Below are 55,279 nucleotides of genomic sequence, written 5' to 3' on the forward strand. Positions count from 1 at the left end.
GCCGTGCTGACGCGCGATCAGGCCGATGACCGGAAAACCGAACTTGGGCTGCGTGCCGAGCTGCGACAGGCGGGGAGCGATCTCCCCGGAGAGCAGTGCGGTCGCCCGCTGCCGGTCCTCGTCGTTCATGCTGACGCCGGCGTCGTCGATGACGATGCACAGGTTGTTCTGGACGCGCTGGAACGTCACCTCGATCGGCGCGTCGTGCTGCGAGAAGCTGGCGGCGTTGTCGAGCAGCTCCGCCACGGCGAGCGCGACGGGCGCGACCGCGGACGCCTTGAGGGCGAGACCGGTCTGCTGCATGATCGCGACCCGGTGGAAGTTGCGGATCTGGCCCTGTGCGCTGCGCACCACGTCGTAGACGCTGGCGGGCCGGTTGCGCCGGCCGAGCGGAGCACCGCACATGACGGCGATGCCCTGGGCCTTTCGCGCCATCTGGGCGTTGGCGTGGTTGACGTCCAACAGGTCGCTGAGGACGGCGTGTCCACCGTACTTGCGCTGGATGCCGTCCAGCAGCGTCGTCTGCTCGGCGGCGAGGCTCTGCAGGAGGCTGGCGGCGCCCTTGAGGACGGACTTGGTGTTCTCCTCCGCCGCTTCCTTGGCTTCGCGGAGCGTGGCGTCCTGCTCGTTACGGAACCTCTGCAGCTCGGCGTGTGACGAGTGCAGGTGGCTGTCTGCCGTGAGCAGCTGATGCCTCAGTTCGGCCTCGATGTGCTCCTTCTTCGCCTCCAGCGCTCTGTTGCGGGCGACGAGTGCCACGACCGCGGCAACGGATATCGCCGCCACCGCAACCAGGCACCACACAAGTGCGTCTCGATTCATGGAAACCTTTCCCGGCGCATGGCGTGCGGACGGCTGCAGATACACCTCGCGAGGCCCCGCAACACTGCTGATCGGCACGGCTCACCTGCTGAAACACGGAGAGCGTGACGCCGATCACAATCAGCATCTGTGTGAAAACAGATCAAGATCACAGATGCCGGGATGCTATCACCGGATCTTCGCCCCCTCGGACGCCTGCTGCGGCGCCGCATCCGCCCAACCCGGCTGTCGCAGAAGCAGGTTGACATGGGTCTTTCGGCCCCGCATCCGCCATCGGCCACCCCTCTCTTCGTTGATCTGTCAAGCAGTTCTTCACGAGAGGAGCAGTAATTCCTCACATCGATCCGGGAGGCCGTCAACCGAACCCTGGACGGGCCTCACCGGCAGGCGGCGGCGTGGCCGCGGGTGGACGTGGGTCGGGCTCCTCCCGCACCCCGTCGGAAGGTGGCGGCGAGGGTGGTGGGGCGGCCATGCGGCGGCTGTCGCCGTAGACGGCCGAGTCGGCCACGCTGCGGGGGTCGGGGGAGCGGGTGCGGGTGTACCCGGAGGGGTCGCGGGGCGGCGTCGGCCGGGCCGCTTCGCGGCGGACGGCGGGGCGACGGTCCGGGCGCTCCGACCTCGCGGATCTGACTCGCGGGCGGACGCCGGGTCGACTGGGTGGGTGCCTGGGTGGGCCGGTGTGGGTGCCTGGGTGGGTGCCTGGGTCGGCCGGTGTGGGTGCCTGGGTGGGCTGATCCTTGCGGACAGCAGTTGTCCGCAAGGAGGGTTAGCTTGCTGTCATGGCCTCCAGGACAGCACCTCCCGTACTCGGCACCCGCGCTCTGAACCGTGCCACGCTCGCCCGCCAGTTGCTGCTGAGCCGCACCGAGATGCCGGCGGGGGACGCCGTCGCGCATCTCGTCGGGCTGCAGGCGCAGAACGTGAAGCCCCCGTACTTCCAGCTCCATGCCCGCCTCGCCGGCTTCCGGCCCGCCGAGCTGGCGGGGCTCATGGAGTCCCGCCAGGTGGTCCGCATGGTCACCATGCGTTCCACCATCCACACCCACACGGCGGACGACGCCCTGACCCTGCGTCCCCTGGTCCAGCCCGCCCGGGACAGGGAGGTCAACTACTTCCGGAAGGGACTCGTGGGGGTGGATCTGGACCGGCTCGCCGGGCTGGCCCGCGCGTTCGTCGAGGACGAGCCGCGCACCATGGGCGAGATCCGGGAGGAGCTGCTCAAGGAGTGGCCCCACGCCGACCCGCAGGCCCTGTCGGTCGCCGCCCGTTGCAGGCTGCCGCTGGTCCAGGTCACGCCGCGGGGGGTGTGGGGGCGGGCGGGGCAGGTCCGGCTGACGACGGTCGAGAAGTGGCTCGGGCGGTCCGCTTCCAGGGCGGACGCGTCGTCCGGCCCGTCCGAGGCGTCCGGGGCGGCCGCTCTGGACGCGGTCGTGCTGCGTTATCTCGCCGCCTTCGGGCCCGCCTCCGTCAAGGACATGCAGACCTGGGCCGGGCTGACCCGGCTGCGCGGGGCCTTCGAGCGGTTGCGGGCCGAACTGGCCGTGTTCCGGGACGAGAACGGCGTGGAGCTGTTCGATCTGCCCGACGCGCCCCGGCCCGAGGAGGACACGCCGGCTCCGCCCCGCTTCCTGCCCGAGTTCGACAACCTGCTGCTCTCGCACGCCGACCGCGGACGGGTGATCACCCCCGAGGGCAGGGGGCGTTCCTGGACCGGCAACCAGGCGCACTGCGTGCTCCTCGTCGACGGGTTCCTCGCGGGGCTCTGGAAGCTCGACGACGGGCTGCTCACCGTCGAGCTGTTCGACGAGAAGCAGTCCGGGGCGCGTCGGGCGGAGATCGTCGCCGAGGGGGAGTCCATGATCGGGGAGATGGTCGACGGAGGCGGTTCCGGCGTCCGGTTCGCGTCAATCCGGGGCTGACGGCAGCCTGGTGGCGTGTCCCCCCGACGGGGCACGATGCCTGCCATGACGGCTGTCGTCCGTCGTGTCGTCCGTTGTCACGCGGCAGCCGAGTGGTCGTGCGGTTGTCCCGATACGCAGGAGAGAGAGCAATGCGGATTCCGATGACCGTCGCGGACTTCCTCGACCGGGCCGAACTGGGGTTCTCCTCCAGCCCCGGCGTGGTCGACGAGCCCGACCAGCCCGCCCCGCCCGTGCCCGTGTCGACGTACGGGCGGCTGGGCGAACGGGTCCGGGCCTGGCAGGCCGGGTTCGACCGGCTCGGGGTCGGGGAGGGCGAGCGGGTGGCCGTGGTCAGCCACAACTCCTCGCGGCTGCTGGAGCTGCTGTTCGCGGTGCCGATGAGCGGCCGGATCTGCGTGCCGGTCAACTTCCGTCTCAAGCCGGAGGAGATCGAGTACGTCGTCCGGCAGAGCGGGGCGTCGGTCCTGCTGGTCGATCCGGAACTGGACGCGGCGCTCGCCGGGGTCAAGGCGCGCCACCGGTTCGTGCTCGGCGCGCAGACCGAGAGCGAGCTCATGCGCTTCGGCGTCGAGCCGCGCCCGTGGTCGAGGCCGGACGAGGACGCCACCGCGACGATCAACTACACCTCGGGCACCACCGCCCGGCCCAAGGGCGTGCAGCTCACCCACCGCAACATCTGGGTCAACGGTCTGACCTTCGGGCTGCACACCCGTGTGTGGGAGCGCGACGTGTACATGCACACGCTGCCGATGTTCCACTGCAACGGCTGGGGCATGCCGTACGTCATGGCAGGCCTCGGCGTGAAGCAGGTCGTGCTGCGCAAGGTGGACGGCGCCGAGATCCTCCGCCGGGTGGACGAGCACGGCGTCACGCTCATGTGCGGCGCGCCCGCGGTGTGGAACGCGGTCCTCGACGCGGCGGCCGGCTGGGAGGGCGAGATCCCGGGCCGTGACCGCGTACGGATCGTCTGCGCGGGCGCCCCGCCGCCGAGCAAGATGATCCAGCGGGTGGACGAGGTGCTGGGCTGGGAGTTCACCCAGATCTACGGCCTGACCGAGACCTCCCCGCTCCTCACCTTCAACCGTGCCCGGCCCGCCGACGCGGGCCTGCCCGCGGAGGAGCGGGCGCACAAGCTGTCCCGTGCCGGGCTGCCCGCGCTGGGGGTCAAGCTGAAGGTCTCCGAGGGCGGCGAGGTCCTGGCCCGGTCGAACGTCGTGCTCGACGGTTACTGGGACAAGCCCGAGGAGACCTCGGCGGCGCTGGAGGGCGGCTGGTTCCACACCGGCGACGGCGGCACGCTCGACGAGGAGGACGGGCACCTGACGATCTCCGACCGCAAGAAGGACGTGATCATCACCGGCGGCGAGAACGTCTCGTCGATCGAGGTGGAGGACACGATCTTCAGCCACCCGGCGGTCGCCGAGGTCGCCGTCATCGGCGTGCCGCACGAGAAGTGGGGCGAGACGATCAAGGCGCTGGTGGTCCTCGCCGAGGGCGGCACGGCGGACGAGGCCGAGATCATCGCGCACTGCAAGCAGCGGATGGCCGGCTACAAGGCACCGACGTCGGTGGAGTTCCGCGCCGCCATCCCGCGCACGGCCACCGGCAAGATCCAGAAGTTCAAGCTCCGCGAGCCGTACTGGGCGGACCTCGACCGCGGCGTCAACTGACCCCGGGTCGCCGGCCCGCCCCGCCGCGGGTGGAGCTCACCGCGGCCGGTCCGGCCGGCCTGCGGTGATGCGCCACGGGCCGGGCGGGTCAGCCCGGCAGGTTCGCCTCGATCGCGGCGATGACCTCGTCGGCCTCGGGCTCGGTGCGCGGGCGGAAGCGCGCCACGACCTCACCGGCGGGGGAGATCAGGAACTTCTCGAAGTTCCACTGGATGTCCCCCGCCTCGCCGTCCGCGTCCGCGAACTTCACCAGCTCCTGGTAGAGGGGGTGCCGGTTCTCACCGTTGACCTCGGACTTCTCCAGCATCGGGAAGGTGACGCCGAAGCCCGCCGCGCAGAAGGTCTGGATGTCCTCGGCGGTGCCGGGCTCCTGCTCGCCGAACTGGTTGCAGGGCACGCCGATGACGGTGAAGCCCTTCGCCTCGTACGTGAACTGCAGGCGGGCCAGTCCCGAGTACTGAGGGGTCAGCCCGCACTGCGAGGCGGTGTTCACCAGCAGGATCGCCTTGCCCTTGTGGGCTCCCAGGGTGGTGGGCTCGTCGCCCAGGGTGGTCAGCGGGATGTCGTACAGGCTCATGGACTCTCCTCGGCAGGAAGGAACGGCTCGAAGGGATCGATGTGATCAAGGCGAAAGGCTAAGGCGAAAGGCTAAGCTCCCGCGCCGACCAGTTCGTCCGCCGGGTCGTTCACCGGCTGCGGCATGCCCGTGAGGTCCATGACGAAGAGCGGTATCCCCAGGTCGTCCGCGCGGGCCCGGGCCGCCTCCGTGTACCCGGCGAGCGCGAAGTAGACGCTGGTCGCGGACGCGGTGAGCCCGTTCAGCCATACGCACTCCACCGCCCGCAGCCCGGCCGGCGCGGTGGTCGGGTCGACCTGGGCGACCAGGCCCGGCGCCCGCAGGTCCACGGCCGCCGAGGGGATCGGGCGGCCGTCGGGCTGGCGTACGTCCTGGAAGCCCAGCCAGCGCAGGTACAGCGCGGCCGTGGCCACCGCGTCCCGGGCCGTACGGATGGTCACCGGTCGGAAGGCCGGGCGCGGGACCGGCACCGGCGCGGGCTGGGCCGCGGGCCCCTCCGCCGCCGGCCGCCGCCCGGCGGCCGTTCCGCCCTCCTCCGGGTGCGCGGGCACGCCCGAGGGCGACGCCTCCGCCCCGTCCTCCGTCCTCCCCGTACGGGCGTCCGGCCCCCGGGCCGGTTCCCCGTCCTCCACAGGGTGCACCGGCAGCAGCACCACCGTGCCGCACGAGCCGCACCCCACCTCCGGGTGCGGCCATTCGCTCTCCCGGCCGCAGGCCGCGCAGCGCACCGTCACCCAGCTGTCCGACCAGGTGCGATGGGTCAGCGGCAGCGGCGGCGCCGACAGGTCCAGCGGCGGATGGACCGGGCTCCCGCAGGCGCACGGGTAGACCGGGGCGGTGTAGCCGTTCTCGCGCAGGCACGCCGGGCAGCGCACCGGTACCGCTTCCGCCATGAGACCTGGACCCCTTCCGTCGCTGTGCGTAGGTCCATGCTCCACCACCGGCGACCACCGGGGCAGGAGAGGGGGCATTTCCGGTCGACGGCCCGGTCATTTGTGTAACTCACCGAGCGAGACGCGGCTTTTGGTGGTTTCCGTGCAGGCCTACCGCCTTGACGTGCGGGGACCCGCCGCTTAGCTTGTTCCGTATAGCAGAACAAAACTTCCGGATTACGGAAAAAGCCTGACCGCCACACCCGCAGGAGAACCTGATGCCTCGTATGACAGCCGCCGCCGCTGCAGTTGAGATCCTCAAGCTTGAGGGTGTCGAACAAGCGTTCGGCGTGCCCGGTGCTGCGATCAACCCGTTCTACCGCGAGCTGAAGAACGTGGGCGGGATCGCCCACACGCTGGCCCGCCACGTCGAGGGTGCCTCGCACATGGCGGAGGGTTACACCCGCGCCCAGGCCGGGAACATCGGCGTCTGCATCGGTACCTCGGGCCCGGCCGGCACCGACATGATCACCGGCCTGTACTCCGCCATCGCGGACTCGATCCCGATCCTCTGCATCACCGGTCAGGCTCCGGTCTCGAAGCTCCACAAGGAGGACTTCCAGGCCGTCGACATCGCGACGATCGCCAAGCCCGTCACCAAGGCCGCCACCACGGTCCTCGAGGCCGCTCAGGTCCCGGGTGTCTTCCAGCAGGCGTTCCACCTGATGCGCTCCGGCCGTCCGGGCCCGGTCCTCATCGACCTGCCGATCGACGTCCAGCTGACCGAGATCGAGTTCGACCCCGAGACCTACACGCCGCTGCCGGTCTACAAGCCGCAGGCCAGCCGCGCCCAGGCCGAGAAGGCGCTGAGCTTCCTCCTCGAGGCCGAGCGTCCGCTGATCGTCGCCGGTGGCGGCATCATCAACGCCGACGCCTCCGACCTGCTGGTCGAGTTCGCCGAGCTGACGGGCATCCCGGTCATCTCCACGCTCATGGGCTGGGGCACCATCCCGGACGACCACGAGCTGGCCGCCGGCATGGTCGGGGTGCAGACCGCCCACCGCTACGGCAACGCGACCTTCCTCGAGTCGGACACCGTCATCGGTATCGGCAACCGCTGGGCGAACCGTCACACCGGTTACAACCTGGACGCCTACACCAAGGGCCGGAAGTTCGTCCACGTCGACATCGAGCCCACCCAGCTGGGCAAGATCTTCGCCCCCGACTTCGGCATCGCCTCCGACGCCAAGGTCGCCCTGGAGCTCTTCATCGAGGTCGCCAAGGAGTGGAAGGCCGAGGGCAAGCTCCCCGACTTCTCCGCCTGGGCCGCCTCCGCGCAGGAGCGCAAGGCCACCCTGCAGCGCCGCACGCACTTCGAGAACATCCCCATGAAGCCGCAGCGCGTCTACGAGGAGATGAACAAGGCGTTCGGCCCGGAGACCCGCTACGTCACCACCATCGGTCTCTCCCAGATCGCGGCCGCGCAGTTCCTGCACGTCTACAAGCCGCGCCACTGGGTCAACTGCGGCCAGGCCGGCCCGCTCGGCTGGACCATCCCGGCCGCCATCGGCGCCGCCACCGCGCAGCCGGACGTCCCGGTCGTCGCCCTCTCCGGTGACTACGACTTCCAGTTCATGATCGAGGAGCTGGCGGTCGCCGCCCAGCACAAGGTCCCCTACGTCCACGTCCTCGTGAACAACGCCTACCTGGGTCTGATCCGCCAGGCGCAGGGCGGCCTCGGCATCAACTTCGAGGTCAACCTCGAGTTCGAGAACATCAACACCCCGGAGATCGGCGTCTACGGCGTCGACCACGTCAAGGTCGCCGAGGGCCTGGGTGTCAAGGCCATCCGCGTCACCGACCCGGACAAGCTGGGCGAGGCGTTCGAGGAGGCCAAGAAGCTGGCGCAGGAGTTCCAGGTCCCGGTCGTCGTCGAGGCGATCCTGGAGCGCGTCACCAACATCGCCATGAGCAAGACGGTCGACATGAGCGACGTCACCGAGTTCGAAGAGCTCGCGACCGAGCCGGGCCACGCCCCGACCGCGATCAAGTCCCTCCAGGTCTGATCACCCCGCTGTACGGAGCGACCCCCGCCCCTCCGCAAGGAGGGCGGGGGTCGCTCCGCGTTCCGGCCCCCCGGCGCAGCCGGCCCCCACCCGCCCCGTACGGCTCGCCCGTCCGGGGCTCCGTCACATGCGTCGGCCCTCACCGCCCGTGGCGGGACGGCCCGGCGGAGGAGCCTGGCCGGGGCCCTGCCCGGCCCCTGCCACGGCCGTGGCAGGGCTGCTGGAGAGTGAGGTGGCCGGGTGGAACGGGGGACCGGGGCGCGGGGACCGGGGGAGGGACGGGGCGGCGACGGGTTCGCCGGGCCCTGGCCGGGCAGGGCGAGTTGATCCGGTCGACCGGGCGCGGCGGCGGGGCCCGCTGGAGCCGGCCCCCATCCACGGCGCGATCACCGTCCACACCTGGCCGGTGCGCGGCCGACCGGGTTGGCAGGAGGGCGCCTGCGACCCCGGGCGCACGGAACTGTCCGTGGCGGTCTGCGCGCCGCTCCGGACGTGCTCGCGCTATTCGTCCTCGTGACCCCGAAGGAGGCGCGGGTGCCAGCCGGTTCTTCCTCGGCATGCCGGTCGCCGTCGACCGCGACGCCGGAGACCGAGCCGGGGAGGACTGCTTCCGGTGAGGCGCCCGCAGGCCCGTGTCAGGCCGGGAGACGTTTCAGGCGAGCCGGGCGGCAGGGAGTTCCGCCGGGGTCGACGGCAGCGGCACCCGGGGTCAGGGGCATGCGCTGTGGCAGGGATCCTGCTGGGAACGGCAAAGCGCCGAGTCACGGGACCGTCCGTGACTCGGCGCTCTGGCTGGTACCGCCCGACGGTGCGAGGCTGGCGCGACAGGACGTTCGCACCACCGGGCGGAGTAGGAGGCTCCTTCGCCTCGTGCGGGGGACTCTGTGCGTAGCCCCCGTACGAGGAGAAGGAGTTGGCTGGGACCGTGGCGAACGGCGACGAGAACTCCGGCTTCGTCTCCCTCAGGTCAAGAGACGGGCCTCGGAACCCATTACCACCGCACTGGCTCGCACGCTCGCCACGGTCCTCGTCCTGCCCTCACCGCGTACCACCCCTCATCCGGGTAAGCGGGTCGGGCTCGGTACCCGGGGCCTGACCTCCCGTCAGGCCCCCGGTACAGCTTTGCGGCTCTCAGGCGTCGCGCAGGGCGCGGACGGCCTCCTCGACGCGACGGCCGTAGTCGGCGTCGGCGGCGTGGAAGTGAGCCAGGTTCTTCTCGATGACGTCCTCGAGGGTGACCTGAGACAGGCCGCCGGCGATGTTCGCCACCAGACGCTGCTTCTCGGCCTCCGACATCAGGCGGTAGAGCTCACCGGCCTGGAAGAAGTCGTCGTCCTTGGTGTGGGCCGGGGCGGCGTGGGTGCCCGTGTAGCCGGAGACGGCCGCCGGGGCGCCGAGTGCGAGACCGGTCTCGGCCGGACCCTGGTACGAGTTGGGCTCGTAGTTCTTGTCGTGGCGCGAGCCGTTGCGCAGCGCCATGACGCCGTCGCGGCCGTAGTTCTCCGCCTTCGTCGCCTTCGGGGCGTTGACCGGCAGCTGGGTGTGGTTCACACCGAGGCGGTAGCGCTGGGCGTCGGCGTACGCGAACAGACGGCCCTGGAGCATCTTGTCCGGCGAAGCGGTGATGCCCGGAACGAAGTTGTTCGGGGAGAAGGCGGACTGCTCGACCTCGGCGAAGACGTTGTCCGGGTTGCGGTCGAGGACCAGACGGCCCACGCGCTGCAGCGGGTAGTCCGCGTGCGGCCACACCTTGGTGAGGTCGAACGGGTTGAAGCGGTAGTCCGCGGCCTCGGCGGCGGGCATGATCTGCACGTACAGGGTCCACGAGGGGTTCACACCGCGCTCGATGGCCTGCAGCAGGTCGGTCTGGTGCGAGTTGGCGTCGGAACCGACGATCTCGGCGGCCTGCTCGGACGACAGGCAGCGGATGCCCTGGTTCGTCTTGAAGTGGTACTTGACGAAGAAGGCCTCGCCCGACTCGTTGGTCCACTGGTACGTGTGGGAGCCGTAGCCGTTCATGTGACGGTACGACGCCGGGATACCGCGGTCACCCATCAGCCAGGTGATCTGGTGCGTCGCCTCGGGGGCGTGCGCCCAGAAGTCCCAGACGTTGTCCGGCTCCTGCTTGCCCGTGAAGGGGTCGCGCTTCTGGGAGTGGATGAAGTCGGGGAACTTGATCGGGTCCTTGATGAAGAACACCGGGGTGTTGTTGCCGACGAGGTCGTAGTTGCCCTCTTCGGTGTAGAACTTCAGCGCGAAGCCGCGCGGGTCACGGACGGCGTCCGCGCCACCGAGCGAGTCCGCCACGGTGGAGAACCGCAGGAAGGTCTGGGTCTTCTTGCCGACCGTGTTCAGGAACGCGGCGCTGGTGTACGCGGTGACGTCGTCGGTCACCTCGAAGTAGCCGTACGCGCCGGAACCGCGGGCGTGCACCACGCGCTCCGGGATGCGCTCCCGGTTGAAGCGGGCAAGCTTCTCGATCAGCTGCTGGTCCTGGATCAGCAGGGGGCCACCGACGCCGGCGGTGGCGGAGTTCTGATTGTCGGCGACCGGGGCGCCGGACTCGGTCGTCAGCGTGCGCTTCGACATGGTGACCTTCCGTACGGGTAACTGCTGACGGAAAGTGTCTTCCGCCATGCGGAGCCTAATTTCGGCGTGAACCAACCGTCAACAGTTTGTTGAACAAAGTTGAGGAGAGGTGATCCGGACGGCGTCGGCACTTGGGCGCGACAGGACAGGTGTCAGCACCGACGCCATCCGGAAACTCAGGTCCCCCTGGGGGGAGGGGTGCTCTGGAAGATCAGAGCTGGGCGCCGGAGAGGCGCTCGACCGCACGGAGCAGGGCCGAGTGGTCCAGGCCGCCGTCACCCTGAGCGCGCAGCGAGGCGACCAGCTGGGCGACTACCGCGCCGACCGGCAGGGCCGCACCGACGTTGCGGGCGGCGTCGGTGACGATGCCCATGTCCTTGTGGTGCAGGTCGATCCGGAAACCGGGCTTGAAGTCGCGGTTCAGGAAGTTGTCCTTCTTGCGGGTCAGGACCGTGGAGCCGGCCAGACCGCCGTTGAGGACGTCCAGGGCGGCCTGGAGGTTCACGCCGGACTTCTCGAGGAAGACGACGGCCTCGGCGCACGCCTGGATGTTCACCGCGACGATGAGCTGGTTGGCGGCCTTCACCGTCTGGCCGGAGCCGTGCGGACCGCACAGGACGATGACCTTGCCGAGGGCCTCGAGGATCGGCAGGGCCGCGTCGAAGTCGGCCTGCTCGCCACCCACCATGATCGACAGGACGGCCTCGATGGCGCCGGCCTCGCCGCCGGACACCGGGGCGTCCAGGACGCGGATGCCCTTCTCGGCGGCGTTCTTCGCCAGGTCGACGGAGGTCTGCGGGGTGATCGACGACATGTCGATGATCAGCGCGCCGGACTTGGCGTTCTCCAGGATGCCGTTCTCACCGTAGGAGATGGCCTCGACCTGCGGGGACGCGGGCACCATCGTGATGATGACGTCGGCGTCGGCCACGGCCTCGGCGATCGAGCCGGCCGCGGTACCGCCGGCGGCGGCCAGACGGTCCAGCTTGTCCTGCTCCAGGGTGAAACCGGTGACCGAGTAGCCGGCCTTCAGGAGGTTCTCGGCCATGGGGGAGCCCATGATGCCGAGACCGATCCACGCGATCTTGGGGAGGTTGCTCATGATGAGGGTCCTTCTCTTAATGCTTCGTACGAAAAGTGCGAGAGGTGCCTGGCCGATCGCCCGGACTTTGTCCTCTTACTTGGCGGCGCGGGCCTCGGCCGGCAGCCACTCGAAGGACGCGGCGGCGTCGGCCGCCTTGTACTCCAGGCCCACGTAGCCCTGGTAACCGGCCTTCTTCAGCTGGTCGAGCAGGTCTTCGAGGGGCAGCTCTCCGGTGCCGGGGGCACCGCGTCCGGGCTTGTCGGCGATCTGGACGTGCCCGGTCTTGGCGGCGTACTTTTCGATGACCTCGGAGAGGTCCTCATCGTTCATCGCCAGGTGGTACAGGTCGAGCAGGAACTTGGCGTTGCCGAGGCCGGTGGCCTCGTTCACCTTGTCCACTACCTCGATGCCGGCCGGGGCGCTCACCAGCGGGTAGAGCGGCGACTCGGGCTTGTTGAGGGTCTCGATCAGGAGGATCGCGCCGACGCGGTCCGCGGCCCGGGCCGCGACGACCAGGTTCTTCAGGGCGAGCTCGTCCTGGACGGCCGGGTCCACGCCTTCGACGCGGTTGCCGTACAGGGCGTTCAGCGCCTTGCAGCCGACCGAGGCGGCGAAGTCCGCCGCCACGTTGATGTTGGCGTTGAAGCGCTCCGACTCCTCACCCGGCACCGAGACCGCGCCGCGGTCCGGGCCCGGCAGCTGGCCGGCGTAGAAGTTCAGGCCCACCAGCTGCGTGCCGGCGTCCTCAAGAGCCTTCTTGAGGGCGTCCAGCTCTTCCTGGGCGGGGGTGGGGGTCTCGATCCAGGGCCACCACAGCTCGACCGCCGTGAAGCCCGCCGCGGCGGCGGCCGCGGGGCGCTCCAGGAGCGGGAGTTCCGTGAAGAGGATCGAAAGGTTCACATCGAAGCGCTGGTCCGTGTATCCCATGAGGGGTGTGCGCTCCTTCCGTATTGCGGAAGTTAGTTTCTGCTTGATGGAAGACTGCATGGGCTTGCGCGTGGATGTCAAGTGCGGACTCCCGAAAAATCCTGACCGAGAGGTAGCTTGACCGCGTGCGATTGAGAGTGGAGTTCACGACCGAGCCCTTCGACCTCGAAGAGGCTCCCGCCCATGCCGTGGCCGCCCGCGAGGTCATCCAGAAGGCCCAGCTGGAGGCGGTGGACGTCGGCCCGTTCGGCAACACCGCGGAGGGCGAGGCCGAGCGCGTGCTGGACGCGGTGCGCGCGCTGCTGCGCGACTCCCTGGAGGCCGGCGCCACGCGCGTCTCGCTCCAGGTCAACGTGATCGGGGAGGAGAAGCCATGACCGAGCCCCGCGACCACCCCTTCGTCACCGCGGTCAAACCGCTGATCGACGCCATGGGCGGCGAGCTGATGGATCCGGCCCAGGCCGAGCCCGACGACGTCGTGCTGACGTGGGAAGGTCAGGAGCTGCTGGCCGTGCGCCTGCCCCAGCTCTCGGACTCGCTGGATCACATCCTGGCCGCCCTGGAGCGCCGCCACGGCGTACCGTTGTCGCAGCTCGACCGGAAGTCCAAGCAGGACGTCGTACGCATACTGGAGGCGCGAGGCGCCTTCTCCGTGCGGCACGGTGTGGAAACGGTCGCGGGCGCACTGGGCGTAAGCCGATTCACGGTCTACAACTACCTGAACCGGGAAGCCGGGGCTCAAAAGGGATCCGGTAAAAACAGCCAAACGTGAACGTAATCTCACCCACAGTGACGAGCCGCCGCCCAATTCACCCGGGCGGCGGCTTTTGTGTACGCGAAGTTTCAACAAAGTGTTGACGCCGTGTTGTCCAGGGCGTTAGCTATGCGGAGCCCGTCAAAGCAACAACAGGCCACGGAGGCCTACCGTGACTTCGAGTCCGACCCCGGGTCTCACCCGGTTCAACGCCTTGGATGACAGCGCGGCCACGGCCGAGCTGCACGAGGTGTGCGCCAGTTCGGCATGGGGGAGCAAGATGCTCGCCCAGCGCCCCTTCGCCACTGCCGAGTCCCTGTTCGCCGCGAACGAGGCCGCCATGGCGGAGCTCACCGCGGAGGACCTGGGCGAGGCCATGGGAGGCCACGCGCCGATCGGCCGGCCGAAGCCGGGAGACCCGACCTCCGCCCGCGAGCAGCGCGGCATGGCCGGTGCCTCGGAGGAGCTCAGGAACGAGCTCCTCGAACTGAACCTGGCCTACCAGGAGAAGTTCGGCCACGTCTTCCTCATCTGCGCCACCGGTGCGACCGGTGAGTTCATGAGGGACTCGGTCAAGGTCCGGATCGACAACTCGCCGGAACAGGAGCGAGAGATCGCCCGTGGTGAGCTCGTCAAGATCAACAAGATCCGCCTGACCCGTCTCGTGGAACTCGCAGAAGAAGAAGGAGCGTGAGCATGAGCACCGCAACCACCGCGTCGGTGTCCACGCACATCCTGGACACCAGCATCGGCAAGCCCGCCGAGGGCGTCGCCATCTCCCTGTCGGCCCGCACGGGCCTCGACGGCGAGTGGGCGGCCCTGGGCGGCTCCGCCACCGATGCGGACGGGCGCTGCAAGGACCTGCCGGCCCTGCCGGAGGGCACCACACACGTGCGTCTCGACTTCGAGACCGAGACGTACTTTTCCAAGAAGCAAGCCGCCGAGGCGCAGCAGGACGCCCCCCGCGTAAGGGACAGCGGTACGTTTTTCCCCGAGGTCACCATCACCTTCGCGGTGAACCCGGGCGAGCACTACCACGTACCGCTGCTGCTCAACCCGTTCGGCTACTCCGTTTACCGAGGGAGCTAGCATGGCCACGATTCTGGGCCAGAACCAGTACGGCAAAGCAGAGAACCGCGTAGTCAAGATCACGCGGGACGGCGACACCCACCACATCAAGGACCTGAACGTCTCGGTCGCCCTCTCCGGCGACATGGACGACGTCCACTACAACGGTTCGAACGCCAACTGCCTTCCGACCGACACCACCAAGAACACGGTGTACGCGTTCGCCAAGGAATACGGCATCGAGTCCGCCGAGCAGTTCGGCATCCACCTGGCGCGCTGGTTCGTCACCAGCCAGGAGCCGATCAAGCGCGCGCGCATCCGGATCGAGGAGTACGCCTGGGACCGGATCGCCACGTCCGACGCCAACTCCAAGTTCATCGGCGCCGATGAGGTGAACCACTCCTTCGTCCGCAAGGGCATGGAGACCCGCGTCACCCAGATCACGTACGACGGTCAGAACTGGGAGGTCATTTCCGGCCTCAAGGACCTGGTCGTCATGAACTCCACGAACTCCGAGTTCTGGGGTTACGTGAAGGACAAGTACACGACCCTGCAGGAGGCGTACGACCGCATCCTGGCCACCCAGGTGTCGGGTCGCTGGCGCTTCAACTGGTCGGACGACGAGCAGCGGATGCCCAACTGGGAGAAGTCCTACGCCGAGGTCAAGAAGCACATGCTCCAGGCCTTCGCCGAGACCTACTCCCTCTCGCTGCAGCAGACCCTGTACCAGATGGGTTCGCGCATCATCAACCACCGTTCGGAGATCGACGAGGTCCGCTTCTCGCTCCCGAACAAGCACCACTTCCTGGTCGACCTCGAGCCCTTCGGCCTCAAGAACGACAACGAGGTGTACTTCGCCGCGGACCGCCCGTACGGTCTCATCGAGGCGACGATCCTCCGCGACGGTGTGGATGCCCGCATTCCCGTGGACATGACCAACCTCTAAAGGTCCGGTCGACGCTCGGCACGTGCCGTCCCGGGGCTCCGCAGTGGCCCCGGGACAGCGCGACACTCTCCAATTTCATGATCAAGCTCATGAATCGGCACCCGGCGGCACCATATGGGGCGGCAGTACTGTCAGCTGCCAAGGCCCCCGGCTCCGGCACTCGAATCCCCAGGGTTTTGCCGTGCCCGCACCGCGACGAAAGCACAAGGATGTGTCATGGCGGCTTCCTCCTCGCATGACGGCTCTCCGGAGCGCATCGTCATCGAAAACTGTGCGATTGCAACTGTCGACTCGAATGACACCGAGTACGCCTCGGGCCACGTGGTCATCGCGGGGACCAGGATCGAGTTCGTCGGCGCGGGCGATGCCCCCGAGAACCTCGACAACGTCGTCCGCAGGATCGACGCCGCCGGCCACCTCGTGACCCCCGGTCTGGTCAACACGCACCACCACTTCTACCAGTGGATCACCCGCGGCCTGGCCACCGACCACAACCTGTTCAACTGGCTCGTCGCGCTGTACCCGACGTGGTCGCGCATCGACGAGCAGATGACGTACACGGCCGCGCAGGGCTCCCTCGCCGCGATGGCCAGGGGTGGCGTCACCACTGCCATGGACCACCACTACGTTTACCCCCGGGGCGCCGGCGACCTGTCCGGCTCCATCATCCGCGCCGCCTCCGAGATGGGCGTCCGCCTCACCCTGGCCCGCGGTTCCATGGACCGCGGCGTCAAGGACGGCGGCCTGCCCCCGGACCACGCCGTGGAGACCCTGGAGGGCGCGCTCGCCGACACCGAGGCGACGGTCAAGAAGCACCACGACGCCTCCTTCGACTCGATGACCCAGGTCGCCGTCGCGCCGTGCTCCCCCTTCTCGGTCTCCACCGAGCTGCTGAAGCAGAGTGCCGAGCTGGCCCGCCGCCTGGGTGTGCGCATGCACACGCACGGGTCCGAGACCGTCGAGGAGGAGCAGTTCTGCAAGGAACTGTTCGGCATGGGCCCCACCGACTACTTCGAGTCGACCGGCTGGCTCGGCGAGGACGTGTGGATGGCGCACAGCGTCCACATGAACGACTCCGACATCGCCGCGTTCGCCCGTACCAGGACCGGTGTCGCACACTGCCCGTCCTCCAACGCCCGTCTGGCCGCCGGCGTCGCCCGCGTCCCGGACATGCTCGCCGCCGGTGTCCCGGTCGGCCTCGGCGTCGACGGCACGGCCTCCAACGAGTCCGGTGAGCTGCACACCGAGCTGCGCAACGCCCTCCTGATCAACCGCCTGAACCCGGTCCACCGCGAGCACGCCCTGAACGCGCGCCAGGCCCTGCGCCTGGGTACGTACGGTGGCGCCCAGGTCCTCGGCCGCGCCGACAGCATCGGCTCGCTGGAGGCCGGCAAGTGCGCCGACCTGGTGCTGTGGAACCTGAGCACGTTCCTGCACTCCTCGATCGCCGACCCGGTGACCGCGCTGGTCTTCGGCGCGGCCGCCCCGGTGACGGCCTCGTTCGTGGGCGGGAAGCAGATCGTGGAGAACAACCGACTCCTCTTCGCCGACGAGGACGCCATCGCCGTGTCCACGCGGGAAGAGGCCCAGCGCCTCGCGCGGATTTCCGCGCAGGCCTGAACCCACGGAGTCCGGCCGGGGGGGACGGCCCCCGGCCGGCCGCCGCGGACCCGAGCGGGGTCCGCGGCAGCCGTTCCCGGGAGCGCCCGAGGTTTCCTCGGGCGCCCCTGGGGGCGGTGAACCATTGCCTACCCGGCAGACATCACAAGGCGTCGCCACCTGGCTCCGCCATGCGCGAAAACAGCCGCAGAACCGTTTGGGCGAACCGTTCTGCCGTCGTTTCCGCACCCCTTGGGACAAGCATTCGCACCACCACAACTGCATACAGGCTCGACTCGCACCGCTTTCGCACCACCTCCCTGAACCCATGTCGTCGCCGGCGACGTGTCTAAACAACGACCGGAGGAAGCTGTGGCCCTGCCGCCCAGGTTTCGCAAAGACGCAGTCGCAGTACCGGAGGGCTCCGGGGGAAAACACCCGGTGGACGAGACCCTTCCCCCGCTGAAGATGTTCACCAGCGGGCTCCAGCACGTCGCCGCCATGTACGCCGGTGTCGTCGCCCCGCCCATGATCGTCGGACCCGCCGTCGGCCTCTCGGCCACCGAGACCGCCTTCCTGATGGGCGCGTCCCTCTTCACCGCGGGCCTCGCGACCCTCCTCCAGACCCTCGGGTTCTGGAAGATCGGAGCCAAGCTCCCCTTCGTCAACGGCGTCTCCTTCGCCGGTGTCACCCCCATGATCGCGATAGGCAAGGGGGAGGGGGACAACGCGATCCCCGTCATCTTCGGCGCGATCATCGTCGCCGGTGTCATCGGATTCTTCGCCGCTCCCTACTTCGGCAAGCTCGTCCGCTTCTTCCCGCCGGTCGTCACCGGCACCGTCATCACCCTGATCGGCGTCTCGCTCCTGCCCGTCGCCTTCAACTGGTCGCAGGGCGGGAACCGCACCGCCGCCGACTACGGTTCGATGAAGAACATCGGCATGGCCGCGCTCACCCTGGTGATCGTCCTGCTGATGCGCAAGTTCCTGCGCGGCTTCCTCCAGCAGATCTCCATCCTGCTCGGCCTGGTCGCCGGCACGCTCATCGCGCTCCCGCTCGGCATGACCAGTTTCGACGCCGTCAAGAACGCCTCGGTCGTCGGTTTCCCGACCCCCTTCCACTTCGGCGCCCCGCAGTTCCAGGTCGCCGCGATCATCTCGATGTGCATCGTCATGCTCGTCTGCATGACCGAGTCCACCGCGGACATCCTCGCCCTCGGTAAGATCGTCGGCCGTCCGGCGGACTCGAAGACCATCGAGGGGGGCCTGCGGGCCGACACCCTCGGCAGCGCGCTCAGCCCGCTGTTCAACGGGTTCATGTGCAGCGCCTTCGCGCAGAACATCGGACTCGTCGCCATGACCAAGGTGCGCAGCCGGTTCGTCGTCGCCGCCGGCGGCGGGATCCTGATCCTGCTCGGCCTCTGTCCGATGGCCGCCTCGGTCATCGGCGTGGTCCCGCTGCCCGTCCTCGGCGGAGCCGGCATCGTCCTCTTCGGATCGGTCGCCGCCAGCGGGATCCAGACCCTGGCCGGGGCCGCCATGGAGAAGGGCGAGAACGCCCTGATCGTCGCCGCCTCCGTGGGCATCGGCCTGATCCCGATCGCCGCGCCGAACTTCTACCACGCCTTCCCGAAGGACCTCCTCGTCGTCCTCGACTCCGGCATCAGCACCGGCTGCGTCGTGGCGATCCTGCTCAACCTGGCCTTCAACCACCTCGGTGCCAAGAAGGACGCGGCCGTGTCCTCCGGCCCGGAACCGGTGCCCGTGCACTGACGCGGCCTGCGGGAGCCGTCCTTCCCGGCCCCGCCGCTCCGTACGGCGGTGCGTACGCCACCCACTGCGGGTGTGGCGTGCGCACCGCCGTACGCGTGCCCGGCCGTTCCGCGCCCCCGGCCGTACGCGTGCCCGGCCGGTTCGCGTGCGGTCGCGTGCGGTCCGGGACAGCACGGCGCACCGTGGGCCCGGGGCGCCGCGGTGTCCGGGCCCCGTACGCCCCCTCAGCCCACCGCGGGGGAGCCCGGCGCCGGCTCCGCCCAGATGTCCGGCGGGACCGTCCGGATCCGGCGGCCCTCGTGGTCCAGTTCCTGCGCCTCGCACTTGCGCACGTACAACGACACCGCCGAGTCCGTGATCCGCAGCCCCGGCAGCCGCCGGGCGAGGTCGGAGGTGTAGCGAGCGAGGTCCTCCAGCGTGCGCAGCCGCACGCTGATCATGAAGTTCCAGCGCCCGCTCACGGACGTGCACATCCGGGTCTCGCGCAGGCCCGCGGCCGCCGCCGCGCAGTCCGCCACCTCGTACTCGGCCACCTCGGCCCACACCGTCGCCGCGACCGGCCAGCCCGACAGCCCCGACGCGAGCGCGCTGCTGAAGCGCAGGCTCTGCCCCGCCTCCAGCCGGGCCAGACGCCTGCGCAGCGTCGACTCGCTCATCTCGAACTCCCTGGCCAGCGAGGCCACGCTGCGCCGGGCGTCCGCGGCCAGGGCCAGGACGAGCGGCCGTTCCTCCACCGCCATCGAGGCCGCGGCCGAAGGCCCCGCCGACACCGGCGGGCCCGGCGGACGGCGGCTCCGGCCGGTCCGCCCGGTCAGCCGGTCGCTCTGCGCCGGGGTCAGCTGGTCCAGGCGCCAGCGGTCGGGGGCGTAGTGCACGGCCGTGACCACCGAGGACCGGGTGGAGACGACGCCGGGGATCAGCTGCACCCGGAAGGACAGGTAGCGGTACAGCGCTTGCAGGTCCGGCACCGCCACGAAGACCAGCAGGTCACGGCCGCCCGTGAGGTGCTCCACGCCCAAGGCGTGCGGGTCGCCGGAGAGCGCGGCGCCCACCGTCGGCGAGGTGCCCGCCGTGCAGGTGACCTCCACCCAGGCCATCCGGGGCGGCGTGCTGCCCGTGCGCAGCCCGATCCCGCTGATCCATGCCTCGCCGGACTCGGTCAGCCGCTCCCAGCGGCGCGCCAGGGTGTCCGGACGGGCGCCCAGTACCGGTCCCAGCCGCTCCCAGCTCGCGCGCGGAGCGAGCTGCAGTGCGTGGACGAGCGCACGGTCCAGGTCATCCGTGGCGGAAATGGCCGAATTCATCACCCTCACCTGGTGGATCTCCCGGTAGCCGTTCGGTCATCCGGACTTCCGGCCGATCATCTCTCTTTCCGCATTCAACAGCGCACCGGGGTCGGGGGAGCCGGGTTCAGGACATCGGGGGAGGATCTGTGGGGGAGGCCGGCTCGGGCATGCGCCAGACGGTGCCCGCGGAGCTGTCCAGCTTCATCGGCCGGGAACGGGAGCTGGCCGCCGTCGCGAAACTCCTCGCGGCCGAACGCCTGGTCACCCTCACCGGCCCCGCCGGGATCGGCAAGACCCGGCTCGCCGTGCGCACCGTACGCTCCCTGGCCAGCAGCGACGGCATCGACGCGGGCTGGGCCGACCTGGCCCGGCTGGAGCCGCACCGGCTGCCGGAGCTGGAGGCCGGGCTGCTCGCCGCGCTCGCGGGGCGCGAGGCGCTGCTGGTGCTCGACGGCTGCGAACAGCTCGGCGGGCGGGCCGGCGGCCTGGCCGCGCGGCTGCTCGCGGAGCTCCCCGGGGTGCGGATTCTGGCCACGTCGCAGCGGCGCCTGTGGCTGCGGGAGGAGGCCGAGGCCGCCGTGCCGCCGCTGTCGCTGCCGGCCGCGCCCGCGGCGGCGGACGGGCCCGCGGGGCCGCCGCCGGTGGCCGGGATCGCCGGGTACGCGGCCGTCCGGCTCTTCGTGGAACGGGCCCGGGGCGCCGACCCGTTCTTCGAGCTGACCGAACGCAACGCGGGGGCCGTCCTCGCCCTGTGCCGGGCCCTCGACGGGATTCCGGGCGCGCTGGAGCTCGCCGCCGGACGCTCTCACCAGTACGCCCCCGGCCAGGCGCTGCGCCGGCTGGCCGCGGATCCGCTGACCTTCCTCGCGGGCGGCGCGGGACGGGGTACTCGGGTCGACGCCGAGCGCTCGTACCGGCTGGCGCCGCCCGCCGAACGGCTGGTGCGCGAGCGGCTGTCCGTCTTCGCCGGTTCCTTCGACCTGGCGGCGGCCGCGGAGGTGTGCGGCTTCGGTGTGCTCACCCGGGAGGGCGCCGCCGAGGTGCTGCGGGACCTCGTCCCCGGCCTGCTCGCCGACGGCGGCCCGGGCCCGGGCCGCTACCGGCTGCCGCTGTCCGTACGGGCCCACGCGGCCCGGCGGCTCGCGCACGGCCCGGCAGGGGAGGGGACGACGGCCGCCCGGCGCCACCACGAGCGCTGCCGGGTGCTCGCGGAGCGGGCGGCGCAGCTGTGGCGGCAGGGGGCGCAGGGGGAGGCGCGGGCACTGGCCCTGCGGGAACTGCCGGAGCTGCGGGCGGCGATGAACCCGCTGTCCGCGACCGGCCCGGCCGCCGCCCTGGAGATCGCCGTGTCACTGTGGTTCCTGTGGTCGGCATGCGGGCTGACGGAGGAGGGCCGGCGCCACGTGGAACGCGCCCTCGCCCTGCACCCGGCGCCGCGGCCGGCCCGCGCGCTGTGGTTGGCCGCGTGGCTGGTGGCGAGCCTGGGCGAGGCGTCCGCGGCGGACCCGCTGCTGGTCGAGGCGTGGAGCGCGGCCGTACAGGAGGGGGAGGACACCTGCCTGGCCTACCTCGCGCACGTGCGGGGCACGGTCGCGCTGTGGGAGGAGCGGTACGAGGACGCCGCCGGGGAGTTCCTGGAGGGGCTGGAACTGCTGCCGGAGGAACCGGAGTTCGGCCCCGGCCGGGAGGCGCTGCGAGCCGCGCACGCGATGGCCCTCGCCCACACCGACCCCGCGTCGGTCCCGACCGAGGACGGCCCGCCCGGGCCGCCGCCCGGTGCCCCCATCACCGGCCCACCATCCGTCCCACCGCCGGGCCCGCCCTCCGACCCACCGCCGGGCCCGCCGCCCGGGCTGCCGTCTGGCCCCCCGTCGGGGCCGCTCCCTGGGCTGCAGTCCGGCCCGCTGTTGGGGCCGCTGCCCGGGCTGCCGTCCGGCGGGCCGTCGGGCCCGCTGCCCGGCCCGTCTTCCGGCCCGCTCGCCGGGCCGCCCCACGGCGCCGCCGGCGGTTGGTCGGCCGGCTTTGCGGCCGGGGCGTTCGCCGGGGCGCCGGGGGGTTACGGCGATCCGTGGGCGCGGGCCTGGGGGGACTTCGCCCGCGCGACCGTCCACCGCCACGAGGGCCGGCGGGCCGCGGCGCGGGCCGCGCTGCTGCGCACCCTGGCGACCCTGATCGCCCTCGGCGACGGCGTCGGCCAGGCCTTCGCGGCGGAGGTGTTCGCGGAACTGGAGGCGGAGCGGGGGCGATACCTGGAAGCCGCGCGGCTGCTCGGCTGCGTCTCGCGCACCCGCCCGGCCGCCGCGCCCGTCCCCCGCGCCGAACGGGTCCTGCGTGCCCGCCTCTCCCCGGAGGCTTTCCGCGCAGCCCTCCGCGAGGGCGCCGGCACCCCGCTGCACCGCCTGCTCCCGGAACTCTGATGGGCCTCAGGGCGTCCAGAGCATCAGATTGCTCATCAGTTCGGCCTGTTCCACGGCGTCGTCGAGCGCGTGGTGCGTGTGCCGCCGCGAGGAGTGCAGCTCGCGCGGCATCCGGCCCTTGACCGCGGCCCGCAGCGGCACCCGCGCCTTCGTCGCGTACAGGGTCTTCATGTCCAGGCAGCCGGAGTGCCCGAAGGGGCTGTCCCCGCCGAACCGGATCAGGTACCAGTACAGGAAGGTCCAGTCGAAGGACGCCGGATAGCCGCACATCACCGGCTGCGCCCCCGCCTCCGCCGACACCTCACGCACCCAGGCGCGGAACGCGTCCATCGTGGCCGCCGGGTCCTCGCCCTCGCGGACGAGCCGGTCGCGGTCCAGCCCGCTGACGGCGAGCGCCTCGGGCACGTACGCGTCGCTGACCGGCCGCAGCTCCCGGTAGAAGGTCCGCCGCTCGGGGTCGGCGGCCGTATACGTTTCGCCGTCCTGCCGGCCGGCGACCGCGGCTCCGAAGCTGATCATCGAATACGGTCCGGGAATGGGTCCGTCGGCCTCGATGTCGACGGAGATGTACAGGCTGGGACGTGCGCTGCGGACTGCCATGCGCGAGAGCATGCCAGCCGCGCCCCGCGCGATCACCCCCATTTCCCGGTCGACGGCCCCGGGGTCCGGGAGGAGACTGGGAGGAGGGGTGCGCGGCGGACCGAGGGAGAGACCCATGTTCGAGGACACCAAGGCGTTCAGCGGCTTCTCCGTCGACGACCTGGGCCGGGCCAAGGAGTTCTACGCGGGCACGCTCGGGCTCCGCGTCACCGAGGACGAGCCGCGGATGCCGCTCCTGACGCTGCACTTCGCCGGCGGCACGAAGGTGATGGTCTACGCGAAGGACGACCACGAGCCCGCCACCTTCACCGTCCTCAACTTCCCCGTGGCCGACGTCGAGAAGGCGGTCGACGAACTCACCGCGAAGGGCGTCCGCTTCGAGCGCTACGACGGCTTCGAGGCCGACGCCAAGGGCATCGTCCGCCAGGAGGACGGGCCCGCCGCCATCGCCTGGTTCAAGGACCCGGCGGGCAACATCCTGTCCGTGCTCAGCGAGTCCATGTAGCGGCGGGTCCGGTGAGGAAGCGGGTCCCGTGAAGAAGCGGGTCCGGTGAAGAGGCGGGGCCGCGGCCGCCGGACCGCGGCCCCGCCGGACCGCTACGGGGCCGGGGTCAGGTACATCCCCGTCTCGTCCCCGCCCGCGGTGTTCTTGCAGCCGACGGCGGAGGCGGCGGGCTGGGCGAGGGCCAGGGCGAGGCAGCGGCCGGCCGCCAACTGGCCGTAGTAGTTGGGGTGCATGGACTCCTGCACCAGGCCCTGGGTCTCACTGCTGTCGATCCAGCGCGCCCACTCGCTCGTCCTCGCCGACGCCGGCACCGTCGAGCTCACCAGCTTGCTGGCCTTGGCGCACACCTCGCGCCCCTGGAGCATGTCCCGCAGGTCCAGGAACTGCACGCCCTTGGCCGCGGCGACCCCCTTGATGCGGTTCGCGATCTGCGGCACGAGGGAGTCCCGCGCCCAGTCCGAGTCCCGGTTCCAGAAGGGGCAGCCGCCGCTGTTGAGCCGGCTCCAGTCGCTCTGCGGGTAGCGGTTCTCGGCGCCGCGCGGGATCGGCGACGGGTAGGACTGCAACACGATCCGGTACGAGGAGTCGGCGTACCCGGCAGCCCGCATCACGGCCCGGATCTCGTCCACGGACTTGCCCACGCCCGCCATCGCCGCGTCGATCTTCCCGTCCACCACGGCCTGCTGGTCGTCGTAGCAGTAGGAGTACCAGAGGCTGAAGTCGAGCGCGCACTCCTTGATGATGTCGGCGAAGCCCAGGTCGTTCCCGCCGATGGACAGCGCGATCACCTTGACGTCGTTGCTCGCGGCCACCGCGGCCAGCTGATCGGCCTGCGGGGCCTCGCCCTTGAACGCCACGCCGCCGTTGGCCGCCCGGAACACGTTCTGCGAGACGGCCCCCGAGCAGGCGAGGTTCACCGCCACGTCGGCTACCGCACCCGCGCTGCGCACCTCGGCGGAGTCCGACCGGTGGCAGCCGCCCGCGGTGGTCCCGTACACCTTGGCGGGGTCGTACGTGCTGCCGCTGATCCACGCCCGGTCGGTGCCGTTGCGGCTGCCGGTGTTGGTGAGGCTGTTGCCCTTCCAGCGGCCGGCCTCGCCCGAGATGTAGCTGTCGCCCATGGACACCACGGCGGTGGGGCCGCTCCCGGTGCTCGCGACGGAGGTCCCGGCGCCGCCTGCCAGCAGCGCCCCGACGGCGAGCGGCAGAACCATCCCGGCCCCGGCCGCCCGTCGCACCCGACGGCGGTCCCGGTCCTTGCTTGCGGTGCGGAATCCGATCACTGCGGAACTCCTGCGTTCGGCCATGCCGAAGTCGGCTACGACTCCGTCGCGTGGCTGTGAAGTGGGGGTACCGCCGGCCGGTGGCAACGGAAAGGTGCCACGGGCGCGCTTGTTACCGCTAGGTACAGGGAAGTTACGAACAAGTAACGACCGACCGGTCGTTCGGCCCGCCCTCACCCCCCTCCCACCACCGGCCCCACGTCCCGCACCGTGCGCGCGTACGGAAACGGCTCCGCCCCCGCTGCCGTGGGGCGGCGGGGGCGGAGCCGTTCACGCGCGGCTGCTGTGCGAGTGTCAGCCGGCGAGCTGGTCGTACGCGGGGAGGGTCAGGAAGTCCGCGTAGTCCGCGTCCAGGGAGACCTGGAGGAAGAGGTCGTGGGCCTGCTGCCACTTGCCGGAGGCGAAGGCGTCCTCGCCGACCTCCGAGCGGATGGCGGCCAGTTCCTCGGTCGCGATCTTGCGGGTCAGGTCGGCCGTGGCCGTCTCGCCGTTCTCGAAGACGACGCCCGCGTTGATCCACTGCCAGACCTGCGAGCGCGAGATCTCCGCGGTGGCCGCGTCCTCCATCAGGCCGAAGATGCCGACGGCGCCGAGGCCGCGCAGCCACGCCTCGATGTAGCGGATGCCGACCTGGACCGCGTTGCGCAGACCCTCGTAAGTGGGCTTCGCGTCCAGGGAGTCGATCGCGATGAGCTCGCCCGGGGCGACCGAGACGTCCTCGCGCAGGCGGTCCTTCTGGTTCGGCTTCTCGCCGAGCACGGCGTCGAAGGAGGCCATCGCGATCGGGACCAGGTCCGGGTGGGCGACCCAGGAGCCGTCGAAGCCGTCGCCCGCCTCGCGGTCCTTGTCCGCCTTGACCTTCGCGAAGGCGATCTTGTTGACCTCGGCGTCCTTGCGGGACGGGATGAAGGCTGCCATGCCGCCGATGGCGTGCGCGCCGCGCTTGTGGCAGGTGCGCACGAGCAGCTCGGTGTACGCACGCATGAACGGGGCCGTCATCGTCACCGCGTTGCGGTCCGGCAGGACGAACTTCTCCCCGCCGTCACGGAAGTTCTTGACGATGGAGAAGAGGTAGTCCCAGCGGCCGGCGTTCAGGCCCGCCGCGTGGTCGCGCAGCTCGTAGAGGATCTCCTCCATCTCGTACGCGGCGGTGATCGTCTCGATGAGGACGGTCGCGCGGACGGTGCCCTGCGGGATGCCGACGTAGTCCTGGGCGAAGACGAAGATCTCGTTCCAGAGGCGCGCCTCCAGGTGCGACTCCGTCTTCGGCAGGTAGAAGTACGGGCCCTTGCCGAGGTCGATCAGGCGCTGCGCGTTGTGGAAGAAGTACAGGCCGAAGTCGACCAGCGAGCCGGAGGCCGGGGCGCCCTCGAACTGGAGGTGGCGCTCCTGGAGGTGCCAGCCGCGCGGGCGCATGACGACGGTCGCCAGCTCGGCGGCGGGCTTGAGAGCGTACGCCTTGCCGGTGCGGGCGTCGGTGAAGTCGATGCGGCGCTCGTAGGCGTCGATCAGGTTGAGCTGGCCGAGGACGACGTTCTCCCAGGTGGGGGCGGAGGCGTCCTCGAAGTCGGCGAGCCAGACCTTGGCGCCCGAGTTCAGGGCGTTGATGGTCATCTTGCGGTCCGTCGGACCGGTGATCTCCACGCGGCGGTCGTTCAGCGCGGCCGGGGCCGGGGCGACCTTCCAGTCTCCCTCGCGGACCTGTGCGGTGTCCGGGAGGAAGTCGAGGGTGGAGGTCCGGGCGATCTCGGCGCGGCGCTCGGCGCGGCGGGCCAGGAGCTCGGCGCGGCGGGGGGCGAACCGCCGGTGGAGCTCCGCCACGAAGGCGAGGGCCGCCTCGGTCAGGACCTCGTCCTGCCGGGGCAGGGGCTCGGCATCGACGATGGCCAGCGGGGACGGCGCTGGTGCGGACATATCTGTCACTCCTTCAGCGGCGGTGCCTGGCGGCCGCGGGGGAATGCTCGCGCTGGACGGCACGCAGTGTCGTCGGGTGTGGAGAGTTCCGGTATACGGTCGCGGGCGCCGAATGTGGTTCAGGGCGCTTCTGACCAGTGGATAGTAATTTCCTCATGGTGGAAGTTCAATGGTTTGTTGATGTCGAGATTCTCTGAGTCGACAGATTCCGCATCCTCGTGGCCCTCAGTGCCATCACCGTCACACGGTGCTCAGGAGAGACGGGCCAGGTCGGGCGGCGTGTCGATGTCGAAGGCCTCCGCGACGTCCCCGCACTCCACCAGGACGAGCTCCCCGGCGTGTCGCGCGAGGTGCGCCCGCGCACCCTTGTCGCCCGTCGCCGTGGCCGCGACGTCCGCCCACCGCCGCGCGCCGAACAGCACCGGATGGCCGCGCTCCCCGTCGTACGCCGCGGCGGCCAGGCTCGCCGGGGAGCGGTACGCCTCCCGGACCCGGGACACGGCGGCCGGGCCGATCCCCGGCTGGTCCACCAGCGAGACCAGGGCGGCGCTCGCGCCCGTACCGGCCAGCGAGGCGAGGCCGGCCCGCAGGGAGGAACCCATGCCCTGCGCCCAGTCGGGGTTGTCCACGACCGTGCAGCCGGCCAGGTCCGCCCGCTCGCGGACCTCGGCGGCCGAGGCGCCGAGCACCACGTGCACCGGGCCGCAGCCCGCCTCGCGCAGCACCCGTACGGCGTTCTCGACCAGCGGGCGGCCGCGGTAGGGGAGCAGCGCCTTGGGACGGCCGCCCAGCCGCCGCCCGCCGCCGGCCGCCAGGAGCAGGCCCGCGATCAGCGGGGGACCGGTGCGGGCAGGGGGGCCGAGGTCTGTGGCGGTGTCAACCGGCATGTCTCCGATTCTCGCTCCTCGGGCGACGCCCGGCGGCGCTTCAGGACACCCAGGACACCCAGTACGGAGGCCAGCGCGGCGCGGGGGCGCAGCGGCTCGGAGATCCGGTTCTCGGCGGAGGCCAGCAGGGCGCGCTCGTCACGGTCGGTCAGCATCTCGGCTTCTCCTTGCCAATCGGGGGCCAATACGGCGAGTCTGGACCTCGATTGGCCTGGTCGGCAGAGCCAATCAGGGGAGGTTGGCATGGCAAACGGGCGAGTCGTCCACACAGCGGACAGGATCATCGGCAGCCGCCAGCTCGCGGCGCTGCTCCCCGCGGAGGTCCTGGCCCGCCCCGGCTACCGGTCCCTCGCCGACGCGATCCGCACCCTGATCCTCGACGGCCGCGTCGCCCTCCACGTACGTCTGCCCGCCGAGCGCGAGCTCGCCGAAGCCGTCGGCGCCAGCCGGGCCACCGTCACCGGCGCCTACGACCTGCTGCGCGGGAGCGGCTACGTCCGCAGCCGCCGCGGCGCCGGCACCTGGACCGAGCTCCCCGACGGCCACCGGCCCGTCGGGGCCCACGCCCTCGTCGGCGCCGGCGGCTACCAGGCCGACGGCGATCCCGGCATCGACCTGGCCATCGCCGCCATGGGCGCCCCCGAGGGCAGCCTCGCCGAGGCCTTCGCCCGGGCCGCCCCGAGGCTGCCCGAGCTCAGCCGCACGCCCGGTTACCACCCCTTCGGCCTGCCCGACCTGCGCGCCGCCGTCGCCGACCGGTTCACCCGGCGCGGACTGCCCACGCGCCCCGAGCAGATCCTGGTCACGGCCGGTGCCCAGCAGGCCTTCGCGCTCGTCGTCAGCCTGCTGTGCCGACCCGGGGACCGGGTCGTCACCGAGAACCCGACCTACGCCAACGCCCTCGACGCCCTGCGCCACGCGCGGGTGCGCACCGGCTCCATAGCCGTCTCCGACGCGGGCTGGGACATGGACATCGCCGAGTCCACCCTGCGCCAGACGGTGCCGCGGCTCGCGTACGCCGTCCCCGACTTCCACAACCCGACGGGCAGCCTCATGCCGCCGGAGCAGCGGCTGCGGCTGCTCGCGGCGACCCGGTCCACCGGCACGTGGCTGGTGGTCGACGAGACCATCGCCGACATCGCCCTGGACGTCCCCGCGCCCGCGCCGCTGGCCTCACTGGCCGCCCGCGGCGGCGCCGAGCACGTGATCACCATCGGCTCGCTGAGCAAGACGCACTGGGGCGGGCTGCGGGTCGGCTGGATCCGGGCCGGCGCGAAGATGATCACCGAGCTGACGGCCGTACGGGTCTCGGCGGACATGACCGGCTCGGTCCTCGACCAGCTCGTGGCTCTCCCGCTCCTCGACGACCTCGACCGGACCCTGCCCGCGCGTCTCGCACAGCTGCGGATCCAGCGCGAGGCCCTCGTACGGTCCCTCCAGCGGCACACCCCCGAATGGTCCTGGCGGCTCCCGCCGGGCGGGCTCTCGCTCTGGGTGGACCTGGGGGAGCCGGTCAGTTCCGCCCTGGCCGAGCGGGCCGCGGCGGCCGGGGTCCACATCGGCCGGGGTGCCCGCTTCGGCGTCGACCCGGGCACCTTCGAACACCGGCTCCGCATCCCGTACACCCTGCCCGCCGACCGCCTGGACGAGGGCGTCCGCCGCCTCGCGGCGGCCTTCCACGACGGCGTCCCCCTGGCCCCCGCGGTGGAACGGCCGCACTGGGTGGCGTAGAGGGTGTCGCGAAGGTCCCGCACGGCGCCCACGGCGCCCGGCACGCACTCCCGCCGCACCCCCTGGCCGCGGCGCTCAGGTACGGGGCCGGAAGTACGCGTTCGCCGCCGGGCGGAACATCAGGACCACGGCGGTGAGCACGGCCGCCACGTGCACGGCGCGGCTCGCGCCGAACACCCGGTCGAGGGCGCCCGCCTGCGACAGAGCCGCCGCGACCGAACCGCCGTCGGCGAGGTACCCGAGCGGCTGCACCACCATCGAGGCCGTACCGAGCACCCCGAGGCCGACCGTGAGGGCGATCCGGGCCCATCGGGCACCGTCCCGCATCCGCCGCGCGACGAGCACGGCGACGGTGAAGACGGTCAGCCGCACGGCCAGGCCCACGCCGATCTCCCCGGCGGAGGCGGTCCCGTCGGCCACCATCCGGCCGATTGCGAGGGCGGTCTCGAAGGCTCCGGCGGCCACGGCCGTGAGCCAGAGCGTGTAGGCGGTGCGGATCGGCGCCGGCGCCGCGGGAGCGGGGGTGAGCCGGTGAGGCGTGACCTTGCGTGTGGCGGACATCGGGACCGTCGCTTTCCTGCCGCTGCTCCGGGGTGTGCTTCGAACACCTCGAATCCTGACGGCGCCCCGCGGCCCGTACCCGCCTGCTGCCCGGTGCATCCGACCTGGGGCCCGCCCCCGTACCGAGCCCTGTTACGAGCTCCGCGCAGCGGCTGCGGCTACGGCGTGCGGATGAGCCGGCGGGTCGCGGCGGCGGCCACCGCCGAGGTGCGGGAGTCCACGCCGAGCTTGGCGTAGATGTGCACCAGGTGGGACTTGACCGTGGCCTGGCTCAGGAACAGCTTCTTCGAGATCTGCTGGTTCGACAGTCCGTCCGCGACCAGCTGGAGCACCTCGAGCTCCCGCTTGGTCAGCGCCTCCGCCGGAGTCCGCATCCGGTCCATCAGCCGCAGCGCCACCGCCGGGGCCAGCGCCGACTGCCCCGCGGCGGCCGTGCGGACGGCCGCCGCCAGCTCCTCCGGCGGCGCGTCCTTGAGCAGGTAGCCCGAGGCGCCCGCCTCCACCGCCGCCAGGATGTCCGCGTCCGTGTCGTACGTGGTCAGCACCAGCACCCGCGGGGCGCCCGGGCGGGCCGTGATCAGGGCCGTCGCCGCGGAGCCGTGCATGCCCGGTCCGAACTGGAGGTCCATCAGGACCACGTCCACCGCCTCGGCGGCCGCCAGTTCCACGGCCCGCTCGGCGGTCGCGGCCTCGGCCACCACGGCGAAGTCCGGTTCGGTGTCCAGCACCGCGCGCAGCCCGGCCCGGACCACCGGGTGGTCGTCGGCGAGCAGCAGCCGGATCGTCATCGGGACGCCTCCAGGGGCAACGGCAGGGTGACGGCCACGGCGGTGCCCTGGCCCGGATCGGACTCCACGGTGAACAGCCCGCCCAGGGACTCGGCGCGCGAGCGCATCGCGGGCAGCCCGAAGCCCCCGTCGCCCGAGGCCGACGCGGCCGAGGAGGGGTCGAAACCCCGCCCGTCGTCGACGATGTCCAGCGTCACCGAGGCGTCCATGAAGGTCAGCGTGATCTCGGCGCGGCCGGCCCGCGCGTGCCGCACCACATTGGCCAGCGCCGACTGGGCGATCCGCAGCAGGGCCACCTCGTACGGGGTCGGCAGCTCGCGGGGGCTGCCGCTCAGCGAGAACCGCACCCGGGGCCCGGGAGCCCCCGCGCACAGCCGCTCCAGTGCGGCGGCGAGCGACCCGTGCTCCAGGTCGGGCGGGGTGAGGGCCCGTACGAAGCGGCGCGCCTCGGCGAGGTTCTCCTGCGCGGCCTCCCGCGCCCGGGCGATGTGCGCGAGTGCCGCCGCCTGAGCTGCGGAGACCTCGGCCCCGCTGCCGGCCGTGGTGGCCCCGGCCCCGCTGCCGGCCGCCGCGGTCCGGGCCCGGGCCGTTTCCACGGCAGACGGGGCCGGGCGCGCACCGCCCGCCGGAGCCTCGGAGAGGGCCCGCTCCGCCGCCCGCAGCAGCAGCTGGATGGAGGACAGGCCCTGCGCGAGGGTGTCGTGGATCTCCCGGGCGAGCCGCTCCCGCTCGGCCATGATCCCGGCGCCCCGCTCGGCCGCGGCCAGCTCGGCCCGGGTCGCGATGAGCTCCTCGATCAGCTCCCGGCGCCGCTCGCTCTCCCGGTACAGCGCCTGGTAGCCCAGTACGGTCGCCACCGCCACCGCGCCGCCCAGCAGCGGCCCCAGGAAGGCCCCGGGGGTCACCGCGCCGCTGTGCCCGAGGAAACCGGCGATGGCCGCGCAGGCGGTCACCGCGACGGCCGTGACGCCCCAGCGCAGCGGCAGCAGGTGCAGCTCCAGGAAGTACAGCGGGAAGGCGATCCACAGCCCGTCGGGCGAGACCACGAGCAGCGCCGCCCAGGCGGCGGCCAGCGCCGCCAGCCACACCGCCGCCGCACGCGGCGAGCGGTGCACCGAGGGGGCCCGTACGCCGGCCACGTAGACGGCGGCCAGCAGCGCGCAGGCGGCGACCACCCACCCGGCCCCGGGCGCGGAGTCGGCGACGGCCCGCCCGGCGGCCAGTGCGAGCAGCCCGAAGAGCAGCGCGTGCAGGCACAGCCGCAGGACGCGGGAGACGGGGGTGAGGGGGCGCGGTGCGGGGGGATTCTGAACAACCATGGCCCGACCAGCGTAATTCGGGCCGGGGCGCCCCCGGTCAACCGAAAGTTTGATGTCCGGGTGCGTCCTTCGATACCAGGAACGCTCCCGTGGCGCGATGCCCCGGGGCCACCCGGAGGACGAGGGTGGGGACATGTTCGTCGCATGGAGAGATCTACGGTTCGCCAAGGGCCGATTCGCCCTCATGGGCTCGGTCGTGCTGCTGATCACGCTGCTGGTCGGCCTGCTGTCCGGGCTCACCTCCGGCCTGGCCCGGGAGAACATCTCGGCCGTCACCGGCCTGCCCGCCACCCACCTGGCCTTCGCCGCGCCCTCCGGGGACCAGAAGGTGTCGTTCACCAGTTCCCAGGTGCCCGAGAGCGCCTGGGAGGCCTGGCGGAAGCAGCCCGGGGTGAGCTCCGCGGAGCCGCTCGGGATCCGCACCACCAACGCCGTCTCGGGCGACCGCACCGCCGGCGTCTCCGTATTCGGCGTGGACCCGGCGGGCGGGCTCGTCCCGGACGGGGCCCGGCCCGGCCCGGGCCGGGTGGTGCTCACGGAGAAGGCCGCGAAGGAGCTCGGCGGCCTCACCGCGGGTGCCAGGGTCAGGATCGGCCCGCTGGAGCTGACCGTGGCCACGGTCTCCGGCACGGCCGCCTTCAGCCACACCCCGGTCGTCTGGGCGGACCTGGGCGACTGGCAGCGCATCGGGAACCCCGGCTCCTCCACCGGGACCGTGGCCACCGTCGTCGCCGTCACCGCGGACCGCAAGGCGGACCTGGCCGGCGCGGACCGGGCGGCCGGGACCAGGGCGATGACCCCGGACGAGGCGCTGAGCGCCATCGGCTCGTACACCTCCGAGAACGGCTCGCTGCAGCTGATGCGCGGCTTCCTCTTCGCCATCTCCGCGCTGGTCATAGGGGCCTTCTTCACGGTGTGGACGATCCAGCGCAGCGCCGACATCGCCGTACTGAAGGCCCTGGGTGCCTCGACGCCCTACCTGCTGAAGGACGCCCTCGGCCAGGCCGTGGTCATGCTCGCCGTCGGCACCGGGCTGGGCACCGCGCTCGCCGCCGGCTTCGGTGCGCTGATCAGCGGCGGGGACGTGCCCTTCGTCCTCGACGCCGCCACCGTGCTCGTGCCCGCCGCGATCATGATCGTGCTCGGTGCGCTGGGCGCCGCCCTGTCCATCCGGCGGATCACCGCCGTCGACCCGCTGACCGCCCTCGGGAGCGCCCGATGACCCTCCTCGTCCACGACGTCACGCTCACCTACCCCGACGGCGACGGGAGGCTCACCGCGCTCGACTCGGTCGGCCTGGAGGTCCCCGCGGGCACCCTGACGGCCGTCGTCGGGCCCTCCGGCTCCGGCAAGTCCAGCCTGCTCGCGGTGGCCGCCACCCTGGTCACCCCGGACTCCGGCCGGGTCGTGGTCGCCGGTACGGACGTCACCGAACTCGGGCCCGCCGCGAAGGCGGCGCTGCGCCGGGAGAAGATCGGCATCGTCTTCCAGCAGCCGAACCTGCTCGCCTCGCTCACCGCGGCCGAACAGCTCCAGGTCATGACGCACCTGTCGGGGCGCCCCGCCCGCACCGTGCGCCGCCGTGCGCTGGACCTGCTTGACGCGGTGGGACTGGCCGACAAGGCCGACAAGCGCCCCCACCAGCTCTCCGGCGGCCAGCGCCAGCGGATCAACATCGCCCGCGCCCTGATGAACGAGCCGGCCGTGCTGCTGGTCGACGAGCCGACCAGCGCCCTGGACCACGAGCGCGGCGCGGCCGTCCTGGAGCTGCTGGTCACCCTGACCCGGGAGCGCTCCACGGCCACCGTGCTGGTCACGCACGACCACGCGCACCTGGACCGGATGGACCGCACGGCGACCATGACCGACGGCCGCCTGACGCAGGGCGCCGAGCCGGTACCGGCCTCCTGAGCCGGATCGGTACCGGCCTCCTGAGGCGGGCACGCGAAGGCCCCGGCTCCCCTCGGCGCGAGGGGAGCCGGGGCTCTCGTACGTACGGAACCGGCCGTTACGCCGGGTTCTGGTTGGCCAGCGCCACCGAGAGCTCCTCGGCCACGCCCTGCAGGATCGGCACGAACGACTCGGCCACGGCCTCCGTGACGCGCCCGGCGGGGCCCGAGATGGAGATCGCCGCGGCGGTCGGCGAGTTCGGCACGGAGACCGCGAGGCAGCGGACTCCTATTTCCTGCTCGTTGTCGTCGACCGCGTAGCCGGCCTTGCGGACCTTCTCCAGCGCCTCCAGGAAGCCCTCGGGCGTGGTGATGGTCTTCTCGGTCGCGGCGGGCATCCCGGTGCGCGCCAGCAGGGCGCGCACCTCCTCCGCGGGGGTGTACGCGAGGAGCGCCTTGCCCACGCCGGTGGAGTGCGGCAGCACCCGGCGGCCGACCTCGGTGAACATGCGCATGGAGTGCTTCGACGGCACCTGGGCGACGTAGACGATCTCGTCCCCGTCGAGCAGCGCCATGTTGGCCGTCTCGCCGGTCTCCTCGACCAGGCGCGCCAGGTAGGGGCGGGCCCAGGTGCCCAGCAGGCGCGACGCGGACTCGCCGAGGCGGATCAGGCGCGGCCCGAGGGAGTAACGTCGGTTGGGCTGCTGACGGACATAGCCGCACGCGACGAGGGTGCGCATGAGACGGTGGATCGTCGGCAGCGGCAGTCCGCTGGCGGCGGAGAGCTCGCTGAGGCCGACTTCGCCCCCTGCGTCGGCCATGCGTTCGAGCAGATCGAAGGCGCGCTCAAGGGACTGGACGCCACCGCTGGCGGCGGTGGTCTTGGCGGAAGCGTCGGTGGTGCTGGCGCTGGACGTCGGCACGGCGCGGTCCTTTCGGTGCTGGCAGGCAAGGAAGCAGCCTACCGGTCAGTCGGCGTCGGCCCTAGACCAGGGGCGATACCGTCTCCGCCGGTCAGAGGCGGTATGTCCGGGGGCGGACGTCCTCGCGAAGTTACCTGTCCGAGTCCCGGTGGCGGTAGCTACATTCTGTATAGCGAAACCTTAATTCCATCCTGTGGAAACATCCAATTGCGGGTGCTGGTGTGTCAGCAGTCCCTCCGGGCGCTCTTGACTGGTTCTCCATCGCCCCGCAGACTCCGTCAACAGAACGTTGAATTTCGCTCTGTGGAAGTAGATGGGGAGGTTCCGGTGTCCGACGTGGCTGTGGAACTGGTACTGCGCTCGACGCGCGTCATCACCCCCGAGGGGACGCGTGCCGCCTCGGTGGCCGTCGCCGGCGGGAAGATCACGGCCGTGCTGCCGCACGACGCCGATGTACCGGCCGGAGCCCGACTCGAGGACTTCGGCGACGACGTCCTGCTCCCCGGCCTGGTCGACACCCACGTCCACGTGAACGACCCGGGCCGCACCGAGTGGGAGGGCTTCTGGACGGCCACCCGCGCCGCCGCGGCCGGTGGCATCACCACGATCCTGGACATGCCGCTCAACTCCCTGCCGCCCACCACCACGGTCGACAACCTCCGCGTCAAGCAGGAGGTCGCCCGGACCAAGGCGCACGTCGACGTCGGCTTCTGGGGCGGCGCCCTGCCGGACAACGTCAAGGACCTGCGCCCCCTGCACGACGCCGGCGTCTACGGCTTCAAGTGCTTCCTGTCGCCCTCCGGCGTCGACGAGTTCCCCCTGCTGGACCAGGAGCAGCTGGCCACCTCGCTCGCCGAGATCACCGGCTTCGGCGGCCTGCTGATCGTGCACGCCGAGGACCCCCACCACCTGGAGTCCGCCCCGCAGAACCCGGGCCCCAAGTACGCCGACTTCCTGGCCTCCCGCCCCCAGGACGCCGAGAACACCGCGATCCAGAACCTGATCGACCAGGCGAAGCGACGAGACGCCCGCGTGCACGTCCTGCACCTGTCCTCCGCCTCCGCGCTGCCGCTGATCGCCGCCGCCAAGGCCGAGGGCGTGCGGATCACCGTCGAGTCCTGCCCGCACTTCCTCACGCTCACCGCCGAGGAAGTCCCGGACGGCGCCACCGAGTTCAAGTGCTGCCCGCCCATCCGCGAGGCCGCGAACCAGGACGTCCTGTGGGACGCGCTCGCCGACGGCACGATCGACTGCATCGTCTCCGACCATTCGCCCTCCACCGCCGACCTCAAGACCGGCGACTTCGCCACCGCGTGGGGCGGCATCTCCTCCCTCCAGCTGGGCCTCCCCGCCATCTGGACCGAGGCGCGCAAGCGCGGACGCACCCTCGAGGACGTCGTCCGCTGGATGTCCGCCGCCCCGGCCGCCCTCGCCGGACTGGCCCAGAAGGGCGCGATCGAGGCCGGCCGCGACGCCGACTTCGCCGTCCTGGCCCCTGAAGAAACGTTCACCGTGGACCCGGCCGAACTCCACCACCGCAACCAGGTGACGGCGTACGCGGGCAGGACCCTGCACGGCGTCGTCAAGTCCACCTGGCTGCGCGGCACCCAGATCGCCGACCACGGCACTCCGACCGAGCCCACGGGCCTCCTCCTCGAAAGGCAGAACTGACAGTGGCACAGCGTTCAACTGGACTGGCTTCCTTCACCGGTAACGCGAACCCGTACGGAGGCGGCGACCCGTACGCGGACTACCGCACCGCGGACTTCCCGTTCACCCAGTACGCGAACCTCGCCGCCCGTGAGCTGGGCGCCGGTGTCATCGCCGCCAACGACGAGTTCTTCGCCCAGCGCGAGAACCTGCTGATCTCCGAGGCCGCCCACTTCGACCCCGAGGACTTCGGCCACAAGGGCAAGGTCATGGACGGCTGGGAGACCCGCCGCCGCCGCGGCGTCTCCGCCACCCAGCCCTGGCCGACCCCCGAGGACCACGACTGGGCGCTGGTCCGCCTGGGCGCCCCCGGCGTGATCCGCGGCATCGTCGTCGACACCGCCCACTTCCGCGGCAACATGCCGCAGGCCGTCTCCATCGAGGGCACCAACTGGGAGGGCGCCCTGGCGCCGACCCCGGAGGAGCTCCTGGGCGACGACGTGAAGTGGACGACCCTGGTGGAGCGCACCCCGGTCGGCGGCCACGCGGCCAACGGCTTCGAGGTCGCCGTCGAGCAGCGCTTCACGCACCTGCGCGTCAACCAGCACCCCGACGGCGGCATCGCCCGCCTGCGCGTCTACGGCGAGGTCCTGCCGGACCCGGCGTGGCTGGCGGCCCTCGGCTCCTTCGACGTGGTGGCGCTGGAGAACGGCGGCTCCGTCCAGGACGCGTCCAACCGCTTCTACTCCCCGCCGACCAACACCATCAACCCGGGCCGCTCCCGCAAGATGGACGACGGCTGGGAAACCGCGCGCCGCCGTGACAACGGCAACGACTGGATCCGCTACCAGCTCGTCACCGAGTCCGAGATCCGCGCCGTCGAGATCGACACCGCGTACCTGAAGGGCAACTCGGCCGGCTGGGCCTCGCTGTCCGTCAAGACGGGCGAGGAGGGCGAGTGGACCGAGTTCCTGCCGCGCACCCGCCTGCAGCCCGACACCAACCACCGCTTCGTGCTGGACGTCCCGGCGGTCGGCACCCACGTCCGGATCGACATCTTCCCGGACGGCGGCTTCTCCCGTCTGCGCCTCTTCGGCTCGCTGACGGAGAACGGCGCGGCCGCCCTGGCCGCCCGTCACCAGGAACTGGGCGGCTGACGCCACCCACATCCCGCCCCGGGGGCCGACACCCCCGGGGCGCGCACGGCCCGGAGGGGCGCACCGTTCGACGGTGCGCCCCTCCGGCGTTCTTTCGTACCAACTCCGTTACGGGTGGGGCAGGATGGGCCCCGGAGGCCCGACCGGTGGCCCCCGACCCCGACGGGAGGGCAACGTACATGACCGACGTCCCGGAGCCGCCGCGCGCACGCGAGACCCGGCGCAAGGACACCCTCGCGCGCTTCGAGAGCGACAACGACGTCTGGGTCGCCACCGCCGACGCCGCCGGCGTCCCCTGCCTCGTCCCCCTTTCCTTCCTCTGGGACGGCGCGACCTTCCTGCTGTCGACCCGCGCCACCGTGCCCACCGGCCGCAACCTCGCCGCGAACGGCAGGGTGCGCCTCGCCTTCGGCCTCACCCGTGACGTGGTCCTCGTCGAGGGCACCGCGACCACGCTCGACGTGTCGGACCTCGCCCCCGGCGAACGGGAGGCCTTCGCGGCCCACACCGGCTTCGACCCCGGCTCCTTCGCCGTCCCCTACCCCTACTTCCGGATCGTGCCGGAGTGGATCCAGGCCTGGCGCGAGGTGAACGAGATCGCCGGCCGCGACCTGATGGCGGGCGGCCGCTGGCTGCCCTGACCCGCGGGGCCGGGCCGAGGGGGTGTCGCGAAGGTTTCGCAACACCCCCTACGCGGCGTGCCCGCCGTCCACGGAGAACTCCGCGCCCGTCACGAACGCGGCCTGGGGGCCGGCGAGGAAGCCCACCACGGCGGCCACCTCCGCGGCGGTGCCGAACCGCCCGACGGCGGTCATCGCCGCCTGCGGGGCGGCGTACGGGCCGTCCGCCGGGTTCATGTCGGTGTCCACCGGCCCCGGGTGGACGATGTTGGCGGTGATGCCGCGCTCGCCCAGTTCCCGTGCGAGGGCCTTGGTCAGCCCGATCAGCGCCGACTTGCTCATCGTGTAGAGCGTGCCGCCCGGGCCGGGCACCCGCTGGGTCATGCAGGTGCCGATGGTGATGATCCGCCCGCCGGTGCCCAGGTGCCCGGCCGCCGCCTGCGCGGTGAGGAACACCCCGCGCACGTTCACGGCGAGCACCCGGTCCACGTCGTCCGCGCCGAGGGCGTCCAGCGGCCCGAGCACGCCGATGCCCGCGTTGTTGACCAGCACGTCCAGCCGCCCGAGCTCCCGGACCGTCCGCTCCACCGCCAGGGCGGCGGCCGCCGGGTCGGCGGCGTCGGCCCGTACGGCGACCGCGCGGCGGCCGAGCGCCTCGATCTTCCCGACGACTTCCGCCGCCGCCCCGGCCTCGTTGACGTACGTGATCGCGACGTCGGCCCCGTCCTCGGCGAGCTTCAGGGCGCTCGCCGCCCCGATCCCGCGGCTGCCTCCGGTCACCAGGGCCACTGCGTTGCCGTTCACGGTGTTTCCTCTCGTCGATCCCGCTGATTGGTTGCGAGTTCAATGAAATCTCCGGGGGGTCCGGGCCGCTGGCAGGAATCCGACCTCGCGTTCCGCGGCGCGTACGCGGCGGGCGGAGTCGACGGCGGGCAGCGCCAGCAGGGCCAGCAGCGCGCACACCCCCGGCCAGCCGGCGCAGCGGTAGACCTGCAGGCCGAGCCAGGACCCGGCGCTGCCGCCGAGGTAACCGCAGGTCATGTAGGCGGTGTTGAGCGCGCTGTGGGAGTCGCCGCGCAGGGCGTAGAAACGGGCCTGGTTGGCGACCGTCCTGCACTGCATGGCGGTGTCGAGGACCAGCGTGCCGAGGACGAGCGCGACGAGCCCCGTGGTGCCGCCCAGGGAGCCGACGGCGAGGACCCCCGCGGCGGTGAGCGTGGCGAGGAAGCAGACGAGGTTGACCCGGTCGGGGCCGACGCGGTCCACGAGGCGGCCGGCCACCGGGGTGCACGCCATGGTGACCGCGCCCGTGAGCGCGACGAGCCCCAGGGCCTGCGGGCCGAAACCGTAGCGCGGGCCGGTGAGGTGCAGTGCCAGGCAGACCCACACGGCGGAGAACCCGCCGAACAGGGACGCCTGGTACCAGCCGGAGCGGCGCAGTTCGGGCTCGGCGCGCAGCAGCCGCAGCGGCCGCAGCGGCAGCGCGCGGAGCGGCACCCGGGGCACGGGGGCGGCGCCGGTGGCGGGCAGCGCGCGGGCCAGGACGACGGCGAGGCCCAGCACCACCAGCCCGGCCACCCAGTACGGGGCCCGCCACCCGAACCGCTCGCCGAGCGCACCGCCGAAGGTACGGGCCAGCAGCATGCCGCCGATGGATCCGCTGAGCAGGGTCCCCATCACCGCCCCGCGCCGCCGCTCCGCGACGAGGCCGACGGCCATCGGGCCGATCAGCTGGGCGGCCGTGGTGGTCACCCCGACGAGGACGCCGGCGGCGAGGAGCTGGGTGAGGCCGCGGGCGAGGGCGGCGGCCAGCAGGGCCGTGCCGCTGGCCGCGAGGAGGGTGACCAGGAGGCGGCGGTACGGGAGGCGGTCGCCGAGGGGGACGAGCAGGAAGATGCCGAGGGTGTAGCCGACCTGCGTGGCGGTGACGATCCCGGCCGCCCGGCCGGGCGAGGTCCCGAGCCCGGCGGCGACCAACGGGACGACGGCCTGCGGGAAGTAGATGTTCCCCACGGCGACGGCACAGGTCAGCGAGAGCAGCACGGTCAACCCCCGCCCGAGCCGATCTCCCGACGCCGCCCGCGCCGCCGGGGCCACCGGGCCGGGGTGGGGTGGCGGGGCGGTGCGGTACGCGGCGGAAGTGGGGTCACTCCGTGGGTCGGGGGTGGGTGGCGGGAGTGGGTTCTGCGTCATGCCCGGCAGTTCAGCCCACCCCGCCGACCGGGCCAATGGATGTAGCCTCGGGCTTAATGATCAGCTTCGGGCTCGACGCGGACGACCTCGCGGACACCCGCTTCGCCCTGTCCCCGCTCATGGACACCGTGCTGAGCCTCCGGGTGCTCCGCGAGCCGGGGCTGTCCGCGGTCCACACCCCCTGGCGTACGGCGACCGTCCACCGGATCGGCGGCACGCCGGACACGGCACTCCTCACCTCGCTCGTCGCGCGGCGCCGCACGACGCCCGACTTCCTGACCCCCCGCCCGGAGCGGTTCTCCGCGACCTTCGCCGAGGAACTGGACGTCGTCCGCCGCACCCCCGCCGCCGTCGTCCGCCGGGACCTGCTCGACGCGCACCACCCCGACCCGCTCCCCGAGCCCCTGCACCCCGCGCTCGCCGACGACGACGGCACCGTCGCCGCCCTGCGCGACACCGTCTGCGAACTGCTGCACCGGTACTGGACGCTCGCGCTCCAGCAGGCCTGGCCCGCCATGCGGCTCGTGCTCGAAGCGGACATGACCTACCGGGCCCGGCAGCTGGCCGTCGGCGGGGCGCGCCGGCTCTTCGCCGACATGCACCCCGACCTCCGCTGGGACGGCGGGACGCTGCGCATCGACAACGTCCTCGGCGACTTCCACATCCCCGCCGCCGGCCGCGGACTGCTGCTGATCCCCTCCGTCTTTGCCCACAAGCCCGCCCCGCCCGTCACCGCCGACCAGCCGCCCGGCCTGGCCTACCCCAGCCGGGGCGTGGCGACCCTGTGGTCCGCCCCCGCCCCGCCCGACGCCACCGCCCTCGCCGGACTGATCGGCGCCCCGAAGGCCGCGCTCCTGGCCCTCCTCGACGGGCCCCTGCCCACCGTCGAGCTCGCCCGCCGCCTCCGGGTCACCCCCAGCGCGGTCTCCCAGCACCTGGCCGTCCTCCACCGCACCGGCCTGGTCACCCGCACCCGGGACGCCCGCCTCGTCCTGTACCGCCGCACCCCCCTCGGCGACCAACTCCTCGACCCGGCCGTCAGTACCCTGGCGCGATGAAGCCCACCACACTCCTCGGCAGAGCCATGAGCGGCGGCGCCGACCCCGGACTGCTGCCCCTGCCCGACGACGTGGCGGAGCTGCTCTCGCTCCTCGGAGCCCCACCACGGCTGGCGGCGCACCTGCGCGCCGTCCACGACGTCGCGCACCAGCTGGTCGACCGCGTCGGACAGCACTGCCCCGCCGCGGTCTTCGACCGCGAGGCGGTGCTCTTCGGGGCGGCGACGCACGACATCGGCAAGACGGTCCACGTGGCCGAACTCTCGGGCCCCGGCTCGGAGCACGAGCCGGCCGGACGGGACCTGCTGCTGCGCCACGGCGTCGGCCCGGAGCGGGCCCGCTTCGCCGCCACCCACGCCTCGTGGACCGAACCCGGCGTCGGCCTGGAGGACTTGCTGGTCAGCCTGGCCGACAAGATCTGGAAGAACAAGCGGGTCCCCGACCTGGAGGACCTCGTCGTCACCGCACTGGCCGCAGCGAGCTGCCGCGAGGTCTGGGAGGAGTTCATGGCGCTCGACGAACTCCTCACCGGCATCGGCGACGGGGCCGGCCGGCGCCTCGCGTTCCAGGCGTCGTTCCCGGTCGACGGGCCCGCAGCGGCACGGCGTGCGGGTGCCCTCCCCGCGTGGCGGAGCGACGGCGAACCGGGCGGACGGGAGGCTGAACCGGTGTAGGCCGGTGCACGGCGACGAACGGGCAAGGAGCGCAGAGCCATGGGCAAGCTGACCCTCACCACCTTCCTGACCCTCGACGGGGTGATGCAGGCCCCCGGCGGGCCCGAGGAGGACCGCAGCGGCGGGTTCGAGTACGGCGGGTGGCTCGTGCCGTTCGCCGACGAGGGCATGGGGGAGTTCATCACCGAGGTCTTCGGCCGCACCGGGGCGTTCCTGCTCGGGCGCCGCACGTACGAGATCTTCGCGGGCTACTGGCCGCAGCACGACGACCCGGCCGACCCCGTCGCGGGCAAGCTGAACCGGCTGCCCAAGTACGTGGCCTCCACGACCCTGAAGGAGCCCGAGTGGGGCCCGGTCACCGTGCTCGACGGGGAGCAGCTGCAGAGCGAGATCGTCCGGGTCAAGGACGCCCTCGACGGGGAGCTGCAGGTGCACGGCAGCGGGCAGCTCGCGCAGTGGCTGCTGGCGCGGGACCTCGTCGACGAGCTGAACCTGCTGTTCTTCCCGGTGTCCCTGGGCGGCGGGCGGCGGCTGTTCCCGACCGGCGGACTGCCGACCGCCTACGAACTGACCGGCTCCAGGACCACGTCCAGCGGGACCGCCATCCACACCTACCGGCCCACCGGGCGCGCCGCGTTCGGGACGTTCGCGGACTGACGCCTCGCGCCCGGCGGGGGGCTCAGCGGGGATCCAGGGCCACCTGGACCACGCGGCCCTCGCGCAGGACGAGGAGGTCCGGGGACTCGTGCCCGTGGTGCCGGATCCGGCCGACCGGGCCCGGCCGGCGGATGTGCGGGGCGAGGAGCACGAGCAGGTCCTCGAGGGCGGGGAGCGCCTCCTCGGGCACCTCCTGGCGGCTGGTCAGCGCCCAGCCGGGGCCGGAGGCAGGGGCGAACTCGCCCACGAGCATGCCCCCGATCCGCGCGGCCGGGCCCCGGGAGGAGAGGATCCCGCCGGGCGCGAGCTGGCGGCGGAGCTCCGCGAGCACGGGGTCCGGGGTGGATGCGAGCAGGTCGAACGCCAGGTCAAGGGCGTAGAGGTCGGCCATACCGCGATGCTACGGGTCGGGTCCGACAGGTACGGAAATCGTTCGACCGGCATGATCGCCTCCGGTACGGTGACCCCGCACCGTGCGAGCCGCCGAAGTCTCCACTTCCCGAGCGCCGTTGGAGAGCTTCGATGACCGTGATCTCGCCCGCCCCCACCACCGCCCCGCGCGGGGCCTGGCTCGCGGACCTGCCCGTGCTGGCCGTCGCCGTCGTGTGGGGCGGCAGCTACCTCGCGGCCAAGGGCATCACCACCGCCCACACCGTGATCGCCGTGCTCGTGCTGCGGTTCGCGCTCGTCCTGCCCGTGCTGGTCGTCGCCGGATGGGCGCGGCTGCGGGCGCTGAGCCCCGCACAGCTGCGCGGGGCCGGAGTGCTGGGTCTCGTACTCGGCGGGATCTTCCTGCTGGAGACCTACGGGGTCGTCCACACGTCCGCGACCAACGCCGGACTGATCATCAGTCTGACCATGATCTTCACGCCGCTGGCCGAGGCCGCCGTGAAGCGGAGGAAGCCCTCCCCCGGATTCCTCGGGGCCGCCGGGGTCTCGATCGCCGGGGTCCTGCTGCTGACCCAGGGCGCGGGGTTCACCGCGCCCAGCCTCGGTGACCTGCTCATCCTCGGTGCCGCCCTCGCCCGGACGCTGCACGTCCTGCTCATGGCCCGGATCCCGGCGGTGCAGGACGCCGACTCGCTGTCCCTGACCACCGTGCAGCTCGGCGGGGCCGTCGTCGTGTTCGCCCTGCTGGCGGCCCTGCCGGGTACGGGGGACAGCCCCTGGGCCGCCGCCGCCGGCTTCGGGCCGGCCGAGTGGGCCGGGCTGGCGTTCCTCTCCCTCCTCTGCACGCTCTTCGCCTTCTTCGTGCAGATGTGGGCCGTACGCCGCACCTCGCCCTCCCGCGTCAGCCTGCTGCTGGGCACCGAGCCCCTGTGGGCGGCCGCCGCCGGTATCGCCATCGGCGGCGAGCACCTCGCCCCGCTCGGCCTCGCGGGCGCGGCCCTCGTCCTCGCCGGCACCGCCTGGGGGCGCCGAGCCGCCGCCTGAGGAGTGGCCGAAAAGGCCGCGTCCGGGGGCGAACGGGCGCCGTACTGTGGGCTGATGCCAGTCGTGGACATCAGCGCGAACGCCGCGGACTCCTCCGCCGACCCCCACTCGTCCCACACCCGACTACGCGGGACGGGACCGGTCCGCCGGCTCACCGTGCGCCGGTAGGCGTCCGGCGTGCCGATCCCCACCCGTGCCCGGCCCTCACAGATCCGGGAGCTCCTCCATCCGCACCCGGCGCCCCTCCCGCCGCGAGCGCTCGCACGCCTCGGCGACCCGGAAGGCGGCGAGCGCCTCACGGCCGTCGCACGCGTTGGCGCCCTCGCCCCGCACCAGGTGCACGAAGGCCGCCAGCTCGGCCTCGTAGGCGGGGGCGAAGCGCTCCAGGAAGCCCGTCCACGGCTTGCTCGCCGGAGGCGGGCCGTGCGGCTCCGTCGAGGCGATCGGCGTACGGTCGTCCAGCCCGGCGGAGACCTGGTCCAGCTCGCCGGCCAGCTCCATCCGCACGTCGTAGCCGGCGCCGTTGCACCGGGTGCCGGTCGCGGTGACGAGGGTCCCGTCGTCCAGGGTGAGGAGGGCCGCCGCCGTGTCCACGTCCCCGGTCTCCCGGAACCTCGGCGGCCCCGCGTCCGACCCGGCCGCGTACACCTCGGTCACCTCGTGCCCGGTCACCCAGCGCACCATGTCGAAGTCGTGCACGAGGCAGTCCCGGTACAGCCCGCCCGAGGCCGCCAGGTACTCGGCGCTCGGCGGCGCGGGATCGGCCGTCATCGTCCGTACGGTGTGCAGCCGGCCGAGCGCGCCCGAACGCACCAGCTCCCGCGCCGTGCGGTAGCCCGCGTCGAAGCGCCGCATGAAGCCCACCTGGAGCACGCCGCCGACCGCCGCCACCTCGCGCAGCGCCGCCAGCGTCCGGGCCAGGTCCGGGGCCAGCGGCTTCTCGCAGAACACCGGCAGCCCGCCGCGCACGGCCCGTACGACGAGGTCCGCGTGCGCGTCGGTCGCCGAGGTCACCACCACCGCGTCGACGCCCCAGGTGAAGACCTGCTCCACGGAGGGCGCGGCGGTGGCCCCGAGCCGGTCGGCGAGGCGCGCCGCCCGCGCGGGATCGGCGTCCGCGAGCAGGAGCGAGCCCGCCTCCGGGTGGCGGGCCAGCGCCGCCGCGTGGAAGGAGCCGATCCGGCCCGTTCCGATGAGCCCGATGCGCATGCACTCAACGTGGCCCCGTACGGGGGACCTGTCAATCTGCCCGGGCATGCCCCGATGGGCCCCCATGGTCCACTGTGGCGGATACTGAGCGGCTGGAACCGGAATGACCGAATCATGACGGACGTGACGGACGTGACAGACGTGACGGACGTGACGGACGAGGGAAGGGCGCGGCGACGTGGCTAGGGTTGGGACAGGGGTGCGCGTCGTGGGCGCGGTGCTCGCGGCGGTACTGGGGGCGGCCACGCTCGCGGGCTGCAGCAGTACGGGCGGAAAGCGCGCCGAGGAGCGCGCGAAGGCCGCCGAGGCGGGCAGGCCCGCCGTGTCCACCCCGCGCTGGACCTTCGCGATGGTCACCCACGCGGGCGACGGCGACACCTTCTGGGACATCGTCCAGAAGGGCGCCAAGGAGGCGGCGGCGAAGGACAACATCAACTTCGTCTACGCCCACGACGACCAGGCCCAGCAGCAGGCGCAGTTCGTGCAGAACGCCATCGACCAGAAGGTCGACGGGATCGTCGTCAGCCTCGCCAAGCCCGACGCCCTCAAGGACGTCATCGCCAAGGCCGTCAAGGCCGGTATCCCGGTGATCACGGTCAACTCCGGATCGGCCCAGTCCGCCCAGTACGGCGCGCTCACCCACATCGGCCAGGACGAGACGATCGCGGGCGAGGCGGTCGGCACCGAGCTGGCGAAGCGAGGCCGCAAGAAGGCCGTCTGCGTCCTGCACGAGCAGGGCAACGTGGGCCACGAGCAGCGCTGCGCGGGCGCGAAGAAGACGTTCGACGGCACGATGGAGAACCTGTACGTCGAGGGCACCAACATGCCCTCCGTGCAGGCGGCCGTCCAGGCCAAGCTCCAGGCGGACCCGTCCGTCGACGCCGTCGTCACCCTGGGCGCACCCTTCGCCGCCACCGCGATCAAGGCGAAGGAGGCGGCCGGGAGCAAGGCCGAGGTGGACACCTTCGACCTGAACGACGCCGTCGCCCGCGACCTGAAGTCCGGCGCCCTCGGCTTCGCCGTCGACCAGCAGCCCTACCTCCAGGGCTACGAGGCGATCGACCTGCTCTGGCTCTACCGCTACAACGCGAACGTGCTCGGCGGCGGCCGCCCGGTCCTCACCGGACCGCAGATCGTCACCGGAGCCGAGGCCGCCCAGCTGGAGGACTACATCAAGCGGGGCAGGCGATGAGCGCCACCGCCACCGCGGACGAACGGCTCGTGCCGGCGTCCCCGGTCCGCAAGCTGCTGGGCCGCCCCGAGTTCGGCGCGGTCGTCGGCGCCGCCGCCGTCTTCGTCTTCTTCTCCATCGCGGCCCCCACCTTCCTCCAGGCCTCCAGCCTGAGCACGATCCTGTACTCGGCCTCCACCATCGGGATCATGGCCTGCCCGGTGGCCCTGCTGATGATCGGCGGCGAGTTCGACCTCTCCGCCGGTGTCATGGTCACGACCTCGGCCCTGGTCAGCTCGATGTTCAGCTACCAGATGACCGCCAACGTCTGGGTCGGCGTCCTGGTCTCCCTGGTCGTCACCCTGGCCATCGGCTTCTTCAACGGCTTCATGCTGACCCGGACCAAACTGCCCAGCTTCATCATCACGCTCGGGACCTTCCTGATGCTGACCGGCCTGAACCTCGGCTTCACCAAGCTGATCAGCGGATCGGTCTCCACCAGGACCATCGCCGACATGGAGGGCTTCCCCTCCGCCCGCGCCCTGTTCGCCTCGCAGTGGACGATCGGCTCGGTCACCCTCAAGGTCACCATCCTGTGGTGGCTGGTCCTGGTCGCCGTGGCCACCTGGATCCTGCTGCGCGCCCGCGCCGGCAACTGGATCTTCGCCGTGGGCGGCGGGGCGGACGCGGCCCGCGCGACCGGCGTACCCGTCGTGAAGACCCGTATCGGCCTCTACATGGGCGTGGCGCTGTGCGCCTGGATCTCCGGCCAGCACATCCTCTTCTCGTACGACGTGGTCCAGTCGGGAGAGGGCGTCGGCAACGAGTTCCTGTACATCATCGCGGCGGTCATCGGCGGCTGTCTGATGACCGGCGGGTACGGCTCCGCCATCGGCTCGGCGGTCGGCGCGTTCATCTTCGGCATGACCAGCAACGGCATCGTCTACGCCCAGTGGAACCCGGACTGGTTCAAATTCTTCCTCGGCGCGATGCTGCTGCTCGCGACGCTCCTCAACGCGTGGGTCCGCAAGCGGGCGGAGGCGAAATGAGCACCGCACTGGTGAAGCTGACCGACGTCAGCAAGTACTACGGCAACATCCGCGCACTCCAGGGGGTGTCCCTGGAGGTCTCCGCGGGCGAGATCACCTGCGTGCTGGGCGACAACGGAGCCGGCAAGTCCACCCTCATCAAGATCATCGCGGGGCTGCACCAGCACGACGCCGGCACCTTCGAGATCGAGGGCGAGGAGACCGTGCTCGCCAACCCGCGCGCCGCCCTCGACCGCGGCATCGCCACCGTCTACCAGGACCTCGCGGTGGTCCCGCTCATGCCCGTCTGGCGCAACTTCTTCCTCGGCTCCGAGCCCACCAGGGGCCGCGGGCCGCTGCGCCGCCTGGACGTCCCGTACATGCGCGAGACCACCCGGGCCGAGCTGCTGCGCATGGGCATCGACCTGCGCGACGTCGACCAGCCCATCGGGACCCTGTCGGGCGGCGAGCGGCAGTGCGTGGCCATCGCCCGCGCCGTCCACTTCGGCGCCAAGGTCCTCGTACTCGACGAGCCCACCGCCGCCCTCGGTGTCAAGCAGTCCGGAGTGGTCCTCAAGTACGTCGCGGCCGCCCGTGACGCGGGTCTCGGCGTGGTCCTGATCACCCACAACCCGCACCACGCGCACCTGGTCGGGGACCGCTTCGTCCTGCTCAAACGCGGCACCATGGCCGGCAGCCACACCCGCGACTCGATCACCCTCGACGAGCTGACCCGGCAGATGGCCGGCGGCTCCGAGCTCGACGAGCTGAGCCACGAACTGGAGCGGGTGGCAGAATCGGGCCAGGGCCCCGGAGCAGGCGGGCGCACGCTCCGCGGCGACGACGCCGGACGGGGCACGGCATGAGCGGCAGCGGGGCATGAGCGGCAGGGCCCGGCGGGGCATGAGCGGCAGGGCCCGGCGGGCCACGGCACGAGCACAAGGGACGACGGCACACCGATGAGCAGCACCTACCGGGGGTTCACGCCGCCGCGCCGCGGCTCGGCGCGGGGCGCTGTGCTGCGCACGATCGGGACGCGCGAGCGAAGGTCGCACCTGACCGCCCCGCGCGTCCCGACCGTCGGCATCGACATCGGCGGCACCAAGGTGATGGCCGGCGTCGTCGACGCCGACGGGGTCATCCTGGAGAAGATCCGCACCGAGACCCCCGACAAGTCCAAGAGCCCCAAGGTCGTCGAGGACACCATCGTCGAACTGGTCCTGGACCTCTCCGACCGGCACGACGTGCACGCCGTGGGCATCGGCGCGGCCGGCTGGGTCGACGCCGACCGCTCCCGGGTGCTGTTCGCCCCCCACCTGGCCTGGCGCGACGAGCCGCTGCGCGACGCGCTCCAGTCCCGCCTCGCGGTCCCCGTCATGGTCGACAACGACGCCAACACCGCCGCCTGGGCCGAGTGGCGCTTCGGCGCCGGCCGGGGCGAGGACCACCTCGTGATGATCACGCTGGGCACCGGTATCGGCGGGGCCATCCTCGAAGGCGGCCAGGTCAAACGCGGCCGCTACGGGGTCGCCGGCGAATTCGGCCACATGCAGGTCGTCCCCGGAGGGCACCGCTGCCCCTGCGGCAACCGGGGCTGCTGGGAGCAGTACAGCTCGGGCAACGCGCTGGTCCGCGAGGCCCGCGAGCTGGCCGCCGCCGACTCCCCGGTCGCGTACAACATCATCGCCAGGGTCGGCGGGAACGTTTCGGAGATCACCGGACCGCTCATCACCGAGCTGGCCCGCGAGGGCGACGCCATGTGCGTCGAGCTGCTCCAGGACATCGGCCAGTGGCTCGGCGTCGGCATCGCCAACCTGGCCGCCGCCCTCGACCCCTCCTGCTTCGTCATCGGCGGCGGCGTCAGCGCCGCCGACGACCTGCTCATCGGCCCCGCCCGGGACGCCTTCCGGCGCCACCTCACCGGCCGCGGCTACCGCCCCGAGGCCCGCATCGCCAAGGCCCAGCTCGGCCCCGAGGCCGGCATGGTCGGCGCCGCCGACCTGGCCCGGCTCGTCGCCCGCCGCTTCCGGCGCGCCACCCGCCGCCGGGTCGAGCGCTACGAACGGTACGAGCGCTACGCGCAGCAGCTGGGCCGCCGCGAGAACCCGGCCCGCGACACCGGGCTCCCCGGGTCCGGGGCCCCCGGAGGCACCACACCTGGCCCCGAGCTCCCCGGCCCCGAGAAACTGGACGACCAGCAGTGAACCCGCCCACCCTGCCCCGCCAGGCCCCTTCCCCCGACGGCGACGCCACCCCGCGCCCCGTCGAGGACCGCCGGCACGTCGTCAAACGCCGCTGGATCACGGCGGTGATCATCCTGCTGCTGATCGGCGTCCCCGCGGGCTACCTGGCCATCTCCACCCAGCAGAGCCGCGAGAGCGGCCGCGACAAGGCCGCCCGGATCGGCGCGTCCAAGGTCCGGCCGGGCTGGCCGTCCAAGGTGCAGCGCAGCATCTACGAGGTCCCCATCCCGCCGAAGGCCTGGCGGGTCGGCTTCCTGGAGACCAACAACTGGCACACCAGCCGCCTGTTCACCGCCTTCTCGGTCACCCCGGCCGACCTGGACGCCTTCCTCGCCTCCGTCGGCACCAGCCGGGACGCCCTGGCCCAGGGGGAGATCGCGATCTCCCCGCACGACTCCGAGGTCGCGGGCTGGAGCTGGAGCCCCAAGGCGAGCTGGTACGGGATCACCCTGGAACAGCCGGAGCCGCGCCCCACCCGGGACATCACGGTCGACCTCACGGACCCGGAGCACCCCAAGGTCTACGTGGTCTCCACGGCCGTTCCGTAGCCTGGGATCATGAAGCTCACCAAGAGGCTGCACTCCTGCGTCCAGCTCGAGAAGGACGGGCGCGTGCTCGTCATCGACCCGGGCGCCTTCAGCGAAGCCGACGCCGGTCTCGGGGCGGACGCCCTGCTGGTCACGCACGAACACCCCGACCACTTCGACGAGGGCCGGCTGCGTGCCGCGCTCGACGCGAATCCGGCGGCCGGGCTGTGGACCCTGCGCAGCGTCGCGGACCGGATCGCCCCCGCCTACCCGGGCCGGGTGCACACCGTGGGCCACGGCGACGCCTTCACCGCCGCCGGGTTCGACGTGCAGGTCCACGGCGAACTGCACGCCGTGATCCACCCGGACATGCCCCGGGTCACCAATGTCGGTTACCTCGTGGAGGGTTCCCTCTTCCACCCCGGGGACGCGCTGACCGTGCCCGACGCCCCCGTGGACACCCTGATGCTCCCGGTGCACGCCCCCTGGAACAAGATCGCCGAGGTGATCGACTACGTCCGTGAGGTCAAGCCGCGCCGGGCCATCGACATCCACGACGCCTACCTCGCCGACATCGCGCGGCCGATCTACGATTTCGCCCTGGACGCCCTGGGCGGCACGGACCACGGCCGACTCACCGCCGGGGGCACCGCCGAGCTGTGATGTCGGTGCCGGGCGGTAGGTTGAACGCATGCGTATCGCCACGTTCAACGTCAACTCCATCACCGCCCGGCTGCCGCGCCTGCTGGCCTGGCTGGAGAGCTCCGGCACGGACGTCCTGTGCGTCCAGGAGACCAAGTGCTCCGCCGAGCAGTTCCCGTACGACGCGCTGCGCGAGCTGGGCTACGAGGCGGCCGTCAACGCCACCGGCCGGTGGAACGGCGTGGCCGTGCTCTCCAGGGTCGGCCTGGAGGACGTGGTCACCGGCCTGCCCGGCGGGCCGCTCTACGAGGAGGTCGACGAGCCCCGCGCCATCTCCGCGACCTGCGGCGGGGTCCGCGTCTGGTCGGTCTACGTGCCCAACGGCCGCGAGGTCGCGCACGATCACTACGGCTACAAGCTGGACTGGTTCCGCGCGCTGACCGCGGCCGTCGCCGAGGACGCGGCCGGGGCCCTTCCGTTCGCGGTGATGGGCGACTTCAACGTGGCCCCGACCGACGAGGACGTGTACGACCCGGCCGTCTTCGAGGGCCTGACGCACGTGACCCCCGCCGAGCGGGCCGCCCTGGAGGCGCTGCGCCTGGCCGGGCTCTCCGACGTCTTCCCGCGCGCCCTCAAGTACGACCGCCCTTACACCTTCTGGGACTACCGGATGCTGGCGTTCCCCAAGAACAAGGGCATGCGCATCGACCTGGTGTACGGCAACGAGGCCTTCACCAAGGCCGTCAAGGACGCCTACGTGGACCGCGAGGAGCGCAAGGGCAAGGGCGCCTCCGACCACGCCCCGGTCGTCGTGGACCTGGAGCTCTGAGGATCCCTCCGGAACCGTGCCGTCCGATCCAGGCGCGCCCTGTGGCCAGCGGCGGATCCTGGTGCGACGCTGGGCGGTATGAACATCCCCTTCCTGGGCAACTGGCTGAACCGACACGAAACAGAACGGGGCGCGGGACTTGCCGCCGCCTTCGCCGACGACCCCGAGGGCGTGGCCGAGTTGTTCTCGGAGTGCGAGATGCTGCGCGTCCAGGCGAGGGCGGCCGGGCTCGAACTCGACCAGAGCGTCGCCTCGTTGGAGGCCCTCGACCAGTTGATGCCCCGCTGGCGGCGGGATCCCGAGGCCGTGCCGTGGCTCGGAAACGACGCCGGCTTCTACCTCGGCACCGTGATCATCCGTACGATCCCGGGAACGGGATGGGAGGTCTGGCCGAGCGGCCAGCCGGTGATCCGGCTGGCCTCGGGGCGGGAGCTGAACGTGATCGAGTCGGGGATCTCCTGGGCGATGACCGGTTCCCCCGAGCTCAGCCAGGCCTACGCCGAGGCCTCGGAGGGATGACCGGTATGGCCGTCGATCCGCTGATCGAGCTCCGGGGCGTCAACAAGCACTTCGGAGACCTGCACGTGCTCCGGAACATCGACCTCACCGTCGGCCGCGGCGAGGTCGTGGTGATCATCGGGCCCTCCGGCTCGGGGAAGTCGACCCTGTGCCGGGTGATCAACCGGCTGGAGACCATCGAATCGGGCACGATCACCCTCGACGGGCAGCCGCTGCCCGAGGAGGGCCGGGAGCTGGCCCGGCTGCGCGCCGAGGTGGGGATGGTCTTCCAGTCCTTCAACCTCTTCGCGCACAAGACCGTCCTGGCCAACGTCTCGCTCGCGCAGGTCAAGGTCCGCGGGCGCAAGCGGGCCGATGCCGACCGGCGCTCCCTGGAGCTCCTGGACCGGGTCGGGCTCGCCGACCAGGCCCCGAAGTTCCCGGCCCAGCTCTCCGGCGGCCAGCAGCAGCGCGTGGCCATCGCCCGCGCCCTCGCGATGAACCCCAAGGCCCTGCTCTTCGACGAGCCCACCTCCGCCCTCGACCCGGAGATGATCAACGAGGTGCTGGAGGTCATGCGGCAGCTCGCCCAGGAGGGCATGACCATGGTCGTGGTCACCCACGAGATGGGCTTCGCCCGGTCGGCCGCCAACCGCGTCGTGTTCATGGCCGACGGACAGATCGTCGAGGACCGCACCCCGGAGCAGTTCTTCACCGCTCCGGAGAGCGACCGGGCCAAGGACTTCCTCTCGAAGATCCTCAAGCACTGAGGGGCGCGGGGCCGTCCCGCGGGACGAGCCGGTCCCCTGCGCCGGCCCTCCCGCGTCGTCGGCCCTCCTGCGGTGCCGGCCGTTCCGCGGCGTCAGCCGTTCTGCGGGGCTCCGGACAGGGCGCTCTTGGCCTTCCACTGGTCCCAGGACAGGTTCCACTCGCCGTAGCCGTTGCCGAGGTCGGCCTGGCCCTTGGAGCCGTCGCCGACGACCTCGAAGGGGTCGCCGACCTGGGTCTCGCCGTAGAAGGACGCGGCGTTGGCGTCGCTCATGCCCACGCAGCCGGAACTGGCGTTGGCGCGGCCGAAGTTCCCCGAGTTCCAGGGCGCGGCGTGTGCGTACATGCCCGACCAGGTGAGCCGCATCGAGTAGTCGACCATCTTGTCGTAGGCGTTGCCCAGGCCCACCGTCTCGGAGTTCATCCGGATGGTGCCCTCCTTCGCCATGACCACCATCTTCCCGGACCAGGACGCCTTCTGGCCGCCCGGTGTACCGGCCGAGACCGGGATCGTCCGCGCCGTCTGGCCGTCCTCGGTCACCGTCAGCTTCTTGGTGTCGAGGCTGACCTCGATCCGGCGGTCCTTGCCGATCTTGAACTCGGTGTTGTAGTCGCGGGCGAACAGGCCGCCGCCCTTGCCGGAGTCCACGCCGTTCAGGTTCATGTCGACCTTCACGTCGGTGCCGGACTTCCAGTAGTCCTTGGGCCGCCAGTCGACGCGGTCCTTGCCGGAGTAGTCCTTGATCCAGCCCCACGACCCCTCGGTGCCGTTCGAGGTGGTGACCTTCAGCTGCTTCTCCACCTCGGCCTTGTTGGTGACCGGGTTGTCGAAGACGAGCGAGACGGGCATGGCCACGCCGACCGTGCTCCCCTTCGAGATGTTGATCGAGACCTTGTTGACCTTGTCGGCCGCACCGGTCCGGAACTGGGCCGTGGCGTTCTGGCTGTCGGTGTTCGTCGCCTCGACCTTGTAGTCCGTGCCCGGTGAGGCGTTGCGCTCGGATGTCCACGTCCTGCCGTCGGCGGCTATCTGCCCCGCCAGCTCGCCGCCCTTGGCGTCCGTCACCTTCACCTGCGCGAGTTTGCCGTCGGCGATGGTCACCTTCACCGGCTCGCCGGCCTTGACCTGATCGCCCGTGAGGTTCACCGAGATCGCCATCGCCGTCTTCTGCTTGGCCTCGGCCTTGGCGTCCGCCGTGCCCCCGTCCCCGCTCCCGCTCCCGCCCGAACAGGCGGTCAGTGCGGCGGCCAGGACTGCGGTGCCCGCCATCACGGCGTGACGAGTGCGTATAAGGCTCAACGAAAACCCCTCCGAAGTGTGAACGTCCGCAAAGTAAGAGCGCACGAACCGACTTTAGGTTGCCGAAGCCGGCGAAAAGTTCGCCGAGGCGGCTGTGACATCGACCGCAGCAGAACGGTCATCGTCCGGTCACAATCGCCGCGCACACCGGTCACGCGCGGCTGTGAGAGTCCTGTGAGCGATCGAAACCGGCGAACAGGAAGGCCGTCAGCCGTGTGTGCACTGCTAGTGACCCCCACTCAGCACGACCAGGACCAGGAGTTCCGGGTGCGCGCCCTGTCCGTCGACGAGTACCGGGCCTTCCTCGCGGAGCATCGGCGAGCGAGCTTCCTCCAGTACCCGTCATGGGCGGAAGTGAAGGACCTCTGGCGCTCGGAAAGGGTCGGATGGCACTACCCGGACGGCCGGATCCAGGGTGCCGGACTCGTTCTCTACCGCCAATTTCCCGGCACCCGCAAATACTTCGCCTACCTCCCCGAGGGACCGGTCGCCGACTGGTCCGACCCGCACATCGACCGCTGGCTGAGCCCGCTCATGCGCCACCTGAAGGCCGCCGGAGCCTTCGCCGTCCGCATCGGCCCCACCCCCGCCTACCGCCGCTGGGACGCGGCCACCGTCAAGTCCGCCACCGGGCCGGGCAGGCAGCTGTCCGACGTCCTCGCCACCGAGGTCGACCCGGTCGGCGCCGCCCTCGCCGACCGTCTGCGCACCCGCGGCTGGAAGCGGTGCGGCGGCGAGGACGACGGCGACGCCCAGCCCCGCCACGTCTTCCGCGTACCGCTCGCCGGCCGCTCCCTCGACGAGGTGTGGTCGGGCCTGAACCAGGAGTGGCGGCGCAACGTGCGCAAG

53 protein-coding genes (2 of these 53 only partly in view) are annotated in these 55,279 nt (G+C 71.9%); 32 read left to right on the top strand and 21 right to left on the bottom strand.

What is annotated here, in order from left to right; all coding sequences use genetic code 11:
* Positions 1-822, bottom strand: the 5' portion of a protein-coding gene (locus tag ACZ6Y1_RS06645; RefSeq protein WP_469624000.1) for an ATP-binding protein. It extends 402 nt beyond the left edge of the window; 822 of the gene's 1,224 nt are visible here — the first part of the coding sequence; its start codon is at positions 820-822; its stop codon lies off the left edge, out of view.
* Positions 823-1,601: 779 nt separating this feature from the next.
* Between ACZ6Y1_RS06645 and ACZ6Y1_RS06650 the strand changes: the two genes are divergently transcribed.
* Positions 1,602-2,741, top strand: a complete 1,140-nt coding sequence (locus tag ACZ6Y1_RS06650) for a winged helix DNA-binding domain-containing protein (protein WP_469624003.1) — start codon at positions 1,602-1,604, stop codon at positions 2,739-2,741.
* Between the two features lie 131 nt (positions 2,742-2,872).
* Complete coding sequence (locus tag ACZ6Y1_RS06655) at positions 2,873-4,414, top strand: AMP-binding protein (protein WP_469624006.1); 1,542 nt, start codon at positions 2,873-2,875, stop codon at positions 4,412-4,414.
* A gap of 88 nt (positions 4,415-4,502) precedes the next feature.
* On the opposite strand, the gene ACZ6Y1_RS06660 is transcribed toward ACZ6Y1_RS06655, so the two are convergent.
* The gene (locus ACZ6Y1_RS06660; RefSeq protein WP_469624009.1) at positions 4,503-4,991 is read right to left on the bottom strand and encodes a glutathione peroxidase; all 489 of its coding nucleotides are present in this window, start codon (positions 4,989-4,991) and stop codon (positions 4,503-4,505) included.
* A gap of 71 nt (positions 4,992-5,062) precedes the next feature.
* Positions 5,063-5,884, bottom strand: a complete 822-nt coding sequence (locus ACZ6Y1_RS06665; protein WP_469624012.1) for a hypothetical protein — start codon at positions 5,882-5,884, stop codon at positions 5,063-5,065.
* Positions 5,885-6,141: 257 nt separating this feature from the next.
* On the opposite strand from ACZ6Y1_RS06665, the gene gcl reads away from it, so the two are divergent.
* The gene (gene gcl, locus ACZ6Y1_RS06670; RefSeq protein ID WP_469624016.1) at positions 6,142-7,929 is read left to right on the top strand and encodes a glyoxylate carboligase; all 1,788 of its coding nucleotides are present in this window, start codon (positions 6,142-6,144) and stop codon (positions 7,927-7,929) included.
* A gap of 1,131 nt (positions 7,930-9,060) precedes the next feature.
* Here gcl and ACZ6Y1_RS06675 read toward each other — a convergent pair.
* The 3 genes from ACZ6Y1_RS06675 to ACZ6Y1_RS06685 form a co-directional block, all read right to left on the bottom strand.
* The gene (locus ACZ6Y1_RS06675; protein WP_469624861.1) at positions 9,061-10,518 is read right to left on the bottom strand and encodes a catalase; all 1,458 of its coding nucleotides are present in this window, start codon (positions 10,516-10,518) and stop codon (positions 9,061-9,063) included.
* A 211-nt stretch (positions 10,519-10,729) separates the two neighbouring features.
* Positions 10,730-11,620 (bottom strand): 2-hydroxy-3-oxopropionate reductase, encoded by an 891-nt coding sequence (locus ACZ6Y1_RS06680; protein WP_469624019.1) that lies wholly within the window; start codon positions 11,618-11,620, stop codon positions 10,730-10,732.
* A 75-nt stretch (positions 11,621-11,695) separates the two neighbouring features.
* Positions 11,696-12,529, bottom strand: coding sequence for a TIM barrel protein (locus ACZ6Y1_RS06685; RefSeq protein ID WP_469624022.1), 834 nt, complete (start codon positions 12,527-12,529; stop codon positions 11,696-11,698).
* Between the two features lie 125 nt (positions 12,530-12,654).
* On the opposite strand from ACZ6Y1_RS06685, the gene ACZ6Y1_RS06690 reads away from it, so the two are divergent.
* The 7 genes from ACZ6Y1_RS06690 to ACZ6Y1_RS06720 all read left to right on the top strand — a co-directional run bounded on the left by ACZ6Y1_RS06690 (position 12,655) and on the right by ACZ6Y1_RS06720 (position 18,669).
* Entirely contained in the window at positions 12,655-12,906 is a 252-nt protein-coding gene (locus ACZ6Y1_RS06690; protein ID WP_384592791.1) for a thiamine-binding protein, read from the top strand.
* Entirely contained in the window at positions 12,903-13,301 is a 399-nt protein-coding gene (locus ACZ6Y1_RS06695) for a helix-turn-helix domain-containing protein (RefSeq protein WP_469624025.1), read from the top strand. Before ACZ6Y1_RS06690 ends, ACZ6Y1_RS06695 begins: the two co-directional genes overlap by 4 nt.
* 154 nt (positions 13,302-13,455) lie before the next feature.
* The gene (gene uraD, locus ACZ6Y1_RS06700; RefSeq protein WP_469624029.1) at positions 13,456-13,977 is read left to right on the top strand and encodes a 2-oxo-4-hydroxy-4-carboxy-5-ureidoimidazoline decarboxylase; all 522 of its coding nucleotides are present in this window, start codon (positions 13,456-13,458) and stop codon (positions 13,975-13,977) included.
* A gap of 2 nt (positions 13,978-13,979) precedes the next feature.
* Positions 13,980-14,372: a hydroxyisourate hydrolase gene (uraH, locus tag ACZ6Y1_RS06705; RefSeq protein ID WP_469624031.1), complete on the top strand. Its 393-nt coding sequence runs from the start codon at positions 13,980-13,982 to the stop codon at positions 14,370-14,372.
* Position 14,373: 1 nt separating this feature from the next.
* Complete coding sequence (gene pucL, locus ACZ6Y1_RS06710; protein WP_469624035.1) at positions 14,374-15,297, top strand: factor-independent urate hydroxylase; 924 nt, start codon at positions 14,374-14,376, stop codon at positions 15,295-15,297.
* 216 nt (positions 15,298-15,513) lie between these two features.
* A complete protein-coding gene (locus ACZ6Y1_RS06715) occupies positions 15,514-16,917 on the top strand; it encodes an 8-oxoguanine deaminase (protein WP_469624037.1) in 1,404 nt (467 codons plus the stop codon).
* 351 nt (positions 16,918-17,268) lie between these two features.
* Positions 17,269-18,669, top strand: a complete 1,401-nt coding sequence (locus ACZ6Y1_RS06720) for a nucleobase:cation symporter-2 family protein (protein WP_469624040.1) — start codon at positions 17,269-17,271, stop codon at positions 18,667-18,669.
* A 224-nt stretch (positions 18,670-18,893) separates the two neighbouring features.
* Here the strand turns inward: ACZ6Y1_RS06720 and ACZ6Y1_RS06725 are convergent, their stop codons facing one another.
* Positions 18,894-19,973 carry an Lrp/AsnC family transcriptional regulator gene (locus tag ACZ6Y1_RS06725; RefSeq protein WP_469624043.1) on the bottom strand — a complete coding sequence of 360 codons (1,080 nt, stop codon included), beginning with the start codon at positions 19,971-19,973 and terminating at the stop codon, positions 18,894-18,896.
* A 149-nt stretch (positions 19,974-20,122) separates the two neighbouring features.
* On the opposite strand from ACZ6Y1_RS06725, the gene ACZ6Y1_RS06730 reads away from it, so the two are divergent.
* Positions 20,123-22,372, top strand: coding sequence for an ATP-binding protein (locus ACZ6Y1_RS06730; protein WP_469624047.1), 2,250 nt, complete (start codon positions 20,123-20,125; stop codon positions 22,370-22,372).
* Between the two features lie 6 nt (positions 22,373-22,378).
* On the opposite strand, the gene ACZ6Y1_RS06735 is transcribed toward ACZ6Y1_RS06730, so the two are convergent.
* The gene (locus tag ACZ6Y1_RS06735) at positions 22,379-22,972 is read right to left on the bottom strand and encodes a 3'-5' exonuclease (protein WP_469624050.1); all 594 of its coding nucleotides are present in this window, start codon (positions 22,970-22,972) and stop codon (positions 22,379-22,381) included.
* Positions 22,973-23,087: 115 nt separating this feature from the next.
* Between ACZ6Y1_RS06735 and ACZ6Y1_RS06740 the strand changes: the two genes are divergently transcribed.
* Entirely contained in the window at positions 23,088-23,477 is a 390-nt protein-coding gene (locus tag ACZ6Y1_RS06740) for a VOC family protein (RefSeq protein ID WP_469624054.1), read from the top strand.
* Between the two features lie 92 nt (positions 23,478-23,569).
* Here ACZ6Y1_RS06740 and ACZ6Y1_RS06745 read toward each other — a convergent pair whose 3' ends face one another.
* The 4 genes from ACZ6Y1_RS06745 to ACZ6Y1_RS06760 all read right to left on the bottom strand — a co-directional run bounded on the left by ACZ6Y1_RS06745 (position 23,570) and on the right by ACZ6Y1_RS06760 (position 27,716).
* Positions 23,570-24,691: a GDSL-type esterase/lipase family protein gene (locus ACZ6Y1_RS06745; protein ID WP_469624863.1), complete on the bottom strand. Its 1,122-nt coding sequence runs from the start codon at positions 24,689-24,691 to the stop codon at positions 23,570-23,572.
* A gap of 363 nt (positions 24,692-25,054) precedes the next feature.
* The gene (gene aceB, locus ACZ6Y1_RS06750; RefSeq protein WP_469624056.1) at positions 25,055-26,674 is read right to left on the bottom strand and encodes a malate synthase A; all 1,620 of its coding nucleotides are present in this window, start codon (positions 26,672-26,674) and stop codon (positions 25,055-25,057) included.
* A 251-nt stretch (positions 26,675-26,925) separates the two neighbouring features.
* Positions 26,926-27,561: a nucleotidyltransferase family protein gene (locus ACZ6Y1_RS06755; protein ID WP_469624059.1), complete on the bottom strand. Its 636-nt coding sequence runs from the start codon at positions 27,559-27,561 to the stop codon at positions 26,926-26,928.
* Complete coding sequence (locus tag ACZ6Y1_RS06760; protein WP_469624062.1) at positions 27,504-27,716, bottom strand: hypothetical protein; 213 nt, start codon at positions 27,714-27,716, stop codon at positions 27,504-27,506. The genes ACZ6Y1_RS06755 and ACZ6Y1_RS06760 overlap by 58 nt, the downstream gene beginning before the upstream one ends.
* A gap of 88 nt (positions 27,717-27,804) precedes the next feature.
* On the opposite strand from ACZ6Y1_RS06760, the gene yczR reads away from it, so the two are divergent.
* Positions 27,805-29,292, top strand: coding sequence for a MocR-like transcription factor YczR (gene yczR / locus ACZ6Y1_RS06765; RefSeq protein WP_469624065.1), 1,488 nt, complete (start codon positions 27,805-27,807; stop codon positions 29,290-29,292).
* A 75-nt stretch (positions 29,293-29,367) separates the two neighbouring features.
* Here yczR and ACZ6Y1_RS06770 read toward each other — a convergent pair whose 3' ends face one another.
* The 3 genes from ACZ6Y1_RS06770 to ACZ6Y1_RS06780 form a co-directional block, all read right to left on the bottom strand.
* Positions 29,368-29,853 (bottom strand): hypothetical protein, encoded by a 486-nt coding sequence (locus tag ACZ6Y1_RS06770; RefSeq protein ID WP_469624070.1) that lies wholly within the window; start codon positions 29,851-29,853, stop codon positions 29,368-29,370.
* Between the two features lie 158 nt (positions 29,854-30,011).
* Positions 30,012-30,641, bottom strand: a complete 630-nt coding sequence (locus tag ACZ6Y1_RS06775) for a response regulator (protein WP_469624073.1) — start codon at positions 30,639-30,641, stop codon at positions 30,012-30,014.
* The gene (locus ACZ6Y1_RS06780) at positions 30,638-31,960 is read right to left on the bottom strand and encodes a sensor histidine kinase (RefSeq protein WP_469624078.1); all 1,323 of its coding nucleotides are present in this window, start codon (positions 31,958-31,960) and stop codon (positions 30,638-30,640) included. Before ACZ6Y1_RS06780 ends, ACZ6Y1_RS06775 begins: the two co-directional genes overlap by 4 nt.
* 133 nt (positions 31,961-32,093) lie before the next feature.
* On the opposite strand from ACZ6Y1_RS06780, the gene ACZ6Y1_RS06785 reads away from it, so the two are divergent.
* Positions 32,094-33,182 (top strand): ABC transporter permease, encoded by a 1,089-nt coding sequence (locus ACZ6Y1_RS06785; RefSeq protein WP_469624081.1) that lies wholly within the window; start codon positions 32,094-32,096, stop codon positions 33,180-33,182.
* A complete protein-coding gene (locus ACZ6Y1_RS06790) occupies positions 33,179-33,871 on the top strand; it encodes an ABC transporter ATP-binding protein (protein WP_469624088.1) in 693 nt (230 codons plus the stop codon). The genes ACZ6Y1_RS06785 and ACZ6Y1_RS06790 overlap by 4 nt, the downstream gene beginning before the upstream one ends.
* 97 nt (positions 33,872-33,968) lie before the next feature.
* Here the strand turns inward: ACZ6Y1_RS06790 and ACZ6Y1_RS06795 are convergent, their stop codons facing one another.
* A complete protein-coding gene (locus tag ACZ6Y1_RS06795; protein WP_469624091.1) occupies positions 33,969-34,772 on the bottom strand; it encodes an IclR family transcriptional regulator in 804 nt (267 codons plus the stop codon).
* A 327-nt stretch (positions 34,773-35,099) separates the two neighbouring features.
* On the opposite strand from ACZ6Y1_RS06795, the gene allB reads away from it, so the two are divergent.
* The 3 genes from allB (at position 35,100) to ACZ6Y1_RS06810 (ending at position 38,220) form a co-directional block, all read left to right on the top strand.
* Complete coding sequence (allB, locus tag ACZ6Y1_RS06800; RefSeq protein WP_469624096.1) at positions 35,100-36,443, top strand: allantoinase AllB; 1,344 nt, start codon at positions 35,100-35,102, stop codon at positions 36,441-36,443.
* Between the two features lie 2 nt (positions 36,444-36,445).
* Entirely contained in the window at positions 36,446-37,579 is a 1,134-nt protein-coding gene (alc, locus tag ACZ6Y1_RS06805) for an allantoicase (RefSeq protein WP_469624099.1), read from the top strand.
* 179 nt (positions 37,580-37,758) lie between these two features.
* Positions 37,759-38,220 carry a pyridoxamine 5'-phosphate oxidase family protein gene (locus ACZ6Y1_RS06810; RefSeq protein WP_469624103.1) on the top strand — a complete coding sequence of 154 codons (462 nt, stop codon included), beginning with the start codon at positions 37,759-37,761 and terminating at the stop codon, positions 38,218-38,220.
* A gap of 48 nt (positions 38,221-38,268) precedes the next feature.
* Here the strand turns inward: ACZ6Y1_RS06810 and ACZ6Y1_RS06815 are convergent, their stop codons facing one another.
* Together ACZ6Y1_RS06815 and ACZ6Y1_RS06820 are read right to left on the bottom strand one after the other, a co-directional pair.
* Entirely contained in the window at positions 38,269-39,003 is a 735-nt protein-coding gene (locus ACZ6Y1_RS06815; protein ID WP_469624105.1) for an SDR family oxidoreductase, read from the bottom strand.
* A 39-nt stretch (positions 39,004-39,042) separates the two neighbouring features.
* Positions 39,043-40,242, bottom strand: a complete 1,200-nt coding sequence (locus tag ACZ6Y1_RS06820) for an MFS transporter (RefSeq protein WP_469624108.1) — start codon at positions 40,240-40,242, stop codon at positions 39,043-39,045.
* Positions 40,243-40,448: 206 nt separating this feature from the next.
* Between ACZ6Y1_RS06820 and ACZ6Y1_RS06825 the strand changes: the two genes are divergently transcribed.
* Genes ACZ6Y1_RS06825 through ACZ6Y1_RS06835 form a run of 3 tightly spaced genes read left to right on the top strand, consistent with a single transcriptional unit; the run spans position 40,449 to position 42,781 of the window.
* Complete coding sequence (locus ACZ6Y1_RS06825) at positions 40,449-41,450, top strand: ArsR/SmtB family transcription factor (RefSeq protein ID WP_469624111.1); 1,002 nt, start codon at positions 40,449-40,451, stop codon at positions 41,448-41,450.
* Complete coding sequence (locus tag ACZ6Y1_RS06830; RefSeq protein WP_469624114.1) at positions 41,447-42,124, top strand: HD domain-containing protein; 678 nt, start codon at positions 41,447-41,449, stop codon at positions 42,122-42,124. Before ACZ6Y1_RS06825 ends, ACZ6Y1_RS06830 begins: the two co-directional genes overlap by 4 nt.
* Positions 42,125-42,163: 39 nt before the next feature.
* Positions 42,164-42,781 carry a dihydrofolate reductase family protein gene (locus ACZ6Y1_RS06835; protein ID WP_469624117.1) on the top strand — a complete coding sequence of 206 codons (618 nt, stop codon included), beginning with the start codon at positions 42,164-42,166 and terminating at the stop codon, positions 42,779-42,781.
* A 22-nt stretch (positions 42,782-42,803) separates the two neighbouring features.
* Here the strand turns inward: ACZ6Y1_RS06835 and ACZ6Y1_RS06840 are convergent, their stop codons facing one another.
* Positions 42,804-43,172 (bottom strand): hypothetical protein, encoded by a 369-nt coding sequence (locus ACZ6Y1_RS06840; protein ID WP_469624121.1) that lies wholly within the window; start codon positions 43,170-43,172, stop codon positions 42,804-42,806.
* A gap of 131 nt (positions 43,173-43,303) precedes the next feature.
* Here ACZ6Y1_RS06840 and ACZ6Y1_RS06845 point away from each other — a divergent pair, with 131 nt between their 5' ends.
* Entirely contained in the window at positions 43,304-44,215 is a 912-nt protein-coding gene (locus tag ACZ6Y1_RS06845; RefSeq protein ID WP_469624124.1) for a DMT family transporter, read from the top strand.
* A 204-nt stretch (positions 44,216-44,419) separates the two neighbouring features.
* Here ACZ6Y1_RS06845 and ACZ6Y1_RS06850 read toward each other — a convergent pair whose 3' ends face one another.
* Positions 44,420-45,424: a Gfo/Idh/MocA family protein gene (locus tag ACZ6Y1_RS06850; protein WP_469624127.1), complete on the bottom strand. Its 1,005-nt coding sequence runs from the start codon at positions 45,422-45,424 to the stop codon at positions 44,420-44,422.
* A 178-nt stretch (positions 45,425-45,602) separates the two neighbouring features.
* On the opposite strand from ACZ6Y1_RS06850, the gene ACZ6Y1_RS06855 reads away from it, so the two are divergent.
* The 9 genes from ACZ6Y1_RS06855 to ACZ6Y1_RS06895 all read left to right on the top strand — a co-directional run bounded on the left by ACZ6Y1_RS06855 (position 45,603) and on the right by ACZ6Y1_RS06895 (position 53,132).
* A complete protein-coding gene (locus ACZ6Y1_RS06855) occupies positions 45,603-46,616 on the top strand; it encodes a sugar ABC transporter substrate-binding protein (RefSeq protein WP_469624130.1) in 1,014 nt (337 codons plus the stop codon).
* Positions 46,613-47,644 (top strand): ABC transporter permease, encoded by a 1,032-nt coding sequence (locus ACZ6Y1_RS06860; RefSeq protein WP_469624133.1) that lies wholly within the window; start codon positions 46,613-46,615, stop codon positions 47,642-47,644. The genes ACZ6Y1_RS06855 and ACZ6Y1_RS06860 overlap by 4 nt, the downstream gene beginning before the upstream one ends.
* Positions 47,641-48,489, top strand: coding sequence for an ATP-binding cassette domain-containing protein (locus ACZ6Y1_RS06865; protein ID WP_469624136.1), 849 nt, complete (start codon positions 47,641-47,643; stop codon positions 48,487-48,489). The genes ACZ6Y1_RS06860 and ACZ6Y1_RS06865 overlap by 4 nt, the downstream gene beginning before the upstream one ends.
* A 93-nt stretch (positions 48,490-48,582) precedes the next feature.
* Positions 48,583-49,827: an ROK family glucokinase gene (locus ACZ6Y1_RS06870; protein ID WP_469624138.1), complete on the top strand. Its 1,245-nt coding sequence runs from the start codon at positions 48,583-48,585 to the stop codon at positions 49,825-49,827.
* A complete protein-coding gene (locus ACZ6Y1_RS06875; RefSeq protein WP_469624141.1) occupies positions 49,824-50,414 on the top strand; it encodes a hypothetical protein in 591 nt (196 codons plus the stop codon). The genes ACZ6Y1_RS06870 and ACZ6Y1_RS06875 overlap by 4 nt, the downstream gene beginning before the upstream one ends.
* 9 nt (positions 50,415-50,423) lie before the next feature.
* Positions 50,424-51,056: an MBL fold metallo-hydrolase gene (locus tag ACZ6Y1_RS06880; protein ID WP_469624143.1), complete on the top strand. Its 633-nt coding sequence runs from the start codon at positions 50,424-50,426 to the stop codon at positions 51,054-51,056.
* 28 nt (positions 51,057-51,084) lie between these two features.
* A complete protein-coding gene (locus tag ACZ6Y1_RS06885; protein ID WP_469624146.1) occupies positions 51,085-51,864 on the top strand; it encodes an exodeoxyribonuclease III in 780 nt (259 codons plus the stop codon).
* 78 nt (positions 51,865-51,942) lie between these two features.
* Positions 51,943-52,383, top strand: coding sequence for a DUF6278 family protein (locus ACZ6Y1_RS06890; protein WP_469624149.1), 441 nt, complete (start codon positions 51,943-51,945; stop codon positions 52,381-52,383).
* A gap of 5 nt (positions 52,384-52,388) precedes the next feature.
* Complete coding sequence (locus ACZ6Y1_RS06895; protein ID WP_469624151.1) at positions 52,389-53,132, top strand: amino acid ABC transporter ATP-binding protein; 744 nt, start codon at positions 52,389-52,391, stop codon at positions 53,130-53,132.
* Between the two features lie 92 nt (positions 53,133-53,224).
* On the opposite strand, the gene ACZ6Y1_RS06900 is transcribed toward ACZ6Y1_RS06895, so the two are convergent.
* Positions 53,225-54,400 carry a L,D-transpeptidase gene (locus tag ACZ6Y1_RS06900; protein ID WP_469624154.1) on the bottom strand — a complete coding sequence of 392 codons (1,176 nt, stop codon included), beginning with the start codon at positions 54,398-54,400 and terminating at the stop codon, positions 53,225-53,227.
* Positions 54,401-54,643: 243 nt separating this feature from the next.
* Here ACZ6Y1_RS06900 and ACZ6Y1_RS06905 point away from each other — a divergent pair, with 243 nt between their 5' ends.
* Positions 54,644-55,279, top strand: the 5' portion of a protein-coding gene (locus ACZ6Y1_RS06905; RefSeq protein WP_469624157.1) for a lipid II:glycine glycyltransferase FemX. 528 nt of this gene lie beyond the right edge of the window; only the first 636 of its 1,164 coding nucleotides appear in the window; the start codon lies at positions 54,644-54,646; its stop codon lies off the right edge, out of view.

The sequence above is a fragment of the Streptomyces sp. NPDC053432 genome (genome assembly GCF_055585365.1).

Excerpts from the sequence above, each read along its gene's own strand:
- ACZ6Y1_RS06735 (WP_469624050.1), bottom strand. The coding sequence starts at position 22,972 with ATGGCAGTCCGCAGCGCACGTCCCAGCCTGTACATCTCCGTCGACATC.
- yczR (WP_469624065.1), top strand. The coding sequence starts at position 27,805 with ATGGCAAACGGGCGAGTCGTCCACACAGCGGACAGGATCATCGGCAGC.
- ACZ6Y1_RS06850 (WP_469624127.1), bottom strand. The coding sequence starts at position 45,424 with ATGCGCATCGGGCTCATCGGAACGGGCCGGATCGGCTCCTTCCACGCG.
- ACZ6Y1_RS06845 (WP_469624124.1), top strand. The coding sequence starts at position 43,304 with ATGACCGTGATCTCGCCCGCCCCCACCACCGCCCCGCGCGGGGCCTGG.
- ACZ6Y1_RS06685 (WP_469624022.1), bottom strand. The coding sequence starts at position 12,529 with ATGGGATACACGGACCAGCGCTTCGATGTGAACCTTTCGATCCTCTTC.
- ACZ6Y1_RS06885 (WP_469624146.1), top strand. The coding sequence starts at position 51,085 with ATGCGTATCGCCACGTTCAACGTCAACTCCATCACCGCCCGGCTGCCG.
- ACZ6Y1_RS06895 (WP_469624151.1), top strand. The coding sequence starts at position 52,389 with ATGGCCGTCGATCCGCTGATCGAGCTCCGGGGCGTCAACAAGCACTTC.
- uraH (WP_469624031.1), top strand. The coding sequence starts at position 13,980 with ATGAGCACCGCAACCACCGCGTCGGTGTCCACGCACATCCTGGACACC.
- ACZ6Y1_RS06830 (WP_469624114.1), top strand. The coding sequence starts at position 41,447 with ATGAAGCCCACCACACTCCTCGGCAGAGCCATGAGCGGCGGCGCCGAC.
- gcl (WP_469624016.1), top strand. The coding sequence starts at position 6,142 with ATGCCTCGTATGACAGCCGCCGCCGCTGCAGTTGAGATCCTCAAGCTT.
- ACZ6Y1_RS06790 (WP_469624088.1), top strand. The coding sequence starts at position 33,179 with ATGACCCTCCTCGTCCACGACGTCACGCTCACCTACCCCGACGGCGAC.
- ACZ6Y1_RS06835 (WP_469624117.1), top strand. The coding sequence starts at position 42,164 with ATGGGCAAGCTGACCCTCACCACCTTCCTGACCCTCGACGGGGTGATG.
- ACZ6Y1_RS06780 (WP_469624078.1), bottom strand. The coding sequence starts at position 31,960 with ATGGTTGTTCAGAATCCCCCCGCACCGCGCCCCCTCACCCCCGTCTCC.
- ACZ6Y1_RS06660 (WP_469624009.1), bottom strand. The coding sequence starts at position 4,991 with ATGAGCCTGTACGACATCCCGCTGACCACCCTGGGCGACGAGCCCACC.
- ACZ6Y1_RS06865 (WP_469624136.1), top strand. The coding sequence starts at position 47,641 with ATGAGCACCGCACTGGTGAAGCTGACCGACGTCAGCAAGTACTACGGC.
- ACZ6Y1_RS06775 (WP_469624073.1), bottom strand. The coding sequence starts at position 30,641 with ATGACGATCCGGCTGCTGCTCGCCGACGACCACCCGGTGGTCCGGGCC.
- ACZ6Y1_RS06755 (WP_469624059.1), bottom strand. The coding sequence starts at position 27,561 with ATGCCGGTTGACACCGCCACAGACCTCGGCCCCCCTGCCCGCACCGGT.
- ACZ6Y1_RS06680 (WP_469624019.1), bottom strand. The coding sequence starts at position 11,620 with ATGAGCAACCTCCCCAAGATCGCGTGGATCGGTCTCGGCATCATGGGC.
- ACZ6Y1_RS06870 (WP_469624138.1), top strand. The coding sequence starts at position 48,583 with ATGAGCAGCACCTACCGGGGGTTCACGCCGCCGCGCCGCGGCTCGGCG.
- ACZ6Y1_RS06695 (WP_469624025.1), top strand. The coding sequence starts at position 12,903 with ATGACCGAGCCCCGCGACCACCCCTTCGTCACCGCGGTCAAACCGCTG.
- ACZ6Y1_RS06900 (WP_469624154.1), bottom strand. The coding sequence starts at position 54,400 with ATGGCGGGCACCGCAGTCCTGGCCGCCGCACTGACCGCCTGTTCGGGC.
- ACZ6Y1_RS06880 (WP_469624143.1), top strand. The coding sequence starts at position 50,424 with ATGAAGCTCACCAAGAGGCTGCACTCCTGCGTCCAGCTCGAGAAGGAC.
- ACZ6Y1_RS06730 (WP_469624047.1), top strand. The coding sequence starts at position 20,123 with ATGCGCCAGACGGTGCCCGCGGAGCTGTCCAGCTTCATCGGCCGGGAA.
- aceB (WP_469624056.1), bottom strand. The coding sequence starts at position 26,674 with ATGTCCGCACCAGCGCCGTCCCCGCTGGCCATCGTCGATGCCGAGCCC.
- ACZ6Y1_RS06785 (WP_469624081.1), top strand. The coding sequence starts at position 32,094 with ATGTTCGTCGCATGGAGAGATCTACGGTTCGCCAAGGGCCGATTCGCC.
- ACZ6Y1_RS06840 (WP_469624121.1), bottom strand. The coding sequence starts at position 43,172 with ATGGCCGACCTCTACGCCCTTGACCTGGCGTTCGACCTGCTCGCATCC.
- ACZ6Y1_RS06725 (WP_469624043.1), bottom strand. The coding sequence starts at position 19,973 with ATGAATTCGGCCATTTCCGCCACGGATGACCTGGACCGTGCGCTCGTC.
- ACZ6Y1_RS06770 (WP_469624070.1), bottom strand. The coding sequence starts at position 29,853 with ATGTCCGCCACACGCAAGGTCACGCCTCACCGGCTCACCCCCGCTCCC.
- ACZ6Y1_RS06825 (WP_469624111.1), top strand. The coding sequence starts at position 40,449 with ATGATCAGCTTCGGGCTCGACGCGGACGACCTCGCGGACACCCGCTTC.
- ACZ6Y1_RS06740 (WP_469624054.1), top strand. The coding sequence starts at position 23,088 with ATGTTCGAGGACACCAAGGCGTTCAGCGGCTTCTCCGTCGACGACCTG.
- ACZ6Y1_RS06745 (WP_469624863.1), bottom strand. The coding sequence starts at position 24,691 with ATGGTTCTGCCGCTCGCCGTCGGGGCGCTGCTGGCAGGCGGCGCCGGG.
- pucL (WP_469624035.1), top strand. The coding sequence starts at position 14,374 with ATGGCCACGATTCTGGGCCAGAACCAGTACGGCAAAGCAGAGAACCGC.
- ACZ6Y1_RS06655 (WP_469624006.1), top strand. The coding sequence starts at position 2,873 with ATGCGGATTCCGATGACCGTCGCGGACTTCCTCGACCGGGCCGAACTG.
- ACZ6Y1_RS06650 (WP_469624003.1), top strand. The coding sequence starts at position 1,602 with ATGGCCTCCAGGACAGCACCTCCCGTACTCGGCACCCGCGCTCTGAAC.
- ACZ6Y1_RS06760 (WP_469624062.1), bottom strand. The coding sequence starts at position 27,716 with ATGCTGACCGACCGTGACGAGCGCGCCCTGCTGGCCTCCGCCGAGAAC.
- ACZ6Y1_RS06810 (WP_469624103.1), top strand. The coding sequence starts at position 37,759 with ATGACCGACGTCCCGGAGCCGCCGCGCGCACGCGAGACCCGGCGCAAG.
- ACZ6Y1_RS06715 (WP_469624037.1), top strand. The coding sequence starts at position 15,514 with ATGGCGGCTTCCTCCTCGCATGACGGCTCTCCGGAGCGCATCGTCATC.
- ACZ6Y1_RS06665 (WP_469624012.1), bottom strand. The coding sequence starts at position 5,884 with ATGGCGGAAGCGGTACCGGTGCGCTGCCCGGCGTGCCTGCGCGAGAAC.
- ACZ6Y1_RS06675 (WP_469624861.1), bottom strand. The coding sequence starts at position 10,518 with ATGTCGAAGCGCACGCTGACGACCGAGTCCGGCGCCCCGGTCGCCGAC.
- ACZ6Y1_RS06890 (WP_469624149.1), top strand. The coding sequence starts at position 51,943 with ATGAACATCCCCTTCCTGGGCAACTGGCTGAACCGACACGAAACAGAA.
- ACZ6Y1_RS06860 (WP_469624133.1), top strand. The coding sequence starts at position 46,613 with ATGAGCGCCACCGCCACCGCGGACGAACGGCTCGTGCCGGCGTCCCCG.